Origin of the sequence: Candidatus Tisiphia endosymbiont of Ceraclea dissimilis, assembly GCF_964030735.1 — a bacterium.
Classification (GTDB): Bacteria; Pseudomonadota; Alphaproteobacteria; order Rickettsiales; family Rickettsiaceae; genus Tisiphia.
This window is the reverse complement of record NZ_OZ034917.1, coordinates 980,416-1,038,086: the sequence shown is the minus strand read 5'-3', so window position 1 is coordinate 1,038,086 and position 57,671 is coordinate 980,416. Positions and strand designations below refer to the sequence as shown.

Below are 57,671 nucleotides of genomic sequence, written 5' to 3'. Positions count from 1 at the left end.
AGTACTGGCATAGCTTCTTTATGGGGACCAGCCCATGGTGGAGCTAATGAGGCAGTAATTAACATGTTGAAAGAGATTGGCACCATAAACCGTATTCCGGAATATATCGCACGGGCAAAAGATAAAAATGATCCATTTCGATTAATGGGTTTTGGTCACCGAGTTTATAAAAGTTATGATCCAAGAGCAATTGTACTTAGAGAAACTTGCAAAGAAGTATTAGATGAGTTAGGGAACCGTAATAACCCCTTATTACAAATTGCTACTGAGCTTGAAAAAATTGCTCTCAATGACCAATATTTTATCGATCGCAAGCTTTATCCGAATGTTGATTTTTATTCTGGTATTATTTATCAGGCTATGGGTATACCATCACAGATGTTTACAGTATTGTTTGCTATGGCAAGAACTGTCGGCTGGATGGGGCAATGGAAAGAGATGCATGAAGATCCAGAACAAAAAATTAGCAGACCTCGGCAATTATATACTGGGTATGTACAAAGAGAATTTATGCCTTTTGATAAAAGATAAAAGAGTTTATGTAGCTATTAAGTCAATTGATGAGAAATTGGTGACGTCGTTGCTCCATTGCTCCTTCTACCCAATTTTCCTGAATTGACTATATCCTAACCTAAATTTCTTGTAACTTCCATAATTTTTTGTATAGACTATGTTTATTACGAATTAATGTAGTATGTGTGCCTTCTTCAATAATTACCCCTTTATCTAGCACAATTATCCTATCCATATGTTTTAAAGTAGATAAGCGGTGGGCAATTGCAAGCACAGTCTTTCTTTTATCTTGAATTAGGAAGTTAAGACTATCTTGGATAAAACGCTCGGTTTGACTATCAAGTGCAGAAGTTGCTTCATCTAAGATCAAAATAGGTGCATCTTTTAGAATAGCTCTCGCTATTGCTATCCTTTGCCGCTGTCCACCAGATAATTTGATACCTCGCTCTCCAACATAAGTATTATACTCTTCTGGCAATGTTGTAATAAATTCATGGATATGTGCCTTTTTGCTTGCCTCAATTACTTCCGCCTCAGTTGCTTCTTGGTTCCCATATCTGATATTTTCCATCAGCGTTCGATGAAATAACAAAGTGTCTTGAGGGATTACCGCGATATTTTGTCGTAATGAATCCTGAGTAACATTGTCAATATTTTGTCCGTCTATTAAAATTTGACCATTTGCCACTTTAAAATAACGTAACAAGAGATTAATAAGTGTTGATTTGCCGCTACCAGAATGACCGACTATTCCTACCTTTTCACCAGGACTAATAGAAAAAGTCATATCTTTAAAGATCAGCTCTTTGTTATAACCAAAATTGATATTTTTAAATTCAATAATAGCTTTATCAACTATTAGCGGACTTGCACTAAATTTATCCAAATCCTGCTGGTTGATAGTAACTAGTGACAAAGCACTTTTCAGCTCACCCATTGATCTGGTAAAATTCTGCAATGAAACTGTTGCATCCCAGATATCTTGTGCAACAATCAAGGCAATACCAAAGACAAAAGCAAAATCTCCAACAGAAATTAAGCCATGTATTCTCAAATGCAGCATATAGAATGGAATAAAACCAATTAAAGCAAAATAGAAGCACATAGCTACTATTTGAGTCTTAAAGTTATATTTGTATGCTTTTACCTGTTTGGGAATAAAATCATTTAATATATTATTATCTAGTGCCTTTAATTCTCTTGTCCTAGAAGCAAAAGAAAAAAGTGAAATAATATTAGTAATTTTATCGGCAACTTGTCCAATTATAAAATGCTTACTTTCTGATTCTAAGCAAGATAGTTGGTTTAATTTAGTTGAGAGTTTATACATAATTGGTATGTAAAAACTACACCATATTAGTACAAATATGCCAAGATTTGTGTTAACAAGGCTAAGGGCACAAAAATTTACAACACATTTAAAAAACTTTTGCAGCAATCCGTAATGCATTTCCGCCCAGAATTTATCATATCCATCCAAAATGCCTTTGATTTTGCTGCTGATAGCTCCTGTAAAATTTTCTTGGAAGAACGGATAAGAATGATGCTGAACATAGTCATATGATTGAAGCAATATAGAACACCGAACATAAGGTACCGCTTTCCATTCAGATATGTTACTGATACGCCAAACCAAATCTAATATCACTTGTGCAGACATGAATATTACAATCGGCAGTAGAACTAACTGGTAAGTTAAATTTTCTTGCCCAGCTATTGTATCAAGAAATAATTTAATCGCATAATAATTAGCAGACGGGTAAAAACTACTTACAGTAGGAGCAAGTAGCATAGCCATATAAAACCATTTATATGGTTTTATATGGTGCCAAAAAAATGTAATAATAGATTTATTTTGCATGAGTTATTTTTTGTTTAAGAATTAGAATAACTAATTATTCCAAATTCGGTTATATCTATATATAACAGATTTTTTTGCTCCACTAATAGCTGTTTTCATTATTTTTGCGGTATTGGTTATTTTTTTTTATTCCTTAACTCAGTACATTACTGTTGCAACACATCGTTATTGCGAGAAGGCGTAAGCCGCACAACTGTTGAAAGTTAGAAGAGGAAGCGGTTTTAGACCGAATAGTTTAAAAGTCGTATGTGGTCAACGTCTATTAGCGAGAAAGACCGTAGGTCGACGAAGCAATCCATAAAAGTAACCAAAGATGGATTGCCACGACCTACTTGCGTGGTCTCGCAATGACGTATATGCACCCTAAACGTCATTGCGAGGGGTGCTAAAGTACGACAAAGCAATCCTGTTTTGTGTCACCCCTGCGAAAGCAGAGGTCTTAGATTCCCGCCTACGCGTGAATGACAATGGAAAGCGGGAATGAAATAATTTGTCGGAGAGGTTTATTCATTACTTCCATGACAATATTTATATTTCTTACCGGAACCACAAGGACATATCTCATTTCTAGCCACCTTTCCCCAACTTGATTGATCTGATGGTATTCTATCCTGTGGATTGACTTGAGTTTTAATAGGTTTAAGCTGAGTTTCAATACTAATCCCTGCATTATATTTACTAAAAGCAGGGTCTTCCCTAGTTTCTCGCATGGTCTTTTGCAGTGTTTTGTTTGCCAAAGACATTGATTCTTTTTTAATGTGGCTAGTATCCATATGAAGATGACAAACTTTCTGGATAAATAGCTCCTTCAAATTATCAAGCATTTGTTCAAATAAATTGAACGCTTCTCTTTTATACTCGTTAAGTGGATCTTTCTGAGCATAAGCCCTTAGTGATATACCTTGTCGTAAATGATCTAAATTATGTAAATGATCTTTCCATACTTGGTCTAAAGTTGTTAGTAGAATATATTTAATTGCGTCATTCATCAAGTCAACGCTATATGCTTCATTCTTTGCCTGGTATAGGTCATTTACCATTTGCACAACATTAGATGTCACCTCTATTTCGGTGACATTAGCCTTGGTTATAGATTCTTGATTTAGTTTTACAGCAAAAATACGTTGCAACTCTCCTGTTAAAGCATTTACATCCCAGTCTTCCCTATAAGAACCGGGGGGAATGAAAGTTAATACCACTTTTTCTACTAGTTCTTTTGTCATGCTAGCTAAAAAATCATGGGCAGAGTTTGATGCAATGATATCAGTGCGTTGTTCGTAAACTATCTTACGTTGATCGTTCATAACATCGTCAAAACGTAATAAATTTTTACGTATCTCGTAATTATGTCCTTCAACCTTCTGCTGAGCCTTCTCAAGTGAACGGCTAATCATAGGGTGATGGATTGCTTCACCATCTTTTAAACCTAACGTTCTTAGGACTCCAGAAATACGATCTGAAGCAAAAATACGCATAAGGTCGTCTTCTAGAGACAAGAAGAATTTTGTACTACCTGGATCACCTTGTCTACCGGCTCTTCCTCGCAACTGGTTATCTATTCTACGACTCTCGTGTCTTTCGGTACCTATAACAAATAACCCTCCAGCCTCTATTACCCGCTGCTTCTCTTCAGATATTTGCTCCTTTATTTTGATCATTTCTAATTGATACTGTTCCTCAGGTAGGTTTTGTAGAGAAAGTTGCTCTATTAGCATTTCCGGATTACCACCAAGCATAATATCGGTACCACGACCTGCCATATTTGTCGCAATAGTCACAGCTTTAAATCGTCCAGCTTGAGCTATAATAAACGCTTCCTGTTGATGAAATTTTGCATTTAAAACATTATGGGTTATTTTATTTATGGTAAGTAACTTAGAAATTTCTTCAGACTTCTCTATACTAACCGTTCCAACCAAAACAGGTTGACCGCGATCATAACACTCTTGTATTAATTTTATAATAGCTTGATATTTATCGTGTTTATTGCCGTAAATTTCGTCATCATAATCAATCCTAGTGATTGGATTATGAGTAGGAACAGCTAGTACATCAAGATTATATATGTCCTTTAACTCTGTAGCTTCGGTCATTGCCGTACCAGTCATGCCTGATAATTTGGGATAATTCCTAAAATAGTTTTGAAAAGTAATAGAAGCCAAAGTTTGATTTTCGTTTTGAATTGGCACATGTTCTTTTGCCTCTAGTGATTGGTGTAACCCTTCAGAATAACGTCTACCTTCCATCACCCGCCCAGTAAATTCATCAATAATCATCACTTTACCATCACGCACCAAATAATCAACATCACGATTGAAGAGAATATGGGCTCTCAATGATTGATTGACATAATGAACCAAACTTAAATTCTCAAAATCATAAAGGCTTGAACCTTGTTCAATAAGATTATTGGTCACAAGCATTGATTCTACATGAGTTATACCATCCTCAGTAAGATTAACGGTTCGTAATTTCTCATCTTTTTCGTAATCTTCATCTTTAAATTGACAAACCAATTTATCAATCTTAGTGTATAAATCCGAGCGATCATCTACTGGACCCGATATAATTAGTGGAGTTCTTGCTTCATCAATTAAAATTGAGTCAACTTCATCAATAATAGCGAATTTAAAGGGACGAAGTACCTTAGAGTCTTCGCTATATTTCATGTTATCTCTGAGAAAATCAAAGCCAAGCTCGTTATTAGTTGTATGAGTAATATCTGCTCTATAGGCATCATGTCTCTCTTTGTCACTGATATTAGCAACGATACACCCAACAGATAATCCTAAGAAATTATATATCTTCCCCATCCACTCAGCATCACGTTTTGCTAAATAATCATTTACCGTAACAACATGTACTCCTTCACCAGTAAGAGCATTCAAATATGCCGGTAATGTGGCAACTAAAGTTTTTCCTTCCCCTGTACGCATTTCAGTAATCATCCCACGATGCAATATCAATCCACCAATTAGCTGAACATCAAAATGCCTCATTCCATAGACTCTTCTTGCAGCTTCTCGTACGACAGCAAAAGCTTCATAGGTTAGGTCATCTAATGACTCCCCATTTTTTAATCTTTGCCTAAATTGCTCTGTTTTATTTCTCAATTGATCATCAGAAAGCTTTTGTATCGATGGTTCAAGCAAATTAATCTTTTCAATTTCTAAAAATAGTTTTTTGATATTTCTATCGTTTGCTGTGCCGAATAATTTTTTAAGTAAAGAAAACATTTATATCCTAAATTCTGTAAATAACCTTATAAAATAGGGTATTTTATAATATTTATCAAACAAATTGTAAATAGCTATTGACGTCAGGTGGTTATCATTATAAAATCTAGCCATAATAATAAATATAAATGGATAACAAATGAAAAGAATATCTATAGCTTTTTTATCTGCTAGCTTACTTGCGAGCAGTGCTTTCGCTAACGAAGATAAAGTTGTTGCTACTTATAAAGGTGGCGAAGTAAAAGAATCGCAGATTATGCAGCAATTCCAGTCTTCTTTAGATAACCAACCAAGTGCTAAAGGTAAGAAATTTTCTGATCTTAATGCAAATATACAGAAAATGTTAGTTCATGGTTATATCGATACAAAATTGCTTGAGCAAGAAGCTAAAAATTCTAATATTGAATCTTCAAAAGAATTTCAAGCTAAATTGAATATAGCGAAAAACCAAATGATTCAGCAAGAATTGATGGAGCGTTATGTAAAATCTCATGTTGATGAGAAGATGATTAATGCTGAATATGATAAACTAGTTGCTAGCTTAAAAGGAAAAGAAGAAGTAAAAGTAAGCCATATTTTGCTTGCAACTGAAAAAGAAGCAGTAAATATAAAAAATAGGCTTAATAAAGGAGAAAAATTTGCTAAGCTTGCTAAAGATTTGTCAAAAGATGAAGGTTCTAAAGAAAATGGCGGAGAAATAGGCTATATTACTTCTGGACAATTAGTACCTGAATTTGAAAATAAAGCATTATCAATGAAAGTAAATGAAATCTCTTCTCCGGTTAAAACTCAGTTTGGTTGGCATATTATTATGGTTCTTGACAAAAGACCTGCACAGATACCTTCTAAAGAGGAAGCTACCGCTAATATAACCAATAGGCTTAGTAGGGATGCTATATTAAAGTATGTCGCTGATCTTGAGAGTAAAGCTGATGTCAAAATAATGTTACCACAGTCACAAGTAACAGATGAGACTAAAAAATAGCCTAGTATTATATTCAAAGATGTGCTAAGGGTAGAGATCATGCTTTAAAACAAGTTTTGGTCTCTTTACCTCTTTGCAAACGCTAGACCTTTGTAGTCAATTCAGGAGAATTTGGGGTTAGGAACGATGGAGCCTATAAGTAATAGGCAAGCATTGAGCGATGACGTCACCAACTTCTCATCAATTGACTATAGACCTTTAGTAAAAAACGGCCAGATAGCTCAGTTGGTAGAGCAAAGGATTGAAGATCCTTGTGTCGCTGGTTCGATTCCTGCTCTGGCCACCATCTTTAACAAATGAAATTTGCCAAAAAGCTTCTTGGTCTATTTAGTGACTCGCCTTGCAAATAACCTTCATGGCAATTTAAAAATTGCAGAAAATAATTGATATCATTGCGAGCCATCGTAGGTGGCGTGGCAATCCATAAAAGAGTAGAGATTGCTTCGTCGGCTAACGCCTTCTCGCAATGACAACTTTCTAATTATTACCTTTTTAAACTAACGTATGTGTACGTAAGGTGAGTAACTAATTAATTGAACTATAACACTAATCGGGTTAGCTATATTTAAGTATACGTCTTGATTTGCAATAAAACTCTGATATTATGCAAATTGAAAAATTTAATTGTAACGCATAATTTACAGCTAATTGCATGACAATTAGCAATTGGGATAATCGTCGACTGATGAATGATATCTTCTCTAGTACATTACCTATTCTTTTAATTCCATTACTTGGTAGTATTATCAAAAGGAAATGGTTAACTTCTGAAGAATTTTGGAGGGGGATAGAAAAATTATCGTATTTCTTTCTTTTTCCTATCATGCTTTTCAATAGTATATCCGTAGCTGATTTAAATGCATCTTCTATAATAAGGCTGGTACTTGCATTAATCATCTCCTCTTCTATTATTGCTGTTGCTTTAATTATTTATCAGAAAAAAACCAACTTTGATAAAATTCAGTTTACTTCAACCTTTCAAGGGGCAGTACGCTATAATAATTATATCTTTTTTGGCGTTAGTAGTCCTCTTTTGGGGCAAGAAGGACTTGCTATAGTATCGGCGATTGCATCCTATATGATTATTTTTACCAATATCATATCAGTAATGATTTTCTCACATTATGTTCCTGATAGTTCTGTAGCTCAGAGTTCTAAAACTAGCTTTATATGGACACTTAAATTAATAGTACAAAATCCCTTGATTATCGCTAGTATTATTGGGTTCCTTTTTAATTATTCTAATTTAGAATTACATCTTATCATAAAAAAAACCTTATCTACCCTATCTGATTCTGCTTTAGCTATAGGTATGCTTAATGTTGGAGCAGGTCTTAAATTCTTTATGCGTGGTACGATTCTGAAAAATGTATTATTTACTAGTTTTGTTAAGTTAGTGGCTTTTCCTATTGTTACAATAATAGTATTGTCATTAATGTCAATTACTGGTACTGCTAAATCAGTTGGGGTTCTATATAGTTGTTTACCATGTGCCAGTACCTCTTATGCTTTATCACGTCAGCTTGGTGGAGACCCAGAATCTATGGCATCAATTATTACTTTCACAACACTTTTTTCAATAGTTTCATTGTCAGTTCTGATGTGGATAAATATCTAATAGTAGAAAACTTGAAGTAATTAAGGAGTAACATTTATGGATGAAATGAATAAAATAAATTATCTCAAAGCCTTAGAATATCATAGCAATGGAAAACCAGGCAAAATTGCTATTGCTGCAACTAAGCCTTTGGATACTCAACAGGACTTGGCTTTGGCTTATACGCCAGGGGTAGCAGCACCATGTCTTGAAATTGCTAAGAATATAGATGACGTTTATAAATATACGGCTAGAGGTAACTTAGTTGCTGTAATAACTAACGGTACAGCCATTCTTGGTCTTGGTAATTTGGGGGCAGCTGCGTCAAAACCGGTAATGGAAGGAAAAGCTGTTTTATTCAAGAAATTTGCTGATATTGATTCTATCGATCTTGAAATAGATACTACTGATCCAGATGAGTTTATTAATGCCGTAAAATATCTTGGTTATAGTTTTGGCGGTATTAATTTAGAAGATATTAAATCTCCTGAATGTTTTATAATTGAGGAAAAATTAAAAAGCTGTATGCAGATACCAGTTTTTCATGATGATCAGCATGGAACGGCTATTATTGCTGCAGCAGGTCTTATTAATGCGGCATATATTACCAATCGTTCATTGGATAATTTAAAAATTGTAGTAAGTGGTGCAGGGGCGGCAGCGATTGCTTGTATTGAATTACTAATTGCTCTTAGTGTCGACAAAAAAAATGTTATACTATGTGATAAAATGGGGGTTGTTTACAAGGGTCGAAAAGAAGGGATGAATGAATGGAAGGAATTATACGCTGTCGAAACCGATTTGCGTACCATAAGTGATGCTATGAAGTCAGCTGATGTATTCCTTGGTTTATCTTCTAAAGGTGCGGTATCAAAAGAAATGGTAGCTAGCATGGCTCAAAATCCCATTATTTTCCCGATGGCTAACCCAGACCCAGAAATTACTCCAGAGGATATACAGTCAGTTAGAAGTGATGCGATTATTGCTACAGGACGCTCTGATTACAATAATCAGCTTAATAATGTTATGGGATTCCCGTATATTTTCCGTGGAGCTTTAGATGTTAGAGCTACTACTATCAATCAGGAAATGAAAATAGCTGCAGCCCTTTCTTTAGCGGAGCTAGCAAGACAAGCTGTACCCGATGAAGTTTATAAAGCATATCCTGGTAGAAAAATGATTTTTGGTCCAGAGTATATAATTCCTGTGCCATTTGACCCAAGATTAATTACCACTGTTTCGATGGCAGTAGCTAAGGCAGCTATAGATAGTGGGGTTGCTAGAATTACAGATTTTGACTTCAAGAATTATGCAAAGGAATTGGAGAGCAGACTAAATCCTACCTCGCATTACATGAATCTGTTATTTGAAAGAATCCAACAATCAGTGCCTAAAAGAGTAGTCTTTGCTGAGGGCGAGGAGGAAGAGGTAATTAAGGCTGCTATTATTATGCGAGATGCTGGTTATGCTCACCCTATCCTAGTGGGTAGGTATGATAAAATATCTGCTGTTTTAAATAAAATAGGTATGAATTATGATTTAGATGGTATTACCGTAATGAATGCGGCTATTAACCAAAATCTTAATAAATATATAGATACTCTTTATAGCCAATTACAGCGTAAAGGGTATTTATACCGTGACTGTGCTAGACTTGTTAAAAGTGATAAAAATATATTCTCAGCTATCATGATAGCTTGCGGTGATGCAGATTGTATGGTTACTGGCGTAACAAAGAGCTATTATAATAGTTTAGAGGATATTATGAAGGTGATGGAACCCAAAAAGAATAATAGAATATTGGGATATTCTATTATGATTACCAAGGAACATAATATAATTATTGCTGATAATAGCGTGACTGAACTACCAAGTGAGCAAGATCTTGTAGAAATAACTTTGCAAACTGCCAGTATAGCAAGGAATATAGGAATGACTCCAAAGATTGCTTTACTTTCCTTCTCAACTTTTGGTAATCCAATGAGAGAAAAGGCAAATAGAGTAAGGGAAGCTGTTAGAATCCTAGATAGGATGAATCTAGATTTTGAATATGATGGTGAAATGTCAGCTGATGTTGCTCTAAACCCCAATTTACGTAATTCGTATAAGTTTTGTCGGTTATCAGGTTCCGCTAATGTCTTGATTATGCCTGGTTTGCATTCAGCTGCAATCTCAACACAACTATTACAAGAATTAGCCAGAGGTGTTTTTATCGGACCAATAATTAATGGTTTTGAATATCCGGTACAAATAGTACGAATGGGGGCATCAGCAAGTGAGATAACAAAAATTGCCACATTTGCTTGTATAGATGCAATAAACCTTTAGGATAATTTAGAGACCGCCTGCAATAACTAAAGTAATTCTATTTTTGTTATTCCCGCATAGGCGGGAATCTAGACCCCGCACTGAAGCAGGGGTGACACAAGAAAGTAATTTGTCATTCCCGCTTCGGTGCGGAATCTAGCCCCCTACTTACGCATGGGTGACACTAAGTTAAGCAGGTCAGATGGTTTTATTTCAGGATATTTTTCTGGTCTAGCTAAAAAATAACCAATATTTTCGTTGTCAGAATGCATTTCTATATAAGAGCCATAAATACGATTATCAAAACCACCATCTTTCTGTTTCTTAATAAACCGCTTTGCTTCAATTTGTTCCATCGATAAGTTGTATTCTTTACTTAATGCATAAATTACTTCAAGCAAATCAGCTAGTTCTTCAGAAACTTCATCGGGTGTTTGGGCATCAATCACTTCTTGTGATTCTTCCAACAATTTATCCTTAAGACGCTGGATATATTCATCTTCTTTCATACTACGTTCAAATACCGAAACACCACGAGACCGCATAATTCCTGGTACCAAATCACGAATGAGTTTATCCATTTTAAAACAATATTTTCTTGTCATAATTTTTTCGTTATAATTTTTTGTAATAGTAACTCACCATACACATAACCCTGTTACAAAAATAATTTTCTAAAATAATATCTTTTGTTATTAGTGGCACTAAATATTTATGCTATATTTATTTTATAACTGATATAGGGTATTAATTAAGAGCGTTTTTATGGCAAAAATTAAAATAACAGAAAAAGAGAGAGATAGCTACATATCAAATAAATCATTTTTGGAACATGTTTTCATATATGCTATTAAAGCTGGGGACAATAAAACACTTGAATTGTTAAATAGTAGGTGTCCTAATTTCAATTCTAAAATTAAATCAGAAGATTTATTTCAAGCATTAACGCCCCTAGTCGTAAGTGATAAACATGCAAAGATAGTAAAATTAATAATTAACAAATTTGGTAGTAATTTAAGTCAGCAAAGAGATACAAGAGAGGCAACTTTACTTGATCAAGCTGCTTGCTATGGAGCCGCAAAAATTGTAAAAATCTTACTTGCAAATAAATTTGATCCTAATAATCAAGATTTTTATGGACATACTGCGTTACATCGTGCAGTAACTGTTAATAGTATAAAAACTGTTCGTTTACTGATTAAACATCCTGGAATAGACTTAAATATTCAAGATCAGGACGGCAATACACCACTTCACTTAGCAATTTTTCATAAGGATTATTTAATATTAGGAGAATTAAAAAATGTAGGAGCAAAGCAAAATGTAGCAAATAAAAGAGGTTACAATTATGTTGAACTCCATAAGGCGTTGGTGAAAGAAAGTGCTAAAGTTACAATGCCAAACTTACAACCACCTGAGGAAAAAGAAAACGCCAAATTCTATGAAGGAATGACAAATTTTTATAAGGGTATTTTATCGGATGAAAATCAAGTAGAATATTTTGTTAGGGCTATCAATAGTATAAAAACCTTCCTTAATGGATTGCCAATATCTGACACAAAAGACTTTGCTAGTGAAAGCTTAGTGGCATTAGTTAAATTATATGAATACTATAAATATAAAGATTGTAAAGATAGTAATAAATTACAAAAATATATCATAGATAAAGCAAGAGCTTTGGGGGTGTATGATGTTTTAGCAGTATTACATAATATAAACGAAAAAATTGAGCCTGAGTGTAGTAAACAGGAGTCGGGACTGTTAATTGCATCAATGAGTTTATATGATGATACAGTAGTACCAGTTGGTTCTTTATGCTTTAGTAATGATGATGGTATGAATTTAACTGTAGGATAGATTAGTTTTTTAAGTTATTTTATAAAAAATGGTTCCTATTTTCTTATATTTAGATCATAATCCGTCGTTGTTGTTCATGGGAAAAGATCAAAAAGTAATAATAAATGACTATTGACAAAAATATACCAAATTATCTGACGATAGCTCGTATAGCGGTTATTCCAATTATTGTAATGACCTTTTATCTAGATAGTTCTAAGCTTGCTCATAGAATTGCAGCGATATTATTTATTTTAGCTAGTATTACTGATTTTTTTGATGGTTATCTTGCTAGGAAGTTTGATTTAGTATCAGGATTTGGTAAAATGTTTGATCCTATAGCTGATAAATTATTAGTAGGTTGTGTAATTATAATGTTGGTAAAAAAAGGAGTTGCAGGAGAGATACCGTGTTTATTAATTTTGGCTCGTGAATTTTTGGTGGCTGGGTTACGTGAATTTTTAGCTTTAATTCAAGTAAGTATTCCTGTATCTAGATTAGCTAAGATTAAAACATTTACCCAAATGTTTGCTTTGTCAGTATTAATTCTTGGTTCTAAAGGTTCGGGTATAATTCACATGGATTTAATAGGGCAAATAGCTTTATGGATTGCCGCACTTCTGACTGTCATAACAGGATACTCATATTTGCAGGCTTGCAGTAAATATTTTTAAACAAGTAGGCTTTTGTAAAAAAATTGATTACCAAAAAGCAATATTACTATTAGTTCGTTTTTTCTTTTAAAATAATTATTCATTAACAATGGAAAAAATTAAATTTATTGACATAATAGTAACTTAACGTAGCATAAAAAGTGTGATATATAACTAAATATAGGGGTATTTAAGCTGCGACATGTGGTTATCAAGCAGCTAATGAACCTAAGAGGCTGTCGGGGTAATTATCTTCAACAGTTTCCTAGGGCATTTTGTGTAATTTTCAACTATTAGTTTATTGATTTATGAAAGGGCAAAATTCACCATATCTAGATAAATTAAGAAAAAATTTATTTAAGATATTTACCTTAATTATTATAATTTATAGCACAATTATAATATCATTATATCAATATTATAATGATAAAGTTGAGATGAAAAAAGCACAAATTCTGCAAACCAATTATGACAAAATAGTAGAGGTAAGTATGAATAAACTTTCTTCTTTAGCATATTACTTATCTAGCAATATTCAGGACAAAAACATTTCAATTAACATTACTAGTAGTGAGATTGAGATATGTACTGAAGCACTAAAATGTAAAAATTATAATATTTTCCGTTTTGGGGAACTATTAGATTGGAGTATTCCAGAATTCATTAATTACAAGATAGAACTGAATAAAAATTTTCTTCATTCAAATACTAAAATGCAAAATTATCAAATAGATAAAATATATCATATTAACGATTCTTACCAACTTAATATTAGCCTGGCAATTAATAGTGTATTTTGGCATAAAGTAGAAACAGAGATCAAAAGAAACTTTTGGCTATTAACTGCATTTATTACAGCTAATATGATCTTGTTATATGTTCTATTAAAAATATTATTTAGCAGTTTCAGTAAGTCTTATGCATTACATTATCAAGATGAACATACTGCAGAATTAGAGCAACTCAAACTTAATCATCAAAGAGAATTAAAACATTGTGAAACCTTCCTAATGAAAAAGATTTGGAATAATGATTTTAATAAACAAAAAGATTTGGAAATTAATTGTTTATTTGCTCAGGAAGCTAATCAAATATCGTTGCTTGATAATAATTTCGATAATCAAGAAGATATGCTCAAGGATTATAGGTTAAGAAACTTTGGTGGTAAAGTACCTTGCTCTATAACATTGTACCAAGAAAATAAAATAGAAGAAATTGATACCACTAAATTAGTTGATTTATTTATTGATAGATTTAATCAGGAAGATGAGAATATATCGTTTAAAATTTCCAGTAAAGCAAAAATATTACATTTTTCTTCTAATGCAGCATTGTATCAAATAATTTATAGTGTTATTAGCTATCTATTCTTTTTGTTAAAAAACCAACCTTTTGTTACCAAGCATAATATTAAATTAACTATTGACAGTATAAAGCAAAAGGTGGTACTACATTTTGAATATGATGGTTATCCTATAATGACAGCACAAGAGCTGCTAAAAACGTCAAATAATTTTTTCAAAACCCATGCTAACCCTTTTCTACTTAATCTAAGTCAAGTATTTAATCTATTGCAAACGAATGGTTATAACTATCAAATAAGTCATAATCAAAGTAATGTTATAGAGATTTACTCAAATGATTTGAAGAATTGGAACAACCAACAAGAAGAAAACGTCATTTTATTAAACTCTTTAATTAAGAGAAAAAAATGAATAAGAATTTTTTGCTACTTATAATGTTAATTGTGGTCAATGATTCATTTGCTCAGGAACAAATATCTAATTTGATTATACCAGTTAGTTATTTTGTAAGTCACGAGAAGCAGCGTAATGCACTTAAGGATAGCTTAAGTAAACATAAACAGGTAAGTATAGTAGGCACTAGCGGTATTGGCAAAACGCAATTTGTTAGAATGCATGCCTATGATAATAAGGCTGATTACGATATTATTTGGTTTTTTGATTGTAATGTTGATCTTAATGAGCAATTTGTCAAGTTAGCTAAACAGCTTAATAGTATTAGAAATGCTAATATATCTGAAAATATTACTTTAGCAAAGAAGGAAGTAATATCGTATTTAACTGACAAAAATAAGTGGTTATTAATATTTGATAATCTAAAAATTAATGAAAATAACAAAATTCAAGAGTTTATTGATTGGGAGAGTAATGGAAATATAATATTTTGTTCGCAAGATAGTGAGAAATTACCTAACACTATAGAAATGGCTTTATTTGACAAAGATACTACCGCTATTTTAGCTAGTAATTTATTAAGTAATAAAGACGAAAAAGATATTGAATTTTTAATAAAAGCATTTAATGGTTACCCTATACTTATAGTTCAAGGCATTCAATTATTAAATAAGATCAAAGGTTTAGATAGAGAAGAATATAAGAATAAAATTTATCACTCAGCTGATAAAATAACAACAAATATTAATATGGCTATACAGGGATTAAAGCCTAGTGCAGTAAAGTTACTTAATAAAATAGCTTTACTAAATAATCAGAGTTTCTCAAAGCAACTACTTAGTGTCATTACTGATAGTAAAGATACTCTAGATGACGATATATATAAATTATCTAAGTTCCTACTGATTAGCAGCATTGATCCTAACCAAGGTAATCATATTTTTGAGATGCATGATATTATTGCTAATAAGATCATGGAGCTAAATGGAGCTAAAAACAATAAAATGTATTTAGAAGATATTATTTTAAAACTACCTAAACCTAAAAATTCGGTATTGTTGATACATATATGGAGAGAATCAAAGACTATACGTGAAAATCTGAAAATTCTTTTCAAAAATTCGGAAAAATATAATATTGGCGTATATGCAATGCTTAATTTAAGAGCTGATTTACTCTCTTTATGTATAAATGATAGTAATATATGTAAAGTAAAAGAAATGACAGATTGGTTCGAACAAAAATATAAGGAAGGTAACTTTAAACTTTGGAAAATGTCCGAAAATCAAAAATATCATTATGCTCGATATTTAGGAACAATAGGGGCGTATAATAGAATGTCCTTAACAAATTTTGAAGTGGCTATTTCTTACGTTACTCAAGCATTAAAGATTTTAGATGATCTTAATGATTGTGATGCCTTAAAATTTATTTTAGACTTACACTTATCTAAATCTCAAGTATCTTTAGGTCATATAAAAATTACCGAAGAACGCCTTGAAAAAATGCAAAAATTATTAAAACAAGAACTCCAAGAATCTGATGTATTTGTAATATATTCTTTAAAGGCAAGCTTATTTTTTATCCAAGGTAGATATGATGAGGCTTTAGTTTATATCGATAAAAATATTGAGGTACTTACAAAAAACGGATTACCCCCTAATAATAGATATTATACTTCATCTTATCTACTTAGGGCGGCAATACTAAACTATCTTGGTAGATATCAAGAATCCTATGCTCAAGCTAAACAATTATGTGACATGTATCATTTACAAGGTGAAGGGATTGCTTATGCTTCCAAGCAAGTGGCAAGGATTTATACACAATTGGCAAGAAGTGAATTGGGACTGGGTAAGATGGATGAATGTCTAGATCACATTAATAAAGCTATAGACCTATATTTAGCAAAGAGTAGAGATGTTAATGATACAAATTATTATGAAAATCCGGATCTGGCGGCTAGTTATGTGGTACAAGGTGAGATTTTATTTGCTCAAGATAATATTAAAGAAGCAATAGCATCTTATAAAAAAGCTTATACTATATATCATTATTTATATAAAGATAATCGTCAAAATATTGCACAAGTTAGTTACTTATATAGTCAAGCAGCTATAGCCGCCTGTAAATCAAAAGATTTATATAATTATAAATTCTTTGGTAAATCTCAAGTTAAAGAATTCGGCATACGTCACCCTAATACTACTGCCATGTTTGAATATTGTGAACAATATGACATGGATTTATGGAAAAAGCAAGTTAAGGTTTATAACTAATTCGATAACAAATTATATTATTAAAATATCTTATTTATAACTTAATAATTTAGTCATTGACAGGAAGTGGTAATTTTTATTAATATCTCTAAAATATTATAGAGTAATATGAGTTTTATGTTATATAATTTCCACAAGATTGTCAGTACTATTGGTACTAGTTTGCATGAGAGTTCTATAGTAGAGAACATATCATATAGGCTAAAAGACCCTGCTTCTGTCTTAAAGAAGCTGTTAAGAAAGAATATTGATTTTCATCAATTAACTGATCTAGTGGCTCTTAGAATTATAGTTGATAAGCAAGAAGATTGTTACAAAGTATTGGATATTCTTCATGATCTATATCCTAACAATCTTGAGAAATATAAAGACTATATTATTAATCCTAAGCATAATGGTTATAGTTCTCTGCATGTCGTGCTTGCCGTTGGGACACCTAGTCGTAATGTGGAAATACAGATACGAACCAATCAGATGCATGATATAGCAGAATTTGGTACCGCTAGTCATGGTGAATATAAAAAATCACAAGAAGCGAGAATAGAAGAATTATTTTCTACAACATTATCTAATATAGATGCTATTTATAGAGGGCTAAATAATGCATATAAGCTTTTTGAACAGTTTAATTGGACTATGCTGGAGTTAGTTGCTTATGAACAAGAAATCCAAGATGTTTGGAATAATTGTCAAGATGACTTACAAGCAATACGTGAACAATTATTAGAAGAGTAGGTATAGTCAATTAGGGAAAGATTGGTGACATCCTTTTTGTTGAAACAAATGGCTAATTAGCTATATTAAAATTTAAGTTGAATATAAGCTATTAACAATATAATATGGAGATGTTGAAATTAGATAAGATACAATGATTACTATTACTTTTCCAGATGGAACACAAAAGCAATTTACAAAAAATATTACGGGGTTGGAGATAGCTAGTCAAATCTCTACTTCTCTAGCAAAAGATGCTTTGGTTATTGAGGTAAATAATGAGCTAAAGGACTTAAGCTTGCCGATAGAATTTGATTGTAATTTAAGAATTCTAACCTATAAAGATTCTAAATGCTTAGAGGTAATACGTCATGATGCTGCTCATATAACAGCGGAGGCAGTTAAAGAATTATTTCCCAATATCCAGGTAACTATAGGACCAGCTATTGAAAATGGCTTTTTTTATGATTTTGCTAAGGAGCAACCTTTTTCATCGGAAGATTTGCTGAAGATAGAAGCAAAAATGCATGAGATTGTTAAAAGAAATGATAAAATCACTAGAGAAGTATGGAATCGTGATCAAGCTATAGAATTCTTTAAATCAATTGGTGAACATTATAAAGCTGAAATAATCTCGGAAATTCCGGACAATGAGGATATTACCTTATACCGGCAAGGTAATTTTATTGATCTTTGTCGTGGTCCGCATGCTCCATCAACTGGCTTCATTAAACATTTTAAATTAATGAAAGTAGCAGGAGCATATTGGCGAGGTGATAGTAAGAACCCTATGCTACAAAGAATCTATGGTACAGCTTGGGCAACAAAAGAGCAGTTGGACAATTATCTGTATATGCTTGAAGAGGCAGAGAAACGTGATCATAGAAAATTAGGGCGGGAACTTGATTTGTTCCATTTTCAGGAAGAAGCTCAAGGTATGGTATTTTGGCATGATAAGGGTTGGAACATATACCGCACTATCGAACAATATATCAGAAATAAAATTAGAAAAATGGGGTATATTGAGGTAAAAACTCCGGTACTTGTTGATAAAAGCTTGTGGGAATCTTCTGGTCACTGGGAAAAATTTAGGGAAGATATGTTTGCTCTAAATCTTGCTGATGATAAAACGCTGGCTATGAAACCAATGAATTGTCCATGTCATGTGCAGATTTTTAAGCAAGGTATCAAAAGTTATCGAGATTTACCATTGCGTATGTCTGAATTTGGTTTATGTCATAGAAACGAGGCATCTGGAGCATTGCATGGTTTGATGAGAGTAAAGGCTTTTAGGCAAGATGATGCCCATATTTTCTGTACCGAAGAGCAAATTAACAGCGAGACAGTAAAATTTTGTAGTCTCTTAACCGAGATTTATAAAGATTTTGGCTTTTCGGATATAAAAATTAAATTTTCAGATCGTCCTAAGGTAAGGGCTGGCAGTGATGAAGTTTGGGATAAAGCCGAAAATGCTCTAAAAAATGCCGTAAAAGAAGCCGGTTATTCTTACATATTAAACCCTGGTGATGGAGCATTTTATGGACCAAAACTAGATTTTTGTCTTAAAGATTCAATAGGTAGAGAATGGCAATGCGGTACTCTACAGGTTGATTTTGTCTTACCAGAACGTCTTGATGCCCACTATATTGCAGCAAACGGTGAGAAAAAGAGACCAGTAATGTTGCATAGGGCTGTAATTGGTTCTTTTGAACGATTCATTGGTATATTAATTGAAGAATATGCCGGACGATTCCCTCTATGGTTAGCTCCTGTACAAGTAGCTATTGCTACTATCACTAGTGATTTAAATGATTATGCACTTGAGGTGCATAAATTATTGGTTAGTGAAGGGGTAAGGTCAGATGTTGATATTTCGCCTGAAAAGATTAATTATAAAATACGTTGTTTTTCTAATGATAAAGTGCCTATAATAGCTGTTGTTGGTAAACAGGAAATGGCAAATAATACTGTGACTATAAGACAACTCGGATCTGATCAACAAGAAATTATTTCTTTAGAAAATCTAGTAAAGCTTGTGAAAGATCAGAATACCCGCTATTTAACGTAAGTGGTATTTTGAATATAGCTAAATGTCATTGCGAGTCCACTCACTCCTTCATTGCGAGGAGCTGCAAAGTGGCAACGAAGCAATCCATAAAGGTAATTAGAAATGGATTACTTCAATGCTACTAAAGTAGCTTCTCGCAATGACAGTTGAGGTTTATGTACTCCTTGCAATGACGAGTTAACTAGAATGGGTTAGTTATATGCTCAAAATAATTTGAGTAATAATATAATTTTATTTAAACAATAATTATGGAGAAGTTTTATTTCTGGAGTTAAGAGCAGTAATTTTCCGAAGGCTAATAGGGAAATTAGGGCTAGTCAAGTTCGTTTAGTCGGTGAAAATGGTGAGATGCTTGGCATCGTCAGTATTAGGGAAGCTTTGGAGTATGCCGAAAAGGCTGCTTTAGATTTAGTAGAAATTTCACCAAATGCTGAGCCTCCTGTCTGTAAGATATTGAATTTTGGTAAGTTTAAATATGATAGTAAAAAACGTATTCAAGATTCCAGGAAAAAACAAAGAATTATTGTCCTTAAAGAGATGAAGTTTAAGCCAAACATTAGTCAGGGTGATTTTGATGTGAAGCTTCGTAAAATCAAGGATTTTTTGAAGGAAGGTGACAAAGTAAAAATCTCCTTATGGTTCAAAGGTAGAGAGATTATCCATAACGATATTGGTATGAAGTTATTTGACCGTATATTGTTAGAACTAGAAGGTTTGGCTAAGATTGATTCTGCTCCTAAAATGGAGGGTAAACAGATAATTATGTTAGTCAGTCCTAATACCATAAAAATACCAACGAACTAATTAGAACTAATATTATGCCAATTAAGATTCTCATGCCTGCTCTATCCCCAACTATGACTGAAGGGAATGTTAGCAAATGGCTAAAAAAAGAAGGAGATAAGGTTGTTCCAGGGGATGTTATAGCAGAAATAGAGACAGATAAAGCTACTATGGAAGTGGAATCTGTAGATGAAGGGGTTCTTGCTAAAATAATTGTACCACAAGGTACAGAGAATGTAGCGGTCAACTCACTTATTGCTGTATTACTTGAAGAAGGTGAAGATATAAGCTTATTGGATAATTTTATAGCAAGTAGTGATAATGTTGCTAAATCATCTGAAAAGCCGGCAATAGTTGTAGAGGAAAGTAAATCAGTTAATTTAACTCCGGGAAACGAAACAATAAAAGATACTGCTAGAGTATATGCTTCACCTTTGGCTAGAAGATTAGCAGCTATTGATAATATTGATTTGTCAAATATTCAAGGTAGTGGACCACATGGTAGAATAATTAAAAAAGATGTATTATCCTACTTAGTGCAACCAACAAATAGTGGTAAGATTAGGGCGGTGAACAGAAATAACCAGGAATACAGGTCTGTCCCCAATAACAATATTCGTAAAATCATCGCTAAACGTTTACTTGAATCTAAACAAACCATTCCACATTTCTATCTCTCAATAGAATGTAATATGGATAAGTTGCTTGATATTAGAGAAGATATCAATAAATCGCTGATAGAAGAGAGTAATATTAAAATTTCTGTCAATGATTTTGTTATTTTAGCAGTAGCCAAAGCTCTAAAAATTGTACCGGAAGCAAATGCCAGTTGGGATGAATCTGCTATTCGATATTATAATAACGTCGATGTATCAGTTGCTGTAGCAATCGATAACGGTCTTATAACACCTATCGTCAGAAATGCCGATCAAAAAGATTTGGTGACATTATCCCGCGAATTACAAACTCTTATAAAAAAAGCCCGGGATAATAAATTAACTCCTGAAGAATTTCAAGGGGGTGGTTTTTCCGTCTCTAACCTAGGTATGTACGGTGTTAAGAGCTTTAATGCTATAATAAATCCACCACAAAGCTGTATCCTAGCAATAGGAGCAAGTTCAAAACGTCCAATAGTTGACAATGATCAGATAAAAATTGCTACTATGATGGATGTTAGCCTTTCTTCTGATCACAGAGTTGTTGATGGTGCTGTTGGAGCCAAATTTTTGACTTCATTCAAAAAATTTATAGAAAGCCCTGCATTGATGCTTATATAATTTCTGATTTGCATCTTATCTTCATCACAACTTAAAACTTAAATCATAGAATAAATTATGAGCTTTTCTGATAATCTAGTAAAAATCTTAAACAAATATGAAGAAATATCAAAAAAATTAAGCACTGGTATAGTCGGAGAAGAATTTATCAAAGCATCGAAGGAATATGCTGGGCTAGAGCCAATTGTTCAAACAATTAATGAATATAATAAATCTACATCCGAGTTACGCGATATCAAAGAAATGGCACAAGAAGCAAATTTAGACCATGATACACAATCAATGATATATGATGAAATACATCGTTTAGAAGCTCTGATGCCTAAACTAGAAAGGGCGGTAAAACTTTCTTTGTTACCAAAAGACGAAGCTGATACAAAAAATGCTATTATCGAGGTAAGAGCTGGTAGCGGTGGAGAAGAAGCGGCATTATTTGCAGCAACTTTATTTAATATGTATCACAGATACGCCGAATTAAAAAGCTGGCGTTTTGAAATATTATCAATCTCAGATACTGGTATTGGTGGATATAAAGAAGCATCAGCCTTGATTCAAGGACGCGATGTATTCTCTAAACTTAAATTCGAATCAGGCGTCCACCGAGTGCAAAGAGTCCCTGAGACTGAGTCAAGTGGGAGGATCCATACTTCGGCAGCTACCGTTGCTGTCTTGCCTGAAGCAGAAGATGTAGACGTTAAGATCGATGACAAAGATTTACGAATTGATACATATCGAGCATCGGGAGCAGGTGGACAACATGTCAATACCACCGAATCAGCGGTAAGAATTACCCATTTACCAACTGGTATTGTCGTTGCCTTACAAGATGAAAAATCACAGCATAAAAATAAAGCTAAAGCTATGAAAATTCTTCGTTCTAGGGTTTATGAAGCAGAGCGATATAAAAAAGATATGGAAAGAGCCGAAGTACGTAAAGGTCAAGTTGGTTCTGGTGATAGATCGGAAAGAATTCGTACCTATAACTTCCCGCAAGGCAGAGTATCTGATCATAGAATTAACCTAACTCTCTATAAAATAGAAGATGTCGTAAAAAATGGGCAGTTAGACGAATTTATTGAAGCTTTAATATCGGCTGATGAGGCAAAAAAACTTTCAGAAGTTTAACGTTATTAAGAGGAGTCATTTTGTGACAATGAAGTAATCTTAAATTGTTGTTCTTAGCAACGTTGTCATTCGCTTGACTTAGTTTCATCCCTGTGAAAGTAGGTATCTAGTACTACAGTTGTAGTTTAGATGTGAGCATTCACGATTTTTTTGTGATGAATAAAAAAACCTGATCACCAAGCGTCATTGCGAGGAGACCGTAAGGTCAACGAAGCAATCCATTTCTAATCACTTTCCTGGATTGCTTCGTCGGTCTGGCAACCTCCTCGCAATGACATCTTATACTTTAACCTTTTTTCCGTGAACACTCACATTCAATCTACAACTGTAGTACTAGGAAACTAGCAAAATATGATGCAAGTGGCAAGATAATTGTGGAGTTAGGGAAGAAGGTTGATAGCATTAATGCTGCTGCTAAAAAGAGCTAATTTCTGAGGATAGCAAGCTTAGCGGGCTGTAGATTTAGGGATAATTTCTAACGAAGTTCTCCACAATTCCACAGCCACAACTACAGCAATCTAAATTTTCAAAATATTTGGAACACCCAATTATTGCATTTTCAGCTTATTGCATTTTCAGCAATTCATTAATTTTATTAATAGACATACCTGTCATCTTAGCAATTGACCCCACAGAATTGCCATTCTTTAACAACAGCTTTACCAATTCAGCTTTACCCTCAACTTTACCTATATGGATACCTCTGGCTTCACCTTCTTCAATATATTTTTGTGCAACAGTTCTCATAATGTTCCCTTTTTCTTCTTCTGACAAATACTTAGCTAGTAGCTCTTCTAATTCTGATTGTCTTGCCTCAGGTAATTTTATGTCAGTGTACCATAAAAACGATTTTATGTAAATATAGCCTTTTTCCTTATCTACTAATATCTCTAATTTAAACCTTTGAAGAAATTCTTCCCAAAGCTTTATCATATCTCGTTGATGAATATGCTTGAGCATATATTCTAACATCCCAATATGCTTCTTCTTCATTATTTCATCATCAGACATGCTTTGTAAATCAACCAATTGATAATCCTCTGTCATTAATTTCTTGGCTATAATTGCATCAGTAAATAAACTCCATAAATTCCTAGGAGCAGTATACACTTCCCTCCCATTATAAATCACTAAATTATATACTAATGGTAATTTCTTTCTTCCTTTTTTATGCCTTTCACACAATAATAATGTGTATTTCCATAATCGTAAAGCTGTCCAATAATCAACGCCCGACTGAGCCTCAATCAACACATACACAAAAGCCTTACCCTGATTCTTGGTAGCAACTCCATATACTATATCACTACATTTCTTGTTTAAAGATTCCTCTATGTAGCTTTCTTTTTCTACTGTTATTTTTGATAAATCTACTAAACTCTTAAAATCATTCGGCAAATAATATTCCAAAAATTCTTGAGCTGCCACAGGATCAGCCATTATTGTTTTGACTAATGAATCATGCTTTAACTTTTTTGTCATTTTTCTACTTACTTATTAAGCTATTGTTTAGCTAAACTAGTACCTATAATACCTTGATCATGATATTCCAGCAATTGCTTTCTATCAATCTGTCAATAACATTTTAAATTCGAATAAATAATTTGTTGTGCCTGGAAATTTTATCATTCCCTGATCTCTCAGGCACTCTTTGCCACAACAACACTGAAGTCGGAACGCAAAACAGGATTGTTACGACCACTACGTTATCTGGCAATGACTCTTAGAGTTCAGCTTATGTCATCTGTTGAGTCTGGCAGTTTGTTCTTTAAGATAAAAGGTATTTGTAGCAATAGGAAAATGAACATTATAGGTATTGCTCCAAATATTTTAAATATAACCCATGTAGATTCTGCAAAATTACGCCATACTATTTCATTTAATATTGCCATGAACAGGAGGAAAGCCGCGGTTCTATAGCTTAAAATATTCCAATTTTTATCTTCAAGTTGGACAAAATGATTAAACATATATTTCATAAATGCCTTATTTCTTACTGCACTGATAAAAAATGTACCACAAAAAATTAAATATAGAATAGTCGGTTTGATCTTGATATACATAGAGTTACCACTGATCAAAACTATACTAGCTGAGACTAATAACACTCCAGAAGATATTAATAATGATCTTGAAACTTTGCCTTCTATAAAATAACACAAACTAACGCAAATAATTGAAGTAATAAGTATATATAACGTTGCACTTTGCATGCTACCGCCATAAAAATAGCCAATAAAAAACGCTATAAGCGGAGCAATTTCTGATAAAAAATTAAGCATAAATTAGGTTTATTTCTCTGTTACTAGTTTTTTGTGCATCTGATTTTCATTTGTATAAAGATATTAATTAATCCTAGAGTACAAATATAAAAAATGACTTGTAAGCCATTAGGCTTAGCAATATATCCAGTAATCATATTTAGAAATTTACCATAAATGCTGTTATCAGAAACTAGCCATGAGCTATCCCAAAGCTGGTCTGGCAGAATAGTAATAATTCCTGAAGAAGTCAATATACCAGCCGCTTCTGCTGCAAAGCCGCTAGCAATAAGCATTAGTAAAATTGAAGATATACGAAATATATATTGTTGGTTTGCTAATTTTATAAAACCTAAATATATAACGATACCAAGTGTTAGTCCGCTAACCATACCAATAATTAACCCTAGTAGATAACTATTAGCATCAATTACTTCAACTGAGGAAATACTGTAAACTAATAAAATAATTTCCATTCCTTCTCGAAGAATAGTTGCTGCAACAATCAATATTAGCATTATATAACTACTATCGCCGCTACTAATCTTTACAGACAAATCATTAAGATGTCGCTTTATCTTAATACCATAACCTTGCATCCATACTATAGTCCAACCAATTAACACAACTGTTAGTAGAATAACTGCAGAATTAAATATCTCATCCCCCATGCCACTAAATGATATGGATATAGTGCGAGTGAAGAACGCGAATAATGCAGCAGATACTGTGCCAAGCATCACTCCAGCAATTATATAAATTCTAGATTTTTCTAATTGTTTTGTTACAGCAAGTATTACCCCAAGCAACAAAGCTATTTCCAGACATTCTCTAAATACTACTAACGCTATTTTAAACATTTAAACCGTAAATAAATTTAATTAACAATGAGAGACCCTTGAGCCGTCTCTTGGTGAAAATCTCCGAAGAAATCATATTTACCAGGAGCTAAAGGGGCAAGTATTATATTTATAGAATCATTTGGCATAATGATCTTTTCGCGGTGCAGATCATGACTTTCAAACTCCTCTACAGTATTATCTTGATTGTGGATAATAAAACGAATTTTCTTACCACTAGGTACTGTAATAACATCAGGTTCAAATCTATGGTTTTTTATGACCGTTACAATTTCTAACATAGCAGTATCTGTATTATTTTCAGATTCAACTTTATTATTAATTATAAAAATTATTATTCCTGATAATAGAACAACGCCTATAAAGAGTCCAATGGTAGCTTTTCTTTTCATAATTTTAACTCGAAAGCTTTATTAAAGTTACAAAATACACTAATATAATCATAATCACAAGTATATATAGTAGAGTATAGTTTTTTTGTTTCTTATTTTTTGATAATTTCATAAGTATCCTTCCTATATTATACAGTATAATTGTATTACCACTAAGTTAAAAGATCGTGTTTTAATTTTAAATTATTATTTTTATTAATTATAGTCCTATAAACTTGTATATTTTCCAACACACGTTGCACATAATTCCTAGTGTGAGGATATGGTATCAGCTCAATCCAATCAATTACTTGCCATAAATTTTTTAGCTTTCGTGGATCACCAAACAGATCAATCCACTTTGATATGGTATTAGGACCAGCGTTATAAGATGCGATAGTTAGAATATATGACCCATCAAATCGTTGTAACAGTGTTTTTAAATAATTGCTACCTAGCATAATATTATATTCAGGATCAGTGGTTAGTTTTTTAATGTTACATTGATGATTAAGAGATTCTGCAGTATCACAGGCAGCGGCTTTTTCAAGTTGCATTAGCCCATGACCTTTAGCGTCATTAATGGTGTATTGATTAAAACCCGATTCATGTCTGATAATACTATATGTTAAAGCCTCCTCTACAGGAGAGGTTTTTACTGCCTTTATATGCGTGATAGGGAAAGCATAATCTTTAATAAAAACATGATATTGACAAGCGATTCTTGCTATTTCTACCATATGGAAAATATTATCATAGCTACTAATTAGCTTAGTAATTAATAAAATTTCAGATGGCTCTGATGATTTTCTAATAGCCGTATCAGCATATAAAAAAGCTAAACCATACTTACCATATTTAATTAAATGTTTTATGGCTCTAATAATTTCACTATTTTCCAAATTAGGCTTAATGGATTTAGGTTTTTGTGGTAGAATTAAGTGATTCGTTTTAAGCTCAATATTTGCCAACTGCCCATAAAAACGATCAGAATATTTAGCCGCCATATTATAAAATTTATTTGCTTGTTTCATATCCCCTTTTGCTTGATATGTTCTAGCTAGCCAATATTGTCCCCTTGATATACTTAATGGCTTTGTTGTAAGTTTCATAAATTTATTAAAATGACTTAAAGCAAGGTCAGGTTTATGTAAGAATCTAAGAGCAAGCCAACCACTAAGCCACTCTGCTTCTCTGATATATTCATGGCTTACAGTAAGAGGTATAGTAATTGTTTTATAGCTATTGGCAAAATCTTTTTGGTCAATAAATTCTCTGGCGTAATAGGATTGTAGGCGACCCCAACGGGCAGAATGTATGTTATCTGGCTTTACTTTTTTAAATAGAGCGATACTTTTGCTGGTGGGGATATCTTTTTTTTTGGAATCCAAATAGTGAAATAATAAAGCAGGGGTATAATATTTTTCTGATACTTTTTGAAAGAATTTTTCACTGTCACTGGACTGGTTTAGTATAGCAATTTGGGCAAGGAAATTTTGTTTATAGCCATTACTCACATAGTGCATATATTTTTTGGCACTATTAATATCGGTTTCCCATAAATATTGATCAATTTTTTTCACATGATCTTCTTCACGTAATATATTTTTGAAATTAGTTAAATATTGTTTTTCTTCTGGAGCAGTAAAGACGCCATAAATCCAACCGTTTTTTATAATTTTTGCTAATTTCTGTTGATCTTTTATTAATTGTTTAGCAGCTAAAGCGTAGAACTTATAGCCTAAAGGCGTGATTGGTTCGTTTTTATTAAACCAATTTATGATTAAAGTTTTGTCTGTGCCATAATTTAGATATTGTTCAGCTCTCTCTTTTAGTTTGTTGATATGTGGCCAGTGGGGATTATCTTGTATAAAATTTATTACCGATGCAAAATTATTCTTTTTATAATTTTGGTCTAAGAACTGTTGAGACATGACAATTTTGATTAAAGCTTGATCTTTTGAAGCTTTTGCCATCTTTTCACAATCTTGCCATTCTTTGTTGTCTAGATGGGTAAAAGTGTTTTTAATAAAAGTATCTTTATCATAGATCAATGCCATTGACTCTGATGTTAATAGTTCTAGAATGATTAAAATCATTGACAGTATTGTCTGAATTCTCATAATCGGCAGTGGGTAAATTATAATTATTATAAGGTGTTATTATGAATAGAGCATTTGTCTTTCCAGGTCAAGGATCACAAATAGTTGGTATGGGAAAAGAGTTTTATGATAATTTTCAAGTAGCAAGAGAGACCTTTGAAATTGTCGATGATACTCTTGGCAGAAAATTAAGTCATATTATCTTTAACGGATCAAGTGAAGATTTGACTTTAACAATTAATGCCCAACCGGCACTAATGACCATCTCTATGGCAATAGTGAATGTTATTAAACAACAAACAAATAGCAATATTAGTAATCTGTGTTCATATGTTGCTGGTCATTCTTTAGGAGAATATAGTGCATTATGTGCAGCAGAAAGTATAAATCTACAAGTAACTACCGAATTGCTAGCGGTACGTAGTAAGTCCATGCAAGAAGCCTATCCGCTAGGTGAGGGTTTAATGGCAGCATGTATAGGCATTCCTCTGGAAAAGCTGGAACAGATTATGAAAGAAATTACCAATTTTGATATAGCTAACGATAATATAAAAGGGCAAATAGTAATTAGCGGTGAGATTATGGCAGTGCAACGGGTAATGTCTATTGTAAAAGATTTAGGATACAAAGCTATTAAATTAAATGTAAGTAGTCCTTTTCATTGTAGTTTGATGAAGCCAGCAGAAGATAAAATGGCACAAGCTTTAGATAAAATAACAATTAACAAGCCGTTCGTTCCGGTGATACAAAACGTTACAGCCAAACCAACAACTAATCCTATAGAGATAAAGAAAAATTTAATCTCACAGATTTGTGGTAGAGTGAGGTGGCGTCAAACTTTAGATAAATTAGAAAATCTAGAAATAGAACAAATAGTTGAAATCGGTGCAGGTAAGGTTTTGACGAATATGCTGAAAAAAACTGACCATAAATTTAATTTGATTAATGTTTCCACTATAGCAGAATTGGAAGAATTTCTTAAAATTATATGATAATATTATTATCTACAATTAAAGAGTGAGGAATTAATGCCGAAAGTCATTACAGTAACAGATATGGTGCGATCTTTTTTAGACATTATTGGACGAGTGCATTATCAAGGAGAAAGTTTTGATATTAAAAAAGGAACAAAGTATAGTTGCAAGGCTAGTACCAACACAAAACAAGCCGACGCTTACGTTGGGCGAATTAAATGAATTTTTTGAGAATGGACCGCATCTTGATAAAGATGATATAGAGGGATTTGAAGAAGACATTAATGTTATTAAGTCTTTAAAGTTAACGGATTGGGGGAATAAATGGGATTAGTAATTGATAGTTCAGTAATTCTTGTATTTAATGTTAAAATAAAAATCTGCTATAATTTAGATTTTTTTCATTTATTATAATCAGATTCAGTTATAATCACAACTTAATTCAAAAACTAAGAAATACAACATGACAACGCAAGCAAATACTAAATTTCCTATAGAAATTGATAAGAAACGAGATAATTTATTGACTAATTTTGGTAAAGCCGTCCTAAAGGATAGGTACTTATTAGCCGGAGAGGATTTTCAGGATTTATTCGCTAGAGTCGCTAGCTACTATGCTGATAATACCCAACATGCCCAGCAATTATATGAGTATATAAGCAAGCTGTGGTTTATGCCAGCCACTCCAGTTCTGAGTAATGGTGGAACTGATAGAGGGATGCCGGTTTCTTGTTTTTTGAATGAAACAGATGATAGTTTAGAAGGTATTGTAGACCTTTGGACGGAGAATGTTTGGCTAGCTTCGCGTGGTGGTGGTATAGGAAGTTACTGGGGCAACGTTCGTTCAATTAATGAGGAAATTAAAGGCAAAGGCACTTCTTCTGGCATTATTCCATTTGTCAAAGTTGTGGATTCTATGACCTTAGCTATTTCCCAAGGGTCAATTAGACGTGGTAGTGCTGCTATATATTTACCAATTGACCATCCAGAAATTGAGGAGTTTATCGATTTAAGACGTCATACAGGTGGTGATACTAATCGTAAAGCTTTGAACATTCATCATGGTATAGCTATAACAGATGCCTTTATGCAAGCAGTAGAAAATGATGAGGATTTTTCTTTAATTAGCCCTGATACTAAAAAAGTTGTACGGGTAGTTAAGGCAAGAGAGATATGGGTGAAGTTATTAACTACTAGAATAGAAACTGGAGAACCTTACATAATATTTATTGATACTATCAATAAATATATTCCTGAACATCATAAAAAACTTGGGCTACAGGTAAAAACTTCAAATCTTTGTAGTGAGATTACTTTACCAACTGGTATTGATCATTTGGGTAAAGCGAGAACTGCTGTTTGTTGCCTATCTTCGGTAAATTTAGAATATTTTGATGATTGGCAAAATGATCCAGAGTTTATTCCTACCGCCATGCGTTTTCTAGATAATGTTCTTGAAGATTTTATCACTAAAGCCCCAAACACTATGGAGCGAGCAAAATATTCAGCCATGCGTGAACGCAGCGTAGGGTTAGGGGTTATGGGTTTTCACTCATTCTTACAATTAAAGGATGTGCCGGTAGAATCGGTAATGGCAAAGGTTTGGAATAACCAAATATTTGAACATATTCATAAAGAAGTTGATAGAGCTTCCGTAATTTTATCTGATGAACGTGGGTCTTGTCCTGATGCAGATGAAGTAGGTAGTAAAGAGCGTTTTAGTAATAAAACAGCTATTGCTCCGACAGCATCAATCTCAATTATTGCTGGTAATAGTTCGCCTGGAATTGAACCATTTGCGGCTAATAGTTTTATCCAAAAGACTCTTACCGGATCTTTTAATGTACGTAATAAATATTTAGAAAAATTGTTAAATAGCAAAGGTTTTAATAATGATCAAGTTTGGTCATCAATTGCCACGCATGAAGGCTCAGTTCAACATTTAACTTTTTTATCTGCTCATGAAAAAGAGGTTTTTAAAACGGCACATGAGATTGATCAAAATTGGCTTATTGATTTAGCAGCAGATAGGACGCCACATATTTCGCAATCTCAATCTCTAAATCTTTTCTTAGCAGGTAATGTAAGTAAGATGTACTTAAATAATATCCATTTTAGAGCCTGGAAAAAAGGAGTAAAGAGTTTATATTATTGTAGATCAACCTCAATTCAAAGACCCGATAAAGTATCACACGATGTCAAGAAAGTAGATTTTAAAGATATTGAAATAGCTAATAAGAAAAAACAAGAAGAAGAGTCTTCTAAATATGATGAGTGTTTAGCCTGTCAATAATTTTTGATATCTAGGTTTGTCATATAGATTGCTTCGTAGTGCTTACGCACTTCTCGCAATGACGAATTAATAGGTACGTCATTGCGAGCGAACGTATGTGAGCGTGGCAATCCATGAAGCTTGTCATATAGATTGCTTCGTAGTGCTTACGCACTTCTCGCAATGACGAATTAATAGGCACGTCATTGCGAGTGAACGTATGTGAGCGTGGCAATCCATTAAGCTTGTCATATGGATTGTTTCGTCGCTACTAAAGTAGCTTCTCGCAATGACGGTGTTGCAAAGCATCCCCTCGCAATGAGGTGTATAATTAAAATTCGAATAAATTAAAAAGGAAATATAATATGTCTTTACTTGATGCTAGTCCAATCTATAAACCGTTTTCTTATCCATGGGCTTATGAAGCTTGGCATGTTCAACAACGAATTCATTGGTTACCAGAAGAAGTGCCGCTAGCTGATGATATAAAAGATTGGAAATATAATTTAACTCCTGGAGAAAAACATCTATTAACTCAAATATTTCGTTTCTTTACTCAAGCTGATATTGAAGTAAATAATTGCTATATGAAACATTACTCCAGGGTATTTAAGCCAACGGAAGTACTGATGATGTTATCAGCATTTTCTAATATGGAAACAATTCATATTGCGGCTTATTCTCATTTGCTTGATACTGTAGGTATGCCAGAAACTGAATATTCAGCATTTCTTAAATATAGAGAAATGAAAGATAAATACGACTATATGCAACGTTTTGGGGTAGAAACGAAAGAAGATATTGCTACAACTTTAGCAGTATTTGGGGCATTTACTGAAGGATTACAGCTATTTGCTTCATTTGCTATTTTGCTTAATTTTCCTCGTTTTAATAAAATGAAAGGTATGGGGCAAATCATTAGTTGGTCAGTAAGGGATGAGACGTTACATACTGATTCAATCATTATGTTATTTAAAACTTTTATTAGGGAAAATCCTGAAGTATGGACTGAGGAGGTTCGTGGTCGTCTGTATGAAGCGTGTGCTACTATTGTCCATTTTGAAGATGCCTTTATTGAACTAGCATTTGAAGTTGGTGGTATTGAAGGGTTAACTGCTAGAGAAGTAAAACAATATATTCGTTATATTGCTGATCGCCGATTAATGCAGCTTGGACTTAAAGAAATTTATTTAATTGATAATAATCCGTTGCCTTGGCTTGATGAAATCTTAAACGGTATGGAGCTTACTAATTTCTTTGAAGCAAGGGTAACCGAATATACCAAAGCTGCAACTGTTGGATCGTGGGAAGAGGTATTTGCTGATATGGATAAAAAACAAAAAAGCCAGCAAGAGATATAGTTGATTCAGGAGAATTTGGGGCTAAGAGCGATGGGGGGCATAAGCGTTAGTTTAAGAAAACAATAATTGAAGAACCGTCATTGCGAGGAGACCTTAAGGTCGACGAAGCAATCCAGAAAAGTGATTAGAAATGGATTGCCACGCCACCTACGGTGGCTCGCTAATAGACGAATTTTCTACTTTATTTTCTTAAATTAACGCCTATGCGATGGAGCGACGCCGTTCTCAATTTCTCATCAATTGACTATAATATGCTAAATTTATGCTATTTTGTATTAGTGGGGAAGATAATATATAGTATAATATAGAATATACATTGGAGAATAAAATAATATGACTATTGAAATTACAGTTCCATCCCTTGGAGAATCAGTATCAGAGGCTACTATTGCCAAGTGGCATAAAAAACAAGGAGATGTGGTTAAAGTGGATGAGCTACTTTTAGAGCTTGAAACAGAAAAAGTTACGTTGGAAGTAAATGCAGTTTCATCTGGGGTAATAAGCAAAATATTTAAGAATGAGGGAGATACGGTATCTGTCGGTGATAGCGTTGGACAAATTACCGAAGGAGCATTTTCTGCTGTAGCTTTACCTAGCACGTTAGGCAAAGAGGTACAGCAACAGCCGACAAATATAAACAGCATTGCTTCCCCACCTTCTGTACGAAGATTAGTGAGTGAAAATAAACTGTCATTAGATGACATAAAAGGCACTGGTAGAGAGGGTAGGGTAACTAAGGGAGATGTATTAGGATTTATAAATAGTCCAACAACAGCTTCATCTATACAAGCAACTGAATCACCTATTGTGAGCAATATTGCATTAGCAAATGCAGGGGCGGTAGAACGCGTTAGAATGTCGCGACTTCGTAAGACTATTGCAGATCGTTTGAAACAATCGCAAAATACCGCAGCTATTTTAACAACTTTTAATGAAATTGATATGTTGAAAGTTATTAATTTGCGTATGCAGTATCGTGAAGAGTTTGAGAAGAAGCATGGTGTTAAGTTGGGGTTCATGTCATTCTTTGTAAAAGCTACTATTGAAGCTCTGAAAGTAGTAGCTTCGGTAAATGCTGAAATAGAAGGGGATGAGATTCTGTATAAGAATTATTACGATATTGGTGTGGCAGTAGGAACAGAGCAGGGGTTAGTAGTACCAATAGTCAGGCAGGCTGACAAATTGAGTTTTGCTGGTATTGAGAAAGAAATTACCGGTCTGGGTAAAAAGGCTAGAGAAGGAAAGTTATCGATGTCTGATTTATCAGGAGGAACATTTACTATTTCCAATGGTGGTGTTTATGGCTCATTATTATCAACCCCTATTATTAATCCTCCTCAATCAGGTATTTTAGGTCTTCATAAGACCGAAGAAAGACCAGTAGCAATTAATGGCAAAATAGAAATACGTCCGATGATGTATGTAGCTTTATCTTATGATCATCGTATTATTGATGGTAAGGAAGCTGTTACTTTTCTTGTGAAAATCAAGGAATTAATTGAGAATCCAGATCGTTTGTTATTAAATCTCTAAGTTATAGTATGATAAGCACAAAAGTAATTAGGAGTAGAAGTTATGGTAAAAGAAAAATCTGTTTTTGATGATCTTGCTGTTAAAATTGAGAAATATCGTCCTACTATTGAGGATATAGGGCAATATATTGCAGCTCAGCATGCAGCTTTGGCAGACGACCCTAAGGGAAGTTTGAGTCTTAACCAATATTTAAAGAACATATATTTTCCTGATAAGAATGTAGTGGTAGCAGCGGATTTGTCTAATATGATTTTTGGTGCATCTGGTACTATAACCGATCTAAGTGGAGGAGATTTTACTGGTTGTATATTTAAAAATACTACTTTTAGAGGATGTAATTTAGAGGATGCGGTATTTTGCGATGTTGATTTTAATCAGGCTTATTTCGAAAATACCGTTCTAAGAAATGTAGATTTTAGAGGAGCTGATCTTGCTAATTGTCAGTTCTCTGATAATTATAAGGGATATTCTCAAATGGGGAAGGAGCGTGATATTGAAGGAATAAAATACAGTACGACCTCTTCTTTAGGCAGAAAATATGCTGATATAAAAAGTGATTTAGTTCGTCAAAAAGAGCAGAAGGAACTTATAAATAGTAAGACAAAAGAAGTAGCTGATGCATATGCAAATTTAAGTTATATGCAACAAGCAAAGATAGTACTAAAGGGTGAAACTGGTAATCAGCAATATGACAAATTGGTAGAAGAGTTGAAGCTAATGGTTGAGCAAAAAATATTTCCTAGAAAAGATAATGTAATGCATAAAACTTTTCAAAATATTTTTGGCAGTGAGAGCTGTATTTTTGATCCAGCTTATGTACGAGGGTCAACTAAAGAACAGCGGGATCAAGAAACTCAATATGTACGTCTAGCTCGAGAGGATATAGAGAAATATTTAGAGGCGAGAAAGGATGATAAAGATTTAAGTTTAAATGATTTTGCTAAAAGCAAATTAGAGCAATCGCAGATAAAGGCAGGAGCAAGAATTATTGCAGATTGTTCAAGTAGAGTTGATACTTCTACTAATAATGAATGGCATGATAGGGTCGATTTATCTGGCTTAGATTTTTCAGGGGCGGATTTACGAGGGGCTGTTTTTTCAGGATCCGTTTTATCCGGATGTGTGTTTAATGGTACTGATGTTAGTGAAGTAAGCTTTGAAGGTGCGGAGCTGGTAGCGGCTAATTTTGTTGGAGTTAAAGCAGATAACGCCAATTTCTTTAACAGTAATCTAAGTAAATCAACGGTCACTGATAAGAGTCAGTTTGTTCATGCTTTTATGTCTGGTTCTAATGGTCAGGAAGTTTTGATAAGCGACTCTAATTTTGATTATGCGAATATAAAAAATGGTAATTGGGATCGTGCAAAATTTACTAATTCAACATTTAATCATGCAAATTTAGAGGGTATTTCTTTAATCTCAGCAGATTTACGAAAAGTACAAATGCAGCATGCAATATTAGAGCAGGCCATTTTAATGCAGTGTAAAGTTATAGATAGTGATTTATCGAATGCTTTAATGAGTAAAGCTAAGGCACATAAAGCACAATTTCAAAATACTATACTAAACGGTATAGAAGGAAAAGGTATAAATTTATCAGAAGCTGAGTTAGATAGTTTTGTCAAATTGGATGAGGCGAATTTAGAAAAAGCTATTTTAACAAAGATTAATGCTGAAGGGGTGAATTTTATTCGAGCTAATATGAACATGGTGGATGCCCAAAATGCAAATTTTAGGAATGCGATTTTAGAAGATGTTAACATAAAATGTGCTAATTTAACCGAAGCTGTTTTAGAAGGAGCCAAAGGCCACGGAATTAATTTAAGTTATAGTACACTAACAAAAGTTCATGCCAAAAAGGCTGATTTTTCGAATAGTATAATAAGACGTATGGAAGCTCAGCAAGCCGATTTTACTGAGGTAAATTTTACCAATGCTGATCTCACAAGATCAAACCTACAAAAAGCAATATTGGAAAAAGTTCAAGCCGAAAAGGTTAGGTTAGAAGGAGTTAAGTTACGGGCAGCAAAATTAGCTGAGGCTAACATGGCTAAAGCAATAATCGATGTTGATACTAATATTATCGGTAGCGATTTGCGTGATTTACAAGGCAAATTTATTCAAAATGGTCAAGAAATCACCCCGCAGAAGCTTCAAGAACAGCAAATAATACTTGAGCAGGTAGAATTGCAACGGAAAAAAGATAATTCACCGAATATTGCTGTAGGTCTGTTAGAAGAGGCTGGAGCATTTTTTCTTGATGCTATTAATGTATTACCTCCAATTGTTAGTAAGATGCCTGATGTAAATGATATATATGAAAATTTCCTTAAATTTCAAGAAGTGAGATCAAAATTATCAAGTGATGAGTTGCTAGTTGAAGAAAGACAAAAATTACGAACAGAACAAGTGGAGTATGCATCTCATTTGATCAAGGGTGCTGGTACAGTACTTGATAGATATGTTACTAGTTTGACTGAAGAACAATCTAATCTTTTGAAAGATATTATAGCCAAATATTCTGTATTGCCAGTTTTAAAAGCTGTATTAAATCCTGTTGTTGGCAAGAAGAAAGTTGGTACTAATATACTTGATGAAGTAGATAAAGATTTTATTAGAAGAATAGTGCCGTTATCAGTAAATTTAGTAAGTGGGGTGTTAGAAGGAGAATCAAACAAAAAAGTACAAGAAATTTGTAAGGATCTTATAATTCCTGATAAGAAATCAGGACGTAATATCATAAAAAATGCTTTGGAAATATTTGTTAGTCCTCAAGTGGTAGCAGTGGTCAAGAAAGACTTAGTTGAATTTTTACGCAGTCCAGTTAATCAAAAAGAAATTACCCAAATTGCTGAGTACATTTTAGACGATAAATTTACTAGATTCGTGTCAAAAGAGTTTTTGGACGATACTATATCACTGGCAATTAATGCAAGTAGCACAATATTAGATCATACTCCTAAAGTGGTTGGAATCTATGAGTCGTATATGAAGCATCAAGACCTTGCTTTAGAGTTGTTGACTGGTGATGAAAAATTATCTTCTGACAGAAAAGAAGAAATAATACTAACACAAAAAGCTATGGTATCGTCTATTGTGGATAATGTTGATAAGGTTGTTCAAAGTCTATCTTATGACTTAAAACATACTCTACCGCAATATTTTGTTAAAAATAAAGGAAATATTCTAGGGTTTTTGGATAAACCAGAAGTTCAGCAAAATTTACGATTTTATGGTTTGAACCCTAAATTTGTACATGATGCAACAGCCGCAACTATTCCGTTTATTGTTGATGTCTTGCCGATAGTAACAGAACTTGCTGAAAGTTGTTTAAAAGACAAAGATGCTGTAGGGCTAATCATTGAGCAAACTAAAGATATTATGAGTGCACCTAAATCTGAACAATCAGAAAAGGTTAGTAAATTAGTCGATTCTCTTATTAAATTTAATAAAGATAATCCTAATGTCAGAGAGGTTTTACAGAAGAAAATCCCCGATCTTTTAATAAAACATGCTAAAGATCTCGGTCCTGTGGTTGAGAAATTTCTTAATGAAACCAAGATGGGTAAAAAACTAAAATTGAAAGGTGAAGCAGTTGTTAAGGTATTAGGGGATCATTCTAAAGAGCTAGGAGCAATAACTACTGCATATAGTAAAAAAGAATATGGGGCAATGGTTCGTCCATTGATGGGCTTATTATTTGATAAAAAGGTTCTAACTTTAGCTGTAGGAGCTGTAGCTAATATTTTGAAGCATAATTTTCAAAAGCATTTTGTGTCTAATTCAACACGTGGAAAAGTAATTGGTGAAGAAATGAGCAAGATGATTACAGATATTTTGCCTAATCTTAAACCAAATGACAAAAGAGATTTGTCTAAAATTTTTCAGGAGCGGGCTTATCAGTATAGTCAAGAAGCTCGTCTATCTAGTGAATATTCACCGATACTGGATTATTCCTTAAGTAATAAAGATTTAAGAGGATTGTCTTTTGAGACCGTTGATATGAACTTAGATAATTTCAAAGTTGAAGGATTTAACTTTAATAAGGTAACATTAGGCAAATGTTCGATTAAAGGTGCGGTATTTAAAGAATGTTCTTTTAAGAAAGCTATTTTTAAAGAACATATAGACTTTGAAGGGGCTACCATTGATGGCAGTACTTTAATTACACTTCTGCCAGCAATTCAGGAATATAACAAAAAGTATCCAGAAAAAACAATGAATTTAGATAAGATAAAAGTTGTTGGTGATATAAAAGAAGAGGTTAAAGCAAATCCTTTGTTAAAAAATGCAGATTTAACTAAAGCCACTGTAAAAAAAATAGAAATTGCTCCACCAGTATCAGTACCTAAGCCTGGTCAAGCAATATTGACAGAGCAGAGTAAAAGAAAAAATAGTGGAGTTCGAGCAAAATAAGGAAAGCAATTATAATCATTTTTTTTTGGTGCCACGACCACTACGTGGTTTTGCTAATAGATGTGGATAAGGTGAATATATAAGCAAATTTTATTATGACTTCAGACAAGCCAAAACATGACGAAATTTTTCGCAAATCTATGGAGAATCCCATAGTTGCTAAAGAGTTTTTGGCAACTCATTTGCCGAAGGATGTGTTGGCTTTAATCGATAGCACATCTTTAAAATTAGAAAAAGATAGTTTTATTGAGCCAGACCTTTCTGAAACTATTTCTGATGTATTATTTTCTGTTAAGTTTAATGATCAGGATGGCTATATTTTTTTGCTATTGGAACATCAAAGTACTGTTGATAAAATGATGGCGTTTAGGTTATTTAAATATATGATTAATATTTGTGATCGATATTTAACTACTAATCCTAAAGCTAAACGTCTTCCATTAATTTATCCTCTAATAATTTATAATGGTAAGAAGAAATATAACGCACCTCTTAATATATGGAATTTATTTAGCCATCCAGATTTAGCCAGAGGCTTTTGGACAAATGATTGTCAGCTTATTAACGTACATGACATTCCCGATGAAGAACTCAAGAAAAAAGTATGGTCTGGGATTTTGTTATTTTTCCTCAAACACATCCACGAACGTCAATTACTGAAAAGATGGCAGGAAATTTCTTATCTCTTGCCTAAATTGAGTAAAATAACAATAGGTCATGACCATATAAGAAATCTATTGAGCTATACTTTGACCTTTATTGAGCAAAATGATAAAATAGAGTTAGAAAAAATATTAAAAAATAGTTTAACTAAAGAAAAAGGAGAAGAACTTATGCCTAGTATAGCTCAAGTATGGAAAGAAGAAGGGATTCAAATCGGACTACAAGATGGTATCAAAATCGGAGAGGCTAGAGGCGAAGCCAAAGGTAGAGCCGAGGGTAGAGTTGAAGCAATGAAAGTTATAGCAAAAACTATGCTACTTAAACATAATACTATTAATGAGATCATTGAATTAACAGGCTTATCTAAAAAGCAAATCGAGAGACTAAAATAGACCTCTTGCAAAACTCTACTTCTGCTGGTAATTTGGACAATGATTCGGTACTCGAATCCTTATTTGCATTGGAGTATGCTGTGGAACCGTATAAGCGTCAGTTTAAGAAAATAAAGTAGAAAAGTCGTCTATTAGCGAGCCACCGTAGGTGGGGTGGCAATTCTTTTTAATCACTTTTCTGGGTTGCTTAGCCGATCTTTACGGTCTCCTCGCAATGACGGTTTCTCAATTATTGTTTTCTTAAACTGATGCTTATGCGTAGGCGGGAATCAAACGGTTAGTCGCACAAAAGGGTGCTCAATACAAAGGTACATATGGCCGTGGATGCGTATGGTATGCCGGTCAGAATTATTGTTACAGAAGGTTCCAGAAATGATTGTACTCAAGCTTGTGAGTTAATCCAGAATATGGAGGCACAACATCTTATGGCTGATAAAGCTTACGATACAAACGCCATAATAGAATCGGCTGTGAATGCAAACATAATTCCTGTAATACCATCAAAAAGAAACAGGAAGATTCAAAGAGAGATAGATAAATATCTATATAAGCTAAGGCACATTATTGAAAATACATTTCAAAAATTTAAAGAATGGCGTGGTATAGCAACAAGATATGCTAAAAATACAAAATCATACATGGCGGGTCTTTGTTTAAGGGCTTTACTAATGTGGCTCAAATCTCGTGACGACACACCCTAAGGTTCACAATTAGGAAGTAATAACTTTAATTCTCTGGCAATAATATTTCTCTTTTACCAGTGTGGTTAGGAGGGGATATTACCCCATTTTGTTCCATTTTCTCCACAAGAGTAGCAGCTCGATTATAACCAATTCGTAAACATCTTTGTATATAGCTAATTGATACTTTTCGTTCTAATTGTACTATTTGTACCGCTCTTTTATATAGAGTCTCGTCACTAGTTGAATCATCTCCAGAACTTTCGACATTTACTTCATCATCATCTAGTTGTTGGGTCACTGCTGAAAGATACTCAGGAGTTCCTGTTGCTCTTAAATATTCGGTTACTTTCTCTACCTCTTTATCATCAACAAATGGACCATGAACCCTGGTAATCTTTGACGAATTACCCATATAAAGCATGTCTCCCATACCTAGTAACTGTTCAGAGCCTTGTTCACCAAGAATAGTTCTACTATCAATCTTAGAAGTTACTTTAAAACTGATACGACTTGGAAAATTAGCTTTAATTACCCCAGTAATAACATCAACAGAAGGTCTTTGAGTTGCCATGATAATATGAATACCTGCAGCTCTTGCCATTTGAGCAAGACGTTGTATCGATAATTCGATATCCTTGCCAGCTACCAGCATTAAATCAGCCATTTCATCAACAATTACTACAATGAACGGTAATTTCTCCATATTCATTTCAATTGTTTCATAAATAGGCTTGCCGGTTTCTGAATCAAATCCTGTTTGGATAGAACGCTCTAATATTTTACCGCTTGACGCAGCTTCCAAAATTTTAGCATTATAACCAGCTATATTTCTTACCCCAATATTTGACATTGCTCTATAACGATTTTCCATCTCTTTTACTGCCCATTTAAGGGCTACTACCGCTTTGTTTGGTTCGGTAACCACTGGGGTTAGAAGATGTGGTATGCCATCATAGGTTGATAATTCAAGCATTTTAGGATCGATCATTATTAACCGACATTCTTCTGGGGTATAACGGTAAAGTAGGGAAATTATCATCGCATTAATTGCCACTGATTTACCTGAACCAGTCGTACCTGCAACTAATAAATGGGGCATTTTTGCTAAGTCTGCAACAAAAGGCTTGCCAGCTAAATCCTTACCTAAAATCAATGGTAGCATAATGCTATTATCTTGATATTCTGGGGTTTCAATTAATTCTCTTAGACAAAAGAAAGCTCGTTGTTTATTTGGTAATTCAATACCTAAGACGTTTCTACCCGGTATTACAGCTATTCTAGTTGATATTGCAGATAATGATCTGGCAATATCGTCTGATAAACCTATAATCCTAGAAGATTTAGTACCGGCAGCTGGTTCAAATTCATATAAGGTTACAACCGGACCTTGATTAATATTAATGACCTGACCTTTAACACCAAAATCATTAAGAACAGTCAACAATATTTGGGCATTATGTTGTAATTCTGATAAAGTTTCCACTTTTATATTTTGGCTATCAGCTTGTTTTAATAATTCGATAGGTGGTAAGTCTGGTAATTGGTCATTTTCTTTTCTTGATGCAGATTGTTTCTTTAAATAATGAGATTGTGGATCATTATTTTTTCCTAAATCCATTTTGTCAGCATATGAAGCTTCTTCTTGATTAACAAAAGGAGCCCTTTTTATCAAAACTGGTTTAGTTGAGTTGCTATTTGTTGATGTTGTAGGTAAGGATATAATTTTTTTATAAGGTATTAGTTTGAGTAATTTAATTATAGCATTCCAAAAAGCTGAAAATTTTATTTCTGCCAGTAAAAATAATAAAATAAACGTGACAATAATTAAAGCATAATCGGCTCTAGCATCTAATTGTTTGACTAGTGGGTAAATAATAGTACCGACTGTTCCGCCGGCACCAGCCGGTAAATAATCAATTTTTATCTTAGTGCAGACTATCGATAATGATATAATTGAAAGCAGCATCACCATTATCCTGATGGTAACCCATTTTTTCTCTAAACGCCACACGCTCAAAGACCAAAAAAAACAACAAATGGGTAAAATAAACGACGCTATACCAAAAAATTGGTAAAAAATATCTGCCAAATAACAACCAAAATAACCTAATAAATTACTTGGATATTTGGCTGTCACAGAATTAAAGGAAGGATCGTCTGGATTATAAGTTACTAGTAATAAAGTAGTAACGCAGCCTACCAACATTAATAGAGCAGACCGCACTCTATTATTAGTAAGAATCCTGTTGATGTAGTATAACACAAAAATTGCCTAAAAAAATGAACCACTTTGGTCGTTGCCTAAGATCCTCAAAGAACCTAGTATATATAAATGGAATCCATATATCTGCATAATAGACTCAGACAGGAATGTTTCCTAATAGTAAAAATTATAGTCCCAGGGCAATACGTTAAGCTCACGAACCAAGTAGCTCGTCTATTACACTCTTCTGTTTTAAAAAGTGTTTTTTAAGTAAATATTCCAAGTATTTTACGATAATATCACTTTCCAATCTTTCGTGCAAGTTCTTCTAAATATCCTGCTATAGTACTTAATGTTTCTGCAAATTTTTCTTCTTCACAAGGTATTTTATCGCCATCGATTTTAGCAATTTTATTAGTCAAATTTTGTACTTGTTCCTGTAAACTTAAGGCAGACATAACTAATAATAGTTCAAATGATGCTGATGGGCTAGCTTTTTTTATCTGGGTAATATTTTCATTTAACTTGGCTGCAAGATTGCACAATTCTTCTTCCGATCCGTCACTACATGCCAGTTGGAAAGTTTTGCTACCTAGTATTATTGTTACTATAGACATCTATATTATGTGTTTTTATGTTTTATTTCTTCCAATTCAGCAATATATACAGCTATTTGCTCAAGTATTTTTGTATAATTATCCTTGAGATATTTATTTTCATCTTTCAGTCTATTAATTTCTTGATGCTGTTCCGCAATATCCGACAAAAGACCTTCAATCCCTTGATCCACTTCTTGCATTAATTTAAGTAACAAATCAGTATTTATTGTCATTCATATGGTAATATTAAGTGAAAAATTATTGGAATTATTATTAATGTTAAAATAGAAATTATAATGAGCTGTTTTTTCCATTTATAATCAGATACCATTGAACCAGCCCTATTTTTGAAATCAATATCTTTAGGGAGTTCCTGCTCATCTTCCTCACCTGTATCCAAAACTATCCCTAAATAATTTGAATATAACTTAAGATAACCTTTCACATAAACTTCCGCTGGCATTGAACTTAGGTCTCCTTCTTCAAGAGCTTCTAAATATTGCTTTCTAATTTTCAAATAATCAGATATCTCTTCAAGAGTTTTGCCAGACTCTATTCTTGCTTGTTTTAGGGATGACGACATAACACGCTACTCAAGTTTACGCAAGAAGGTTTCAAACTTCTTATTTGCTAAAATTAAAATATTTAAGTCAATATTTTCCTGCAATCTAATTGCTTTGACAAAATCTAGGAAAATAGACGCAGAATCTATATTATTATCAATCCATAAATCTAAATCAATATTTACTTTGGATTTGTTAATTATTTTAGTTAATAATTGTCTTTGTTTATCATACAAGTCATCTTTTAATGATTGCGTTGATAATCTATTCCAATAAGAATCATTTAGCTGTTTATCACAAGATTTACGAAGCCAATCAATACTAAATTTGCTACCAGTAGCAAAATATAAACTAGCAACATCATTATTTGTAGCCTGGGTTCTTTTGGCAATATAGATTATGTCAAAAACTGACACTAAGCTATCGAGAGTTGCGACCCTTTGAGCTATCTCGTCTTTCACTCCCAACAAAACATATTGCTTAACTTTATCATCGAATTTATTTTTAGCTTCTCCTAAGAGAAATTTACTCACCACTTTGCTAAGCATTCTAGATGGTTGATAAAATTCATCAATGGTATCGCTAATATTGATAGGATGTTTTATATGCTTTAAAAACCAGGAGATACCTCTACGCATAATTTTAGCAAGTTCAGTAAACATGTCAATTTTAACTTTATATTCTATAGCATTTAGAGATTCCACTATAGTCCATAAATTATCTAAATCAAAAATTTCACAAATAATGGTATATGAACGAACTATATCACAAAGAGCAGCACCAGTGTCACGTTTTATAAGATTAAGTGATGGACCACCTAACTGATTAATAATTTTATTTGTTACAACGGTTCGAATAATTTCATGCTTAAGTGGATGAGATAAAATTTCTTCACGAAATTTCTCTTGCATTAATGCTGGAAAGTAATTAATCAGATAAGACTCAAAATATTTATCTTTTGAGAATGTTGCTGTTATTAAATCATGATAGACTGAGCGTTTACTATAAGAAAGTAATACACAAAGCTCAGGACGAGTTATACTTTCATTATTAAGAGTCCTTCTATTTAACTCTTCCCTAGTTGGTAGGAACTCAACAGTTCGATCAATTAATTTTTCTTCTTCTAAAGTATCAATAAATTGGCTAAATATTTCGATAGTCGAAATACGAGATAATTGCATGATATTAATCGCTTGATTCTGCTTATAATTATCAACTAATACCAACTCTTCAACTTGTTTGGTCATAGCAAACAGTAGTTTATTACGTTCTTCTAAACTGATTTTTTTAGAAACCATAGCTTGATTAAGAGCGATTTTTATATTTACTTCATGATCTGAACAATCAACACCAGCTGAATTATCAATAAAATCAGTATTTATCTGTCCACCGAGCTTGCTATATTCTATTCTACCTTGTTGCGATACGCCAATATTTCCACCTTCCCCTATTACTTTAGCTCTAATATCTTTACCATTGACTCTCAGATTATCATTTGCCTTATCACCTATATCTAGGTGACTTTCTGTCGAAGCTTTTATATAGGTTCCTATACCACCATTCCATATCAAATCAACTTCTGCTTGTAAAATAGCTCTAATCAGCTGTTCTGGGGTTAGTTGGTCAACATCTATCTTTAGCAATGATTTAGCTTCTGCCGATAACAAAATAGATTTACTACTTCGTTCAAAAACCCCGCCACCTTTTGAAATTAACTGTTGATTATAGTCAGACCAATTTGATGTAGGTAACTCAAACAATCTCATACGTTCATTAAAACTAATAATCGGATCGGGTTGTGGATCAATAAATATATGTTTATGATTAAATGCCGCAACAAGTTTTATTGCATTAGACCTAAGCATAGCATTACCAAAGACGTCTCCAGACATATCACCAATACCAACAACAGTAATAGGATCCTTTTGTATATCAAGACCCATAGCATAGAAATGACTTGCTACAGAAATCCACGCTCCTTTTGAAGTGATAGCCATTTTCTTATGGTCATAACCGGCTGATCCCCCGGAAGCAAAAGCATCACCTAACCAAAAATTATATTCAGCAGATATACTATTCGCATGATCTGAGAACGTTGCTGTACCTTTATCTGCTGCAACTACTAAATATGGATCTTCCTGATCATAGATAATAGTGTTTTGTGGTTGGACAATTTTGCCATTAACTATATTATCAGTGATATCAAGTAAACCACGGAGAAAATTCTTATAACATTCTATAACTCTTGCCATATATTCTTGACGAGTCATATTATCATCAGTGAAATTAACGAAAAACCCACCTTTTGAGCCGTCAAAAGGCACAATGACCGAATTTTTGGTACTTTGTGCTTTCATTAGCCCTAATACTTCTATTCTATAATCCTCTCCTCTATCAGACCATCTAATACCACCACGAGATACTTTGCCACCTCGTAAATGAATAGCTTCAAAATCATTAGCATAAACAAATATTTCAGCAAATGGCACTGGCAAAGGTAAATTAGGAACTTTTTTTGAATCAAATTTAAAAGAAAAATAATTTTTACAGACTATATTATGTTTGTTATCTCCATTCTGTAAATTATAGTCAATTGATGAGAAGTTGGGGAGGTTGTCGCTCAATGCTCGCCTATTACTTATAGGCGTCGCTCCATCGCTCCTAGCCCCAAATTCTCCTGAATTGACTATAGAACTAGATTGATAGCAATTAGTTCTAACAATAGCTTCAATAGTACCAAACATATGCCTTAAAACCTTATCCTCACTGCTACTAGTGATTTTATTAAGATAGCTAAGGATACTGTCTTTTATAGTTTTTGTACGTTCATCTGAAAAGTTTGCCGGATTAAATTTAGCATCAAACAAATCAACTAGCATTTTAGTATATAGAAAATGCTTTATTAAGGTCAGTTGAACATAACCCTTACCATAGATAAAGCCTGTTTGATGTAAATATCTAGTTAATGCTTTGACTAACTTAACTTGCCACCAATTAAATCCTGATAACACTATTAATTTACTTAAAGAATCATTATCTAAAAGTCCGAGAGATATTTTATCTAAAGCCTCTTCTACATTGGCTTTAAGCAAATCAATATTGCCTTCAATAGTTATTAATGGTTCGAGAGTGAACTCATATATCCAACTCTCTTTAATAGACTTCCCGCAAAACTCTACTTCTGCTGGTGATTTGTACGTCGAGTCGGTACTCGAATCCTCACGTACCTTTAAGTACGCTGCGGTTCTGCGTGCCAAGTCTCCTTCAAATCCCTCAGCATAAGCGACTTTTGCAGGAAGTCTAATATCTTCTGTTCCTTTTATAGCAAAGCTTTGTTCATCTATAGCCTTGAATCCCAAATTTTCTATAGATGGTAGTAGGTCGGAAAGAGCTAATTTGGGAGCAGGACTGTAAATTTTTAGCCGGAATTCACTATTATTTATAGTAATTAAATTAAATATAGGCTTGTGATAAATACTTGCCTCTTTTAGATACTCAATATCTATTAAAGTTGTTTGCCCATTAAATTTCTCTCTATAATCAATAGGAAAAATTGGATCAAAAAGTTTAAAATTTACTCCTCCCTGATATTCACCAAAATTTTTACATAATTTATGATAAAAATCTTCACTCCAACGAGTGGAAAGTTTATCTAATTCTTGCTCTATTATTTCAACTTCAAAATTAAGGCTATTTTTATTCTGCACCTCTAACGTAACAAATAAATATGAAAAATTTTCTGCTACTTCTGCCATATAATCTGATAATATTACCCCCTTAAGTGTATCGGATAAATAACAATTTATGGCACTATGTACTTCTGGTGTTAAACGATCTCTTGATAAGAATATTATGATATTAATAAAAGAACCAGACCAATCTTGTTGAATAAATAATTTGAGTTTTCTACTCATCATACCTGAAAGTACATGTAAGCACATACAGTATAGATCACCTTCATCAATCTGTATCAAAGCTTCTTTCGGTAGAGATTGAACTATACTTTTAAGCTTTTTGGTATTATATCCATCAGTCGGAAAGGCAGATTTATCTAGAACGAATTGTAGCTTTTGTCTTAATATAGGAATATCAGTAATTAGCTGGTAATATATTGCAGAACTATATAAACCAAAAATTATGCTACCTGAAAGATACTTTTTATCCTGATCGATCTTCTTGATTAAAATATAATCTACTAAGTTATTTCTATGTACACTTGATAGGGTATTAATTTTACCTAAAATGACTAATTTATTGTTATGTAATGGGCTTGCTGAGCGTTCAATAATATCAATAACTTCATTTTTAGTATCTTGTCCTTGCCATATTTTCTGGACACCTTCCTCTGAGGAAAAATCTTTGGAAATTAGATCAAAGTTAATCATACCTAAAAAAGTAAAATTATCATCTTTTAGCCAATTTAAGAAATCTATAGACTCATTATAATCTAAATAGTTATTGTGTAATTGTTGATTATTTTGAATCTCATTTGAAATCGTTGTTACTCTGTTCAATAATTTAGACCACACATTATGAGTAGTATCGACCTGATCTAAAGTTTTATTCAGAGAATTTTCTAAAGAATTGATATCGCTCTGATCAAAATTCCCTAAAATAGTTATATGTACTAAAGATTCGTCACTATCTTGCTTTACATCCAATATTTCTTGTAAATGACCATCATTGTTTCTTACGCAAGCTATAACAGGATGAAGTAAAAATTTAGCTTTCAAGTTGAGAGTTGTTAACAAACAAATAATCGAATCAACTATGAATGATTTATTTTCGTTCAATAACAAAATATTAATAGCAGGATTATTTTCAATTACCGTACTGACAATCTGCAATTTCCTTTTACTAGGTTGCTTTTCTTTAAAGAACTGAAAAGCACTATAAGCAAACTCGCCAAATAATTCTTGTCTATCTCTAAACCTATAATCTACAGGAATATAAACTAAAAATTTTTGTATAAATTTATTAAAAAGTGGCTCTCCATTTTTTACCTTACTTAATGATAAAATTTCTGATTTATAATTAGGCACTTGACAAGTAAGTCTACTTAAAGATAAAGACACTCTCTCTGCAGCCTTATTTATTGTAACTTTTTCTATTGTCATATTGTTACCAAACTTTATTATTGTTTCAAAGATTAAGCATTATATAGCTAACCCCATTAATATTACTCCGCCTATTAGCGAGACCACTGTGTGGTCGCATAGGCGTTAGTTTAAGAAAATAAAGTAGAAAAGTCGTCTATTAGCGAGCCACCGTAGGTGGCGTGGCAATCCATCTCTATCGCTTTTCTGGATTGCTTCGTCGACCTACGGTCTCCTCGCAATGACGTTTTTACCTTGTCATTCCCGCGTAAGCGGGAATCTAGACCCCTGCTTACGCAGGGATAACTTCCTACACTGGAATGACAATTTATAGATCGCCTCGTTCTCTTCACAATAACACCTGTATTCTCAAAAACTTATTTAGATTAGCATAATTCTTATCCCAGACTAAGCTATTTAATGTATTATAATTAAAATAAATTACTTAGCAAGAGGCTCGCACCATCATGGAAACTATTTTTGCTCAAAGCTCTAAACCAGGAAAAGCTGGTGTTGCAGTCTTTCGTATTTCTGGATCTAACAGCTTGGTTGCATTAAAACACCTAATTAAAAATGATAATGCCACGTTTATTCCTAGAGTCATGTACTGTAAAAAACTTATCAACCCTAAGAATCAAGAATTAATTGATGAAGCAGTTGTAGCATACTTCCAAGCTCCAGCTAGCTTTACTGGAGAAGATGTAGTAGAAATATATACTCATGGCAGTATAGCAATTGCTGCTATGCTAACTGAAACATTGTTAACCATCGAAGGTTTAAGAATGGCAGAGCCTGGGGAATTTACCCGTAGGGCTTTTTTAAATGGTAAATTTGATTTAACTGCGGCAGAAGGTATTGCCGATTTAATTGAAGCTGAAACTGTTTGGCAACATAGGCAGGCGGTTAAGCAAGTTGGAGGAGAACTCGAAACACTTTATAATGGGTGGAGACAAACTTTACTGACTATTATTGGTTTACTAGAAGCTTATATTGATTTCCCCGATGAAGATATTCCGCAAGAAATATTAAATAGGGTTATGACTCTTAGTGGTGAACTTAAATATGCTATAATAAAACATCTTGACGATAATAGACGGGGGGAATTACTTCGAACAGGCATTAAATTAACCATTTTAGGAGCTCCTAATGTTGGTAAATCTAGCTTACTTAATTTTTTGATGCAAAGAGATGTTGCCATTGTTTCAAATATTGAGGGAACAACTCGTGACATAATTGAGGGACATCTAGATATTGGAGGATATCCAATTATATTACAAGATACAGCTGGCATAAGGGATAGTAATGATTTAATAGAATTAGAAGGCATCAAACGAGCAATTGAATCAGCAAGAATGGCTGATATCAAAATAGTTATGCTTGATGCGGTAAAATTAAGCAACTCACCCTCATTGGATAATTTAATTGATGACAATACAATAATATTGATCAATAAAATTGATCTGCTAGATGATAAGTGTCAAATAGATATATGTAAAGATACATTAAAGAAAAATTATTTAAAGATTTCTATAAAAGATAATATTGGGATGGATAGTCTGTTAAAGGAAATTGAAAATATTGCTCATAATATAGCTGGTTTAACCGAAACCCCGCATATTACTAGACAACGTCAACGAGCATTTATAGAAAAAGCCTTAGAATATTTAAAAAAATTCAATAATGAGAATTTTAATGGTGAAAATGACTTAGTGTTAGCTACAGAAGATGTTAGAATGGCTATTAGAAGTTTGAGTAATGTTACTGGTAAGATTAGCGTTGAAGAAGTGTTAGGAGAAATATTTAGTAATTTTTGTATAGGTAAATAATCGATGATTCAAAAAAAACAACAAGAAATATTAGAGTTGATAGATAAATGGCAAAAATATCTGAAATTACAAAGAAATTGTTCGGAACATACGATAATTTCTTATAAAAATGATTTAGAAAATTTTCTAAATTTCCTAAATCATTATAACTCGGAAATCATAACCATTAATTCTCTAAGGCAAGTTGATATAAGGCTAGTACGGAGCTGGCTTTCTAAAAGGCAGCAAGATAATTACCTAGCAGCTTCTAATTCTAGAGGCTTGTCGGCGATCAAGAATTTTTATAAATATCTAGAAAAGACCACTAATATTACTTGCCATGCCATTTTTTCCATCAAAAGTCCTAAGAAAGCTAAAATATTACCTAAATCTTTATCGCAGGATGACGCTCAATTATCTATTGAACATATTGATAATTTTACTGATTTAGAATGGGTAGAATGGAGAAATAAAGCCCTATTGGTGCTTATTTATGCTGCTGGGCTTAGAATATCTGAGGCATTATCGATAACTAAATCTCATCTACAAGACTTAGAGTTTATAAAAATAACAGGAAAGGGTAAAAAGGAGAGGATAATACCATGGACGCCAATAGCTAAAGATTTTATAGAACAATATTTAAATAAATTACCTTATAGTATCGGTGAAAAAGATCCAATATTTCTAGGTAAGTTGGGTAAAAAATTACAAGCTCCAGTGTTTAATCGTGAATTAATACGATTACGTCGCTTCTATGGTTTACCGGAACATTTATCAGCTCATTCCTTTAGGCATAGTTTTGCGACACACTTACTTGAAAATGGAGCAGAATTAAGGTCTATTCAGGAATTACTTGGGCATAAAAGCTTATCAACTACCCAGCGTTATACTAAGGTTAGTCTAAAACATTTGGAGAATATTTATAATAATGCCCACCCAATATCAAAATCTGATAGCAAAATATTATAATCTTCTTGCCATAATTTTTAGTTATACGTTATATTATCCATACTTTTAATATTGAGAAACCTATATGTCTAGAATTACCTTACTGGAAGGATATAAGCCTTCTAACGACGAAGAATATATGAACCCTAAACAGTTAGAATATTTTAGACAAAAACTTCTTGAGTGGAAACGTTCTTTGTTGGAAGAATCGCGGGAAACCTTAAACCATCTCAAGGAAGAAAATTGGAATGAACCAGATTTTAATGATCGGGCATCAATTGAAACGGATACGGCACTAGAGTTACGAACAAGAGACAGGTATCGTAAGCTTATTGATAAAATAGAAGAGGCTTTGGTAAGGATAGAAAAAAATGAATATGGCTATTGCGAAGAAACTGGAGAACCAATTGGTTTAAAACGTTTAGAAGCAAGACCCGTTGCAACTTTGTGTATTGAATCGCAAGAGCGACATGAAAGCTATGAAAAACAGCATATAGATTTATAGTGGTAACTCACCTCCTTATGCATGGCATTTAAAAGTCATATAGAAAATAGCTTGGCGTCATTGCGAGAAGCTACTTTAGTAGCGACGAAGCAATCTAATGAATGTGGATTGCTTCGACCACGTAGTGGTCTTGCAATGACATCTTGCACTTTTCCGGAATTTTTAAATTGTCATGTGGTTTATGCGTAAGGTGAGTTATTCCCAACTTTAGAGAGGATTTGTTGGATAGTTAATGATAAGTCATAAAAATTTTTGATTAGATAATCAATCTTATTTATTTGATTATCTAATAGGTCAGCAGGCTGCTCTAATTCTAGAGGTACAATCTTGTTTGCCATATGGGTCTTCAAATATTCAATATCCTGGCTTGTATAATATCGTCTATTACGTATCTTATGTATAGCTAGGTTTGGCAACATACGCTCTAGATATCTTAGCTGGTGAGAGTGAATATTTAGAAGTTTTGTTACTTCGCTAATGGAGTAATATTTTTTATCCTGCATTTTTATTAATTAATAATTTTAATTTTTTAGCAGGTATAAAACGTATTACTTGTTTTTCTGGAATTATCACCGCCTCTTTTGTATGAAAATTTATACCAGGTCTAGGTTTTTTTATGCTAGTACAAAAGCTGCCAAAACCTACTAACGTCAATCTTTGCTTGCTTGCCATTTGCTGGATATTGCTAAATATTTGTTTGACTATTTCTTCGCATATAAGGTTTGATAGCCCCAATTTATCTTTTAACATACAAGCAATTTTTTCTTTAGTAATAGAAGTAGAATTAATTGATTTGGCTATACGCAAACGACTTGTTCTCAACACATCATTATCAAACTTAACTGAATTATCCTTTGTATCCACTGTCGATATGACCTTTTTAGAGATTTATACTAATTCCCATTTTAACCTATAGTCAATTCAAGAAAATTGGGTAGCAGGAGTAACGAGGGACGACGTCACTAACTTCTCATCAATTGACGATAGTATTTGTTTCAAAATGGAATATAACACAATAGGTATAGATTTAGCAAAAAATATTTTTCATCTTCATACAGTAGATAGAGCTATAAAATGTCAGAATCAGAGGTTAAATCCCCAGACAGTTCTAATGCACTATCTGTTGATTGATCTAAACTATCTTGACTAACTGTACACTTGTCAACTATTTTAAAAGCTTGATCTAAATACTCGGTATCATCTTTGCCAACATGTATTGCATGTATTCCATTGTTAGATGCTATATATCCATTATTGGGATTATCGTCTATTAAAACAACATTTTGATTATCATCAATACCAAAATAGTCCTTAGCTTCTTCTATATGTTTCTGTTTACCCATATTGGACATATCCTTTCCAATGGGATACGACACTACCAGAATTTTTTCACTTGCCTCTTTTCCTAAGAGCTGCTTAAGAGCATATTTGATGGCATCAGGATATGAGCAAAAAGATACAATGGCTATATGACAGCCTGCTTTTAATAGTTTTACTAATAGCTCCTCGTTTTTCCAACCTTTTGTTTCATCTTCTAGGAATCGATCTACATGAGGTATAAAATCTGATGTTTTTCTTAATAGTTCTTTGTTTTGTTCATTTTCTGTTTTATCTGCTAGAAACTTCTCTAAATAATTCGCACTAGGTACAAAGGCATCAATAAGACACTGCTCTAGAGAGTGTTTTACCATTGTTCCATCAAAATCAAAACAGAGTAATGTATTACCAGATTTAATTTTCGGCTCTAGTTTAAGTTTTTTTTTCAAAGGCTCATCTTCTTTTTTAACTTCTAGGTTCTGTTGACAAAATTTTTAACGTAACCATATTAAAGCTCCAACAAAATTTAGAAAGGCTAAAAAGGTGGCTGGGGCTTTATCAAACCTAGAAAATATACGCCTAAAATGTTTGATTTTACCAAAGAAACATTCAATTAAATGGCGTTCTTTATAAATATGTTTATCATATTCACGTTGTACTTTACGATTAGATTTTGGTGGGATAACAACCTCGCACCCCTTATTTTCTAAGCTTTCTACAAACGCACTACTATCATATCCTTTATCACCTATCACCGTCGTATTCTGAACATCTTTAGTAAGATTTTCAGCCTGAGTGATATCATTTCTTTGCCCAGCAGTTAGTATAAACTTCAGTGGGTTACCCAATGCATCAACGAGGGCATGAATTTTAGTACTAAAACCACCTTTGCTTCTACCTAAAGCTGCTTCCTCTTGATTACCTTTAATATATCCAGATGAGCAAGCATGTGCTCTTACAATAGTTGCATCAATCATCATTGATTCCATATCTACATCTACTTTAACATGATCCATTAAAGCTTCCCATATACCTTTGTCAACCCATCTCTTAAATCTGCGATAAACACTGTACCAACAACCATAATAATCAGGCAGAAGACGCCATTGACAACCTGTTCTAGCAATAAACCATATTGCTTCAATAAACTGTCTTATTTTTTCCTCATTCTTGTTGTGTATAGCTTTTTTTTTCTTAAAAAATGATAAAATTGCTTCCCATGCTTGGTCTTCTATGTAATACTTCATATCGGTAGTTTCTTGGTTTCGATAACTAGAAACTACCATTTCTTCTTACTATTGCAACTTCTTTATTCTACTCTGATAACTTAACATAAAATTTTGTCAACAGAACCTAGTTTACTAAAATTAAAATGGAGGGATTTTGATAATAATGATAATCTTTTTGACATCTGTTCTCTTATGTTTAGTTTATTATTTTTGCAATAGGTAGCTTATCGGGAAACCTAAAAACTCATAATCTAATAAACTAAAATTCCAAATTCTACAAGTACAAATTATTACTTAAATGAAGTGTTATAGTTGTTTCCGACAGCCTCCTAGCCCCAAATTCTCCGGAATTGACTATATATAATAAAATTACTATATAAACACTATAAGAACTCTATTCCATTTTGATCCATTATACTATATAATCACCAATTAAAAAAATATATTAAAGGTTTTTGATGTCTGCTATTCGCAATATTGCTATTATCGCCCACGTTGATCATGGTAAAACCACTCTAGTTGATAATATGCTTAAGCAAAGTGGAACTTTCCGAGCAAACCAGGAAGTAGCAGAGCGTGCTATGGATTCAAATGACCTGGAACGTGAACGTGGTATAACCATTTTAGCTAAATGCACCTCCCTGATGTGGAAAGATATCCGTATCAATATAGTTGATACTCCTGGTCACGCTGATTTTGGTGGCGAGGTAGAACGCATTCTTACTATGGTAGATGGGGTCATATTACTAGTTGATTCTTCTGAAGGCACAATGCCTCAGACAAAATTTGTGTTGTCAAAAGCTCTAAAACTTGGTTTAAAACCAATTGTTGTTATCAATAAAATTGACCGCCCCGATAGAAGGGTAAGTGAAGTAGTCGATGAAGTATTTGAATTATTTCTGGCATTAGAAGCAAATAATGAACAATTAGATTTTCCTATTATCTATGCTTCAGGGCGTAGCGGTTGGGCATCGCGTCACTTAGACGATGAGCAAAAAGACCTTGCTCCGCTTTTTGATTTGATAGTATCTCATGTGCCTACTCCTATCGCTGATAGCGAAGCTCCTTTTTCTATGCTTGTTACCACTAGAGAATATAACCCATATTTTGGTCGTGTACTTACTGGTCGTATCCATAGTGGGACAATTAAGACCAACCAAAATGTTAAAGCCCTAAATCGTGATAATATGACAACTGAAAATGCCCGAATAAGCAAAATACTCTCATTCCGAGGATTGGAACGGGTAGCTATCGATGTGGCATATGCTGGGGATATTATTGCTATTGCTGGAATTCAAAACGCTACTGTAGCCGATACGATATGTGCTCCTGAGATAATGGTAGCACTGCCATCCTTACCTATAGATCCACCAACATTATCTATGACCTTTGGAGTAAATGACTCTCCTCTTGCTGGACGAGAAGGTTCAAAACTTACTGCTAGAGTTTTAGGCGATAGATTGATGCGAGAGATCGAAAGTAACGTAGCAATACAGGTCAGCCAAACTGAAGAAAAAGATGCTTTTCAAGTTGCAGGTCGTGGTGAGCTACAATTAGGAATATTGATCGAGACTATGAGACGTGAAGGTTTTGAGCTATCAATCAGCAGACCACGCGTATTATTCAAAGAGGACGAACAGGGGAAGAGATTAGAACCAATTGAAGAAATCCAAGTTGATGTTGATGATGATTTTGTTGGGGTTGTGGTTAAGTCACTTGCCATACGTAAAGCAGAAATGACTGATATGCGTCCATCCGGCGGCGGTAAAACTAGAGTAACATTTTTAGGACCATCACGTGGTCTTATTGGCTATCACGGTCAATTCTTAACTGAAACTCGGGGTACCGGTGTTATGAACCGTGTTTTCCATAGCTACGCTCCCTATAAAGGAGCTATTGAAGGAAGGCGTAATGGAGTGTTAATTTCCAATGGAGATGGTGAAGCTGTTGCCTATGCTCTATGGAATCTTGAAGATCGTGGAAAAATGTTTATAAACCCTAATGAACTAGTATATCAGGGAATGATTATAGGAGAACATAATCGGGATAATGATCTAGAGGTCAACCCTCTAAAAGCCAAGCAATTGTCAAATGTTAGGGCTTCGGGTAAGGATGAAGCTATGCGGCTCATTCCACCACTCCTTATGACATTAGAGCAAGCTATCAGCTATATCGAAAATGATGAAAGGGTAGAAGTTACTCCTAAATCAATTAGACTCCGTAAGGCAATGTTGAATCCTAACGACCGGAAGAGATCGGAACGACGCAACGAGGAATAGGAGACTGCCTGCAATAACTAATTAATTATATTTTGAGCTATTTTTTGGTGAGAATAAATATGATTTATGCAGAAATAATGTACCTATTTCAAGAAAATCATGTTTATATGCAGCCCAAAAGAGCCAAATATAGAATTACTTAGTTATTGTAGGCAGACTCCTAGCTTCTTTAGACGAAAGAAAGTGAGATATGAATAAGGTGGTTTTTCTAGTCTGTTAGACAGAAGGATAGGTCATATGCCGCCAAACAAAGTAGCAGTTGATGGATATATGGATTAAGGTAGCATCCTAATTTGATAGTGACAATG

General features: G+C 33.4%; 41 protein-coding genes, 1 tRNA gene and 3 pseudogenes (1 of these 45 running past the window's edge). 26 read left to right on the top strand and 19 right to left on the bottom strand.

Features of this window, described 5'->3' with window-relative positions; translation table 11 throughout:
- Positions 1-531 carry the 3' end of a citrate synthase gene (locus tag ACQH1V_RS05015; protein ID WP_341748632.1) on the top strand. Its footprint begins 756 nt before the window's first position, so 531 of the gene's 1,287 nt are visible here — the last part of the coding sequence; its start codon lies off the left edge, out of view; its stop codon occupies positions 529-531.
- 100 nt (positions 532-631) lie between these two features.
- Here the strand turns inward: ACQH1V_RS05015 and ACQH1V_RS05010 are convergent, their stop codons facing one another.
- The gene (locus tag ACQH1V_RS05010) at positions 632-2,374 is read right to left on the bottom strand and encodes an ABC transporter ATP-binding protein (protein ID WP_425360062.1); all 1,743 of its coding nucleotides are present in this window, start codon (positions 2,372-2,374) and stop codon (positions 632-634) included.
- Between the two features lie 503 nt (positions 2,375-2,877).
- Positions 2,878-5,610 carry a preprotein translocase subunit SecA gene (gene secA, locus ACQH1V_RS05005; RefSeq protein ID WP_425360061.1) on the bottom strand — a complete coding sequence of 911 codons (2,733 nt, stop codon included), beginning with the start codon at positions 5,608-5,610 and terminating at the stop codon, positions 2,878-2,880.
- Between the two features lie 139 nt (positions 5,611-5,749).
- Between secA and ACQH1V_RS05000 the strand changes: the two genes are divergently transcribed.
- The 4 genes from ACQH1V_RS05000 to ACQH1V_RS04985 all read left to right on the top strand — a co-directional run bounded on the left by ACQH1V_RS05000 (position 5,750) and on the right by ACQH1V_RS04985 (position 10,520).
- Positions 5,750-6,595 carry a peptidylprolyl isomerase gene (locus tag ACQH1V_RS05000; protein ID WP_341749224.1) on the top strand — a complete coding sequence of 282 codons (846 nt, stop codon included), beginning with the start codon at positions 5,750-5,752 and terminating at the stop codon, positions 6,593-6,595.
- A 210-nt stretch (positions 6,596-6,805) separates the two neighbouring features.
- Positions 6,806-6,881 (top strand) — tRNA-Phe (locus ACQH1V_RS04995).
- A gap of 399 nt (positions 6,882-7,280) precedes the next feature.
- On the top strand, positions 7,281-8,213 hold the full coding sequence (locus ACQH1V_RS04990; RefSeq protein ID WP_094648722.1) for an AEC family transporter: 933 nt from the start codon (positions 7,281-7,283) through the stop codon (positions 8,211-8,213).
- A gap of 36 nt (positions 8,214-8,249) precedes the next feature.
- Positions 8,250-10,520, top strand: coding sequence for an NADP-dependent malic enzyme (locus ACQH1V_RS04985; RefSeq protein ID WP_341749225.1), 2,271 nt, complete (start codon positions 8,250-8,252; stop codon positions 10,518-10,520).
- Positions 10,521-10,663: 143 nt separating this feature from the next.
- Here ACQH1V_RS04985 and ACQH1V_RS04980 read toward each other — a convergent pair whose 3' ends face one another.
- Entirely contained in the window at positions 10,664-11,104 is a 441-nt protein-coding gene (locus ACQH1V_RS04980; protein ID WP_425360060.1) for a nucleoside triphosphate pyrophosphohydrolase, read from the bottom strand.
- Positions 11,105-11,264: 160 nt separating this feature from the next.
- On the opposite strand from ACQH1V_RS04980, the gene ACQH1V_RS04975 reads away from it, so the two are divergent.
- The 9 genes from ACQH1V_RS04975 (at position 11,265) to prfA (ending at position 22,931) form a co-directional block, all read left to right on the top strand.
- A complete protein-coding gene (locus ACQH1V_RS04975) occupies positions 11,265-12,356 on the top strand; it encodes an ankyrin repeat domain-containing protein (protein WP_425360059.1) in 1,092 nt (363 codons plus the stop codon).
- Between the two features lie 104 nt (positions 12,357-12,460).
- Positions 12,461-13,009, top strand: a complete 549-nt coding sequence (gene pgsA, locus ACQH1V_RS04970; RefSeq protein ID WP_094648700.1) for a CDP-diacylglycerol--glycerol-3-phosphate 3-phosphatidyltransferase — start codon at positions 12,461-12,463, stop codon at positions 13,007-13,009.
- A 287-nt stretch (positions 13,010-13,296) separates the two neighbouring features.
- Positions 13,297-14,703, top strand: coding sequence for a hypothetical protein (locus ACQH1V_RS04965; RefSeq protein ID WP_425360058.1), 1,407 nt, complete (start codon positions 13,297-13,299; stop codon positions 14,701-14,703).
- Positions 14,700-16,964, top strand: a complete 2,265-nt coding sequence (locus ACQH1V_RS04960; RefSeq protein ID WP_425360057.1) for a tetratricopeptide repeat protein — start codon at positions 14,700-14,702, stop codon at positions 16,962-16,964. The genes ACQH1V_RS04965 and ACQH1V_RS04960 overlap by 4 nt, the downstream gene beginning before the upstream one ends.
- Before the next feature lie 108 nt (positions 16,965-17,072).
- Complete coding sequence (locus tag ACQH1V_RS04955) at positions 17,073-17,699, top strand: hypothetical protein (RefSeq protein WP_094648941.1); 627 nt, start codon at positions 17,073-17,075, stop codon at positions 17,697-17,699.
- Positions 17,700-17,832: 133 nt separating this feature from the next.
- Positions 17,833-19,746, top strand: a complete 1,914-nt coding sequence (thrS, locus tag ACQH1V_RS04950; RefSeq protein ID WP_425360056.1) for a threonine--tRNA ligase — start codon at positions 17,833-17,835, stop codon at positions 19,744-19,746.
- A gap of 348 nt (positions 19,747-20,094) precedes the next feature.
- Positions 20,095-20,550: a translation initiation factor IF-3 gene (gene infC, locus ACQH1V_RS04945; protein WP_425360055.1), complete on the top strand. Its 456-nt coding sequence runs from the start codon at positions 20,095-20,097 to the stop codon at positions 20,548-20,550.
- Between the two features lie 14 nt (positions 20,551-20,564).
- Positions 20,565-21,806: a pyruvate dehydrogenase complex dihydrolipoamide acetyltransferase gene (locus ACQH1V_RS04940; RefSeq protein WP_425360054.1), complete on the top strand. Its 1,242-nt coding sequence runs from the start codon at positions 20,565-20,567 to the stop codon at positions 21,804-21,806.
- A 57-nt stretch (positions 21,807-21,863) separates the two neighbouring features.
- Positions 21,864-22,931: a peptide chain release factor 1 gene (gene prfA / locus ACQH1V_RS04935; protein ID WP_341758936.1), complete on the top strand. Its 1,068-nt coding sequence runs from the start codon at positions 21,864-21,866 to the stop codon at positions 22,929-22,931.
- 564 nt (positions 22,932-23,495) lie between these two features.
- Here the strand turns inward: prfA and ACQH1V_RS04930 are convergent.
- From ACQH1V_RS04930 to ACQH1V_RS04910, 5 genes are all read right to left on the bottom strand, one after another.
- A complete protein-coding gene (locus tag ACQH1V_RS04930; RefSeq protein ID WP_425360053.1) occupies positions 23,496-24,413 on the bottom strand; it encodes an Rpn family recombination-promoting nuclease/putative transposase in 918 nt (305 codons plus the stop codon).
- 248 nt (positions 24,414-24,661) lie between these two features.
- A complete protein-coding gene (locus ACQH1V_RS04925; protein WP_341749234.1) occupies positions 24,662-25,213 on the bottom strand; it encodes a septation protein A in 552 nt (183 codons plus the stop codon).
- A gap of 23 nt (positions 25,214-25,236) precedes the next feature.
- Positions 25,237-26,052 (bottom strand): FTR1 family iron permease, encoded by an 816-nt coding sequence (locus ACQH1V_RS04920; RefSeq protein ID WP_094648934.1) that lies wholly within the window; start codon positions 26,050-26,052, stop codon positions 25,237-25,239.
- 17 nt (positions 26,053-26,069) lie between these two features.
- Complete coding sequence (locus ACQH1V_RS04915) at positions 26,070-26,444, bottom strand: cupredoxin domain-containing protein (RefSeq protein WP_094648933.1); 375 nt, start codon at positions 26,442-26,444, stop codon at positions 26,070-26,072.
- Positions 26,445-26,596: 152 nt separating this feature from the next.
- Positions 26,597-28,519: a lytic transglycosylase domain-containing protein gene (locus tag ACQH1V_RS04910; RefSeq protein WP_425360883.1), complete on the bottom strand. Its 1,923-nt coding sequence runs from the start codon at positions 28,517-28,519 to the stop codon at positions 26,597-26,599.
- A gap of 68 nt (positions 28,520-28,587) precedes the next feature.
- On the opposite strand from ACQH1V_RS04910, the gene fabD reads away from it, so the two are divergent.
- The 8 genes from fabD (at position 28,588) to ACQH1V_RS04870 (ending at position 40,837) form a co-directional block, all read left to right on the top strand.
- Complete coding sequence (gene fabD, locus ACQH1V_RS04905) at positions 28,588-29,517, top strand: ACP S-malonyltransferase (RefSeq protein WP_425360052.1); 930 nt, start codon at positions 28,588-28,590, stop codon at positions 29,515-29,517.
- Positions 29,518-29,635: 118 nt separating this feature from the next.
- Positions 29,636-29,833: a hypothetical protein gene (locus ACQH1V_RS04900; protein WP_375333721.1), complete on the top strand. Its 198-nt coding sequence runs from the start codon at positions 29,636-29,638 to the stop codon at positions 29,831-29,833.
- A 129-nt stretch (positions 29,834-29,962) separates the two neighbouring features.
- The gene (locus tag ACQH1V_RS04895) at positions 29,963-31,792 is read left to right on the top strand and encodes a ribonucleoside-diphosphate reductase subunit alpha (protein ID WP_341759429.1); all 1,830 of its coding nucleotides are present in this window, start codon (positions 29,963-29,965) and stop codon (positions 31,790-31,792) included.
- 344 nt (positions 31,793-32,136) lie between these two features.
- Positions 32,137-33,132, top strand: coding sequence for a ribonucleotide-diphosphate reductase subunit beta (locus ACQH1V_RS04890; protein ID WP_341749239.1), 996 nt, complete (start codon positions 32,137-32,139; stop codon positions 33,130-33,132).
- Between the two features lie 333 nt (positions 33,133-33,465).
- Entirely contained in the window at positions 33,466-34,665 is a 1,200-nt protein-coding gene (gene odhB, locus ACQH1V_RS04885) for a 2-oxoglutarate dehydrogenase complex dihydrolipoyllysine-residue succinyltransferase (protein WP_425360051.1), read from the top strand.
- A gap of 42 nt (positions 34,666-34,707) precedes the next feature.
- Complete coding sequence (locus ACQH1V_RS04880) at positions 34,708-39,081, top strand: pentapeptide repeat-containing protein (protein WP_425360050.1); 4,374 nt, start codon at positions 34,708-34,710, stop codon at positions 39,079-39,081.
- Between the two features lie 95 nt (positions 39,082-39,176).
- Positions 39,177-40,136: an Rpn family recombination-promoting nuclease/putative transposase gene (locus tag ACQH1V_RS04875; protein ID WP_425360049.1), complete on the top strand. Its 960-nt coding sequence runs from the start codon at positions 39,177-39,179 to the stop codon at positions 40,134-40,136.
- 335 nt (positions 40,137-40,471) lie between these two features.
- Positions 40,472-40,837: a transposase gene (locus ACQH1V_RS04870; RefSeq protein ID WP_425360048.1), complete on the top strand. Its 366-nt coding sequence runs from the start codon at positions 40,472-40,474 to the stop codon at positions 40,835-40,837.
- A 25-nt stretch (positions 40,838-40,862) separates the two neighbouring features.
- On the opposite strand, the gene ACQH1V_RS04865 is transcribed toward ACQH1V_RS04870, so the two are convergent.
- The 7 genes and pseudogenes from ACQH1V_RS04865 to ACQH1V_RS04835 all read right to left on the bottom strand — a co-directional run.
- Positions 40,863-43,082: a DNA translocase FtsK gene (locus ACQH1V_RS04865; protein WP_425360047.1), complete on the bottom strand. Its 2,220-nt coding sequence runs from the start codon at positions 43,080-43,082 to the stop codon at positions 40,863-40,865.
- Between the two features lie 239 nt (positions 43,083-43,321).
- Positions 43,322-43,639: a cell division protein ZapA gene (locus tag ACQH1V_RS04860; RefSeq protein ID WP_094649410.1), complete on the bottom strand. Its 318-nt coding sequence runs from the start codon at positions 43,637-43,639 to the stop codon at positions 43,322-43,324.
- Positions 43,640-43,644: 5 nt separating this feature from the next.
- Entirely contained in the window at positions 43,645-43,854 is a 210-nt protein-coding gene (locus ACQH1V_RS04855; RefSeq protein WP_094649411.1) for a hypothetical protein, read from the bottom strand.
- Positions 43,851-44,204 (bottom strand): helix-turn-helix domain-containing protein, encoded by a 354-nt coding sequence (locus tag ACQH1V_RS04850; protein WP_094649412.1) that lies wholly within the window; start codon positions 44,202-44,204, stop codon positions 43,851-43,853. Before ACQH1V_RS04850 ends, ACQH1V_RS04855 begins: the two co-directional genes overlap by 4 nt.
- Before the next feature lie 6 nt (positions 44,205-44,210).
- Positions 44,211-46,730 (bottom strand): annotated as a pseudogene (locus ACQH1V_RS04845) (NAD-glutamate dehydrogenase domain-containing protein); the annotation flags it as partial.
- A 147-nt stretch (positions 46,731-46,877) separates the two neighbouring features.
- Positions 46,878-48,053, bottom strand: a pseudogene (locus tag ACQH1V_RS04840) (palindromic element RPE1 domain-containing protein); the annotation flags it as partial.
- Between the two features lie 114 nt (positions 48,054-48,167).
- A pseudogene (locus tag ACQH1V_RS04835) lies at positions 48,168-49,301 on the bottom strand (NAD-glutamate dehydrogenase); the annotation flags it as partial.
- A 446-nt stretch (positions 49,302-49,747) separates the two neighbouring features.
- Here ACQH1V_RS04835 and mnmE point away from each other — a divergent pair.
- From mnmE to dksA, 3 genes are all read left to right on the top strand, one after another.
- Positions 49,748-51,106 carry a tRNA uridine-5-carboxymethylaminomethyl(34) synthesis GTPase MnmE gene (gene mnmE, locus ACQH1V_RS04830; RefSeq protein WP_094649388.1) on the top strand — a complete coding sequence of 453 codons (1,359 nt, stop codon included), beginning with the start codon at positions 49,748-49,750 and terminating at the stop codon, positions 51,104-51,106.
- Between the two features lie 3 nt (positions 51,107-51,109).
- Positions 51,110-52,054: a tyrosine recombinase XerC gene (locus ACQH1V_RS04825; protein ID WP_094649387.1), complete on the top strand. Its 945-nt coding sequence runs from the start codon at positions 51,110-51,112 to the stop codon at positions 52,052-52,054.
- A 64-nt stretch (positions 52,055-52,118) separates the two neighbouring features.
- The gene (dksA, locus tag ACQH1V_RS04820) at positions 52,119-52,538 is read left to right on the top strand and encodes an RNA polymerase-binding protein DksA (RefSeq protein WP_094649386.1); all 420 of its coding nucleotides are present in this window, start codon (positions 52,119-52,121) and stop codon (positions 52,536-52,538) included.
- 179 nt (positions 52,539-52,717) lie between these two features.
- Here the strand turns inward: dksA and ACQH1V_RS04815 are convergent, their stop codons facing one another.
- The 4 genes from ACQH1V_RS04815 to ACQH1V_RS04800 all read right to left on the bottom strand — a co-directional run bounded on the left by ACQH1V_RS04815 (position 52,718) and on the right by ACQH1V_RS04800 (position 55,102).
- Positions 52,718-53,041, bottom strand: a complete 324-nt coding sequence (locus ACQH1V_RS04815; RefSeq protein WP_425360046.1) for a MerR family transcriptional regulator — start codon at positions 53,039-53,041, stop codon at positions 52,718-52,720.
- Positions 53,031-53,288, bottom strand: a complete 258-nt coding sequence (locus ACQH1V_RS04810; RefSeq protein WP_425360882.1) for an HU family DNA-binding protein — start codon at positions 53,286-53,288, stop codon at positions 53,031-53,033. The genes ACQH1V_RS04815 and ACQH1V_RS04810 overlap by 11 nt, the downstream gene beginning before the upstream one ends.
- A 317-nt stretch (positions 53,289-53,605) precedes the next feature.
- Positions 53,606-54,304 carry a hypothetical protein gene (locus ACQH1V_RS04805; protein WP_425360045.1) on the bottom strand — a complete coding sequence of 233 codons (699 nt, stop codon included), beginning with the start codon at positions 54,302-54,304 and terminating at the stop codon, positions 53,606-53,608.
- Positions 54,305-54,349: 45 nt separating this feature from the next.
- Positions 54,350-55,102 carry an IS5 family transposase gene (locus ACQH1V_RS04800; RefSeq protein WP_425360879.1) on the bottom strand — a complete coding sequence of 251 codons (753 nt, stop codon included), beginning with the start codon at positions 55,100-55,102 and terminating at the stop codon, positions 54,350-54,352.
- A 440-nt stretch (positions 55,103-55,542) separates the two neighbouring features.
- On the opposite strand from ACQH1V_RS04800, the gene typA reads away from it, so the two are divergent.
- Positions 55,543-57,363 (top strand): translational GTPase TypA, encoded by a 1,821-nt coding sequence (gene typA, locus ACQH1V_RS04795; protein WP_425360044.1) that lies wholly within the window; start codon positions 55,543-55,545, stop codon positions 57,361-57,363.
- Positions 57,364-57,671 lie beyond the last annotated feature (308 nt).

Excerpts from the sequence above, each read along its gene's own strand:
- infC (WP_425360055.1), top strand. The coding sequence starts at position 20,095 with ATGCTTGGCATCGTCAGTATTAGGGAAGCTTTGGAGTATGCCGAAAAG.
- ACQH1V_RS04960 (WP_425360057.1), top strand. The coding sequence starts at position 14,700 with ATGAATAAGAATTTTTTGCTACTTATAATGTTAATTGTGGTCAATGAT.
- ACQH1V_RS04800 (WP_425360879.1), bottom strand. The coding sequence starts at position 55,102 with ATGAAGTATTACATAGAAGACCAAGCATGGGAAGCAATTTTATCATTT.
- ACQH1V_RS04850 (WP_094649412.1), bottom strand. The coding sequence starts at position 44,204 with ATGTCGTCATCCCTAAAACAAGCAAGAATAGAGTCTGGCAAAACTCTT.
- thrS (WP_425360056.1), top strand. The coding sequence starts at position 17,833 with ATGATTACTATTACTTTTCCAGATGGAACACAAAAGCAATTTACAAAA.
- ACQH1V_RS05010 (WP_425360062.1), bottom strand. The coding sequence starts at position 2,374 with ATGCAAAATAAATCTATTATTACATTTTTTTGGCACCATATAAAACCA.
- ACQH1V_RS04815 (WP_425360046.1), bottom strand. The coding sequence starts at position 53,041 with ATGCAGGATAAAAAATATTACTCCATTAGCGAAGTAACAAAACTTCTA.
- fabD (WP_425360052.1), top strand. The coding sequence starts at position 28,588 with ATGAATAGAGCATTTGTCTTTCCAGGTCAAGGATCACAAATAGTTGGT.
- ACQH1V_RS04965 (WP_425360058.1), top strand. The coding sequence starts at position 13,297 with ATGAAAGGGCAAAATTCACCATATCTAGATAAATTAAGAAAAAATTTA.
- ACQH1V_RS04880 (WP_425360050.1), top strand. The coding sequence starts at position 34,708 with ATGGTAAAAGAAAAATCTGTTTTTGATGATCTTGCTGTTAAAATTGAG.
- ACQH1V_RS04825 (WP_094649387.1), top strand. The coding sequence starts at position 51,110 with ATGATTCAAAAAAAACAACAAGAAATATTAGAGTTGATAGATAAATGG.
- ACQH1V_RS04955 (WP_094648941.1), top strand. The coding sequence starts at position 17,073 with ATGAGTTTTATGTTATATAATTTCCACAAGATTGTCAGTACTATTGGT.
- ACQH1V_RS04980 (WP_425360060.1), bottom strand. The coding sequence starts at position 11,104 with ATGACAAGAAAATATTGTTTTAAAATGGATAAACTCATTCGTGATTTG.
- ACQH1V_RS04890 (WP_341749239.1), top strand. The coding sequence starts at position 32,137 with ATGTCTTTACTTGATGCTAGTCCAATCTATAAACCGTTTTCTTATCCA.
- ACQH1V_RS04810 (WP_425360882.1), bottom strand. The coding sequence starts at position 53,288 with ATGTTAAAAGATAAATTGGGGCTATCAAACCTTATATGCGAAGAAATA.
- ACQH1V_RS04855 (WP_094649411.1), bottom strand. The coding sequence starts at position 43,854 with ATGACAATAAATACTGATTTGTTACTTAAATTAATGCAAGAAGTGGAT.
- secA (WP_425360061.1), bottom strand. The coding sequence starts at position 5,610 with ATGTTTTCTTTACTTAAAAAATTATTCGGCACAGCAAACGATAGAAAT.
- ACQH1V_RS05000 (WP_341749224.1), top strand. The coding sequence starts at position 5,750 with ATGAAAAGAATATCTATAGCTTTTTTATCTGCTAGCTTACTTGCGAGC.
- ACQH1V_RS04940 (WP_425360054.1), top strand. The coding sequence starts at position 20,565 with ATGCCAATTAAGATTCTCATGCCTGCTCTATCCCCAACTATGACTGAA.
- ACQH1V_RS04860 (WP_094649410.1), bottom strand. The coding sequence starts at position 43,639 with ATGTCTATAGTAACAATAATACTAGGTAGCAAAACTTTCCAACTGGCA.
- ACQH1V_RS04985 (WP_341749225.1), top strand. The coding sequence starts at position 8,250 with ATGGATGAAATGAATAAAATAAATTATCTCAAAGCCTTAGAATATCAT.
- ACQH1V_RS04895 (WP_341759429.1), top strand. The coding sequence starts at position 29,963 with ATGACAACGCAAGCAAATACTAAATTTCCTATAGAAATTGATAAGAAA.
- ACQH1V_RS04920 (WP_094648934.1), bottom strand. The coding sequence starts at position 26,052 with ATGTTTAAAATAGCGTTAGTAGTATTTAGAGAATGTCTGGAAATAGCT.
- ACQH1V_RS04925 (WP_341749234.1), bottom strand. The coding sequence starts at position 25,213 with ATGCTTAATTTTTTATCAGAAATTGCTCCGCTTATAGCGTTTTTTATT.
- ACQH1V_RS04990 (WP_094648722.1), top strand. The coding sequence starts at position 7,281 with ATGAATGATATCTTCTCTAGTACATTACCTATTCTTTTAATTCCATTA.
- dksA (WP_094649386.1), top strand. The coding sequence starts at position 52,119 with ATGTCTAGAATTACCTTACTGGAAGGATATAAGCCTTCTAACGACGAA.
- ACQH1V_RS04975 (WP_425360059.1), top strand. The coding sequence starts at position 11,265 with ATGGCAAAAATTAAAATAACAGAAAAAGAGAGAGATAGCTACATATCA.
- ACQH1V_RS04915 (WP_094648933.1), bottom strand. The coding sequence starts at position 26,444 with ATGAAAAGAAAAGCTACCATTGGACTCTTTATAGGCGTTGTTCTATTA.
- ACQH1V_RS04930 (WP_425360053.1), bottom strand. The coding sequence starts at position 24,413 with ATGACAAAAAAGTTAAAGCATGATTCATTAGTCAAAACAATAATGGCT.
- prfA (WP_341758936.1), top strand. The coding sequence starts at position 21,864 with ATGAGCTTTTCTGATAATCTAGTAAAAATCTTAAACAAATATGAAGAA.
- odhB (WP_425360051.1), top strand. The coding sequence starts at position 33,466 with ATGACTATTGAAATTACAGTTCCATCCCTTGGAGAATCAGTATCAGAG.
- ACQH1V_RS04870 (WP_425360048.1), top strand. The coding sequence starts at position 40,472 with ATGCCGGTCAGAATTATTGTTACAGAAGGTTCCAGAAATGATTGTACT.
- pgsA (WP_094648700.1), top strand. The coding sequence starts at position 12,461 with ATGACTATTGACAAAAATATACCAAATTATCTGACGATAGCTCGTATA.
- typA (WP_425360044.1), top strand. The coding sequence starts at position 55,543 with ATGTCTGCTATTCGCAATATTGCTATTATCGCCCACGTTGATCATGGT.
- ACQH1V_RS04875 (WP_425360049.1), top strand. The coding sequence starts at position 39,177 with ATGACTTCAGACAAGCCAAAACATGACGAAATTTTTCGCAAATCTATG.
- mnmE (WP_094649388.1), top strand. The coding sequence starts at position 49,748 with ATGGAAACTATTTTTGCTCAAAGCTCTAAACCAGGAAAAGCTGGTGTT.